Here is a 57671-nt window from a genome sequence, read left to right as displayed (position 1 = left end):
CATTTATTAACTCTCTTATTCAATTAGACCCATTACCTTCCACCATTATCTTATATAACTCTGGTGTTCTATTATGCACCAACGATTCTGCAGTTTTAGAGTCTCTTAACGCCTTAGAAGCTAAAGGGGTTAATATTTTGTTATGTGGAACATGTGCTGATTTTTATAATATAAAAGATAAGATTGGTGCTGGCACAATTTCTAACATGTATACCATTGTAGAAACCTTAAACCGTTCAGATAAAATTATTAATCCTTAATGATGAATTTATATTTTGATAACGGTGCAACCTCTTTTCCAAAACCGCCACAGGTGTCTCAAGCTATAGCTCAATATTTAGATGTCGATGGGGCGCCCTATGGTCGATCTTTCTATGAAAAAGCTTTTAAGGTGTCATCTGAAGTAGAAGAGTGCAGAGATTTACTGGCTGGTACGCTATCAATCCCTAACCCAGAAAGATTGTCTTTTACCCCAAATGCAACATTTGCTTTAAATTCAGTTATTAAGAATTTTAACTATAAACATAAACGCGTATTGGTATCACCTTTAGAACATAATGCTGTCATGAGGCCTTTACATTATTTAAAAGAAAAAATGGGAATAGAGGTTGAATTTCTACCAGCAAGAAAAGATGGCACTATCGATATTGATAAAGTGAATATTAATAAGTGTGATCTCGTCATCATTTCCCATATGAGTAATGTAAATGGTGTTATACAGCCGATTAAAGCCTTAAAACATATTCTCGAAGATGTTCCCATACTGTTAGATGCTGCACAATCTGCAGGACATATTGCTATAAATGTTGAAGATTGGGATATCGACTTTTTAGCGATTACGGGTCATAAATCGCTGTTAGGCCCAACAGGCACCGGAGCGCTTTATACATCACCGAAATATACCATTGAACCTTTATTACATGGTGGAACGGGAAGTCATTCGGAATTTTTAAGTATGCCAGAGGATTATCCAGACTTATTTGAAGCAGGAACCCCCAACATTGCGGGTATTTATGGGTTACATGCCGCACTCAAAAATAGGCCACAATCACTCCATTCTCAAGATGCTTTTAATACACTGTTAAACAAACTAGCCGCTATTGATATCATAAAACTGTATGTCTCTACGGATAGAAATAACCAAGGTGAATTGTTTTCGTTTAAATCCAAGGATCACAGTGTTTCTGAATTAGCGTTTACGTTATACAAAGATTTTGGGATCCAAACTAGAGTCGGTCTACACTGTGCTCCGGTTGCTCACTCATATTTAAATAGTTTTCCAGAAGGATTGATACGTATTGCGCTGTCACCGTACCATAGTGATGAAGATGTAGACTATTTGTACAACGCTATAAAAAGATGCGTTAGCCATGGATAATAATATTTTATACCTCTTCAATAATACAAGGGCGGTCATTTTAGCTCACAAAGCTATTCGTCAAATGAATCTTAAGTGCTTAATCATACCCGTTCCTAGAAGTATTAGTTCACAGTGTGGTATGTGTATTGAGACTAAAAAAAGCAATGAGGTTGATATAGATACTACCCTAGATGAATTAAATATCGCCTTTAAAAAGTGCTCTGGCTATAGCAAGTAGTAATCGCTTAATTACTTGTTGATTGAAATAATCACCAATCAACATACATAAACAGAATATTTAAAGACCCCCATTTAAAACGATGATAAAAAGTCATTTAATAAATACAAACTATAACGTTTGTTAATCGACAAATATGGACAGCCATATTAAAACAATAACATAGTGCCATTTTGATTGGCGATCAAACAAGAGAAGTAACTTAAAAGCGAAATGACCGATTAACCGTGATTTAAATGAATGATGAGTAACGAAATAAGTAAATATCAGTGAAAAATAGAGATTTCAGGCAGTAGTATCCTAACCCATATAATTTGGAGCCTTAAGCGGTTATAGATTCGATATGATTTAAGTTAACCCGCTTTTAAATGCTGACAACAACTCGCGAAGTGTCGTCGGCGTTTCTCTAAATGTTCACAATAGTGAGTCAGCTCTTGAAGTGTGCCCACTGGGCCGTGAAATAGCTTGCCAAATTCAGTGGTGAGTTTAAGCCAGTTATCTTGGGGGATATTTAATCTTGCGAGTAACTTAGTGCTATTGGCACTGATAGCGCCACGCTTATCGTTACGAATAATACGCCCTGTATCATCAACCAATTCAAGATAATCTTGCAGCGAAAACGCAATTCCTTTAGGTTGGTTGTTTCGCTCATTACCAATGAAAGTCAGTAGACTTTTGGGCTGCTCGCCTTTTAATGCCGCCTTAATACGCAGTTGAATGCTGGTATGGTCTGATTGCTCCGGACTCTCTACCATCTTGGCTCTGATAGGGTTGAGGTCAACATAAGCCATACAAGCAAGTACTGCGGCTTCATCAAGTAGCGCTTGAGATTTAAATCTACCCTCCCAGAAGCGCCCCGTACAGTTATCTTCTTGATTTGCTTGTCTTGCTATTGGCTCATTTAAACAGCGCATGAACCAAGAAATATCACATAAACGACTGCGATAAGTCGCAATAGAATGTTTCAACCTGAGCACTTCATGGGCTTCAACTAATTCAAGTAATAGAGATTCGACCCAACCACGGCGATGATTGTAGTTCCGACCAGAAATTTTATCATCGCCACAAAGGTAAGCACGCCGTACTACACGGCTACAACAGTGATAAAATGGCGTGTCTTCGACACTAATCTGGGTTCTACGAGGACGTGGCATAACAAACTCCTACATTTAAAACTTTTTTGAGTTTAGTAGAAGATGCTAAATCACGCGATTTATTGTGGCTGTCCACTTTTATAATTCATTGTGATTTAAATCTGTAAAGCTTGATTTGATCATACGAAAATAACTCATGCACAAAATGTTGTTTGGTAAACTTCTTGCGCACGAGTGGTAAATTTATTTTGACTATGTTGGTAAAAAAGTCATGGAGCAGTGGTTAGTTTTAGCGGAATATACAATTGTATATTCCGCACCAACGTTACCATTATTCCGACAAAGCCTTACCACGATCCCGAAACAAATTTACCAGGTTTCCGCTGAATATTTACCAGCAGGGTTCCGGATGAGCGAAATCTTAACGATAACACTGACGGCTTAAGCGTTCTCATTGAATCTATTTTTTGGCTTCAAAAGCAGCCAAAAATAAAGCCCCGCGAGGGGCTTTAGGTAAAAATTTACAGCCTGTTTACTTCTTCCACCGAGGAGGCCATTCCCATCTATTATTGTCAGCATAAAAAGACAAAAAGATAATGATGATACCTCCTATAGTAAAGATCACTAGGCTAACTATTTCGCTGGTTATAGATGACAAAACTAAGGTCATAAGCAAAATGCAAACAAATAAAGTAAACCACTTAAATTTGCTTAGATAATTAAATTCATTCAATCCATTCCTCCACAGCCTTTATTACAGGCGAAATATCTATACTAATGCTGTCTTCGATTGTTGTAGTAAGATGGTTACCAGAACCTCCTGCTGGTAAGCCTAGACCAAACTCAACCCCAAAAATAGGCTCATTTGGCATGCCTTCAGAGTCTAAAGTCGCACCAGGTTCGATAGTGATGACCCCAAAGTCAGCCTCGGCAGTTACTGCATCGCCTTGAAAGTCAGATAAACCACCACCTGAACCTTGGATAGATACACTTACACCAATGTCCTCTCCAGCAGATACTTTAGTTTCGGTAAAAGTCCCAATAGTTATCACACCTTTATCATAATTTATAAATCCTCCCGCTTGCCCGCCTCCTCCAATAGGTAAAATAGCCTCAACATCAACTCCAATAGCTAGCGTATCTTTCCCATCAGGATCTATGTACTTATACGGATTATTGTTAGCATAAGCATAACGATTAAAGTTGTGAACATTTTTAAACCCAATCGGATCATTCGAATAAAAACGGCCTATAAGTGGATCATAGTATCGTGCCTGCATATAACTCAGGCCCAAATCAGCATCATATTTATGACCGGTATAACCTACGTCATCACGCTTCTATTCGATTTCTTCACCAAAGCCTTTGTAATGTGAAAGCGTAACGATTTGTCCTGCACTATTGGTTTCTGCAACCGGTGAGCCTAATAAGTCGCTGTGTACAAATGTCACTCCCGCAACCGCAATGCTACTGGTAAATAATATCAACATCACTAAAATTTGTATTAGAATTTCATAGCTCGATACCACCACCTGATACTTTGCACGTTATTGTGAGTGATTTAGATACGGTAATTAGAATGAGTGGCCATATGCTTCTGGCATAACAAACTCCTACATTTAAAACTTTTTTGAGTTTAGTAGAAGATGTTAAATCACGCGATTTATTGTGGCTGTCCACTTTTATTTATATTTACCATAAAAAGGTTTTCCCTTTGGCTTCAAAAGCAGCCAAAAATAAAGCCATTTGCTAGTAGACTTGAAAACAAAAAAAAGCCCCGCGAGTGCGAGGCTTTGGATTCAATTGCGGTTGTTATGGCGCTTTTGCTTCATTATGGCATTTTAAAAAGAACTGTCGATTTGAGCGTATGATTAATACCAATCCTAGTATTATTCCTACTAAATCCATTGCAAGCTGAAATTGGACATAATACCTTGGCAGAAGGTCTGGATATCCGCCTAAGTTCGGTTGAACATGAATTTCCCAGTAGAATGAAGTAAAAACAACCGCTATAAATACAAACGCCAATGATACATATTTAAATTTATCTTTCAGATAGTTAAAGAAAAATGGCGAAAACAGGTTAACAATACTAAAAATAGTTAATGTTATTAACAATTTAGCCAAACTAGGTGAATAGAACTTGGCAATAGCCAGTCCACCTATAAAGGAAATACTTATTATGACCAAAGCTTGGTTCCTTTTTAGATTTAACCAACCAAACCCAAAAACAGTCATTGACGCAAACCCAATCGCGTGAGCCATTGCTCGTTCATCAATTTTTCCATCGAATAACGAAAACGCTGGTGTTACATAGTTTATTATTAACGCAATAGACAATAACAATGTGCCTAGTAGCAACTGTAGCCATGTGACTTTCTCTTCTTGCACTTAAATTTTACCTCTTAAAAGTGGAAATGCTTGAGAAAGTTAACACACTGTCATTTTTACAAAAATTAATTAAGCGTTAGAGACAATTATTTAATTGTCTCTGCCATTACCCCCTAAATCAATTAGGTTGGATTCAAAGCTGGCCCCTCTTCCTTGAAAAAAACTCAAACTCCCAAGCCAGATAAAACAAAGCCCCTCAGCTAAGTCAGCGAGTGCGAGGCTTTGGATTCAAAAATGCTTAGGATTGTGTGTCATATTTTCGGATTTTTATCCAGAGCAGTAAAAGTTTAATTAAAGCCCAAGCGCCACCGAAGCATAACAAGGACATAAACACAAACCACTCCAATCCGGGCTTTAATAAGTCAAAGTAAATACCCAACCGAAGCAATATCTCAAGTACGATACCTAATAGAATAATTCCCAAACCATCCAAAGAAGCAGACAGATACAAATAAAATCGTCCTTGACTCTTCTCTTTTTTTAACATTCTTTTTGTACCCCACAAGAGTCAGCTACTCCATTAGAATTAGCAACTGCATTGCCAACTGCATCTGCAACACCTACGGTATTGGACGATGAAGTACCTGTAGCTTGTTTTACATGTTGTATTAAATTTTGGTCAGACACTGACAGTTTATTAAATGCTTTTTGATTTACCATTGTCTTCGCTGCATCTATACCATCTCCCACTAATGAACCAGCAGCTCCTGCCGCAGAGCCTATTAATGCACCTGTCCCTACATTATCAGTCAGATTTTTGCCATCAATCGCATTATTGGCTACTGTTGAACTTGCTCCTATAGCAGCACCTCCAGCAGTATTCACAGCCGTCCTTCCCGCTAAACTCAACGATGCTGCTTTTGAGGCCAATCCTGCACCTGTAGCCCCTGCTGCACCAGAAACTAGAGCTTTACCCACATTTTTTGCAATCCCTGAAAAACTAGTATCCTTTATTTCACCAGTTAAGGCTTGTCTTGTCACTTCTAATGCTACACCAGCAATAAACCCCAATACCGGAAACTCTCCGTTGGGATCAGTATATTTATACGGGTTATTATTTGCGTATGCGTATCGATTAAAGCTGTGTGGGTTACCTGCGTATCCAACAGGATCATTCGAATAAAACCGCCCGATAACTGGATCATAGTATCGTGCCTGCATATAACTCAGGCCCAAATCAGCATCATATTTATGACCGGTATAACCTACGTCATCACGCTTCTGTTCGATTTCTTCACCAAAGGCTTTGTAATGTGAAAGCGTAACGATTTGTCCTGCACTATTGGTTTCTGCAACCGGTGAGCCTAATAAATCGCTGTGTACAAATGTCACTCCCGCAACCGCAATGCTACTGGTAAATAATATCAACATCACTAAAATTTGTATTAGAATTTCATAGCTCGATACCACCACCTGATACTTTGCACGTTATTGTGAGTGATTTAGATACGGTAATTAGAATGAGTGGCCATATTCTTCTGGCATAACAAACTCCTACATTTAAAACTTTTTTGAGTTTAGTAGAAGATGTTAAATCACGCGATTTATTGTGGCTGTCCACTTTTATTTGCATAACAAACTCCTACATTTAAAACTTTTTTGAGTTTAGTAGAAGATGTTAAATCACACGATTTATTGTGGCAGTCCACTTTTATTTTACTTTTATTGTTGCGCAAGAAACCATCAATCCCTTTGGCTTCAAAAGCAGCCAAAAATAAAGCCCCTTATGAGATCTCCTCATAAGGGGCTTAGGAATCAAAAGTATTAATTATTTTTCTTACTCTACCACTTCAAACGACAAGCCTTTGTAATGCGATTCTAAAATAACAATACGTCCGTCAATAACGCCAAATATCGTTTTCCCCTTAGCATGACTTTGATACATAGTTCCATCTTTTGCCCTTAAATAATGTAAGGACTCAAATATAAATTCGGCTGATTGCCCAGAATCGTCAACCTTAATATCTTCAACAATAGGTTCTTCTCTATCTAACTTGAGAGGGCAAGCGGCCATTGCATCTTTAATTGATGTAATCGCTTCATCAAAATTTTGTTCTTCTACCGACTCTACTCCACTAATTAATGAGTAGTTAAAAAATTTAGTATTTTTAAAGTAAAATTTTGTTGATGCTTTAAAATCACAATTACTGGCTGCTTTTGCAAGTTTATCGTTAATTTCATTAATTTGTGAGGCTGTAATAACCAATGAAGCATTGGATGAATATGATGCTAACAGCATAATAACTCCCAATAGCCTTAAAAGTATGTTTGCCATATGTTTCCTTCCTAATTATGAATTAAGGTTGTCATATTATAATAAATTCCCGTTTATGAGAGCTTTAACTATAAAGTTTACAATGAAAATATCACTTCTCCACTTTTCATAAAAAAATGAATTATCGCACTTAAAATAAGAGATATGAGACCAATACTACGAGCCTTCCAACCAGTAATGTTATGCCCTCTTTTATATGAGGGCTTCTCTGTCAAAAGTGTATTGACACCTTTTTTTCCTGCTTCGAATTGGAATGAAATACTTCCTCTAACTAAAGCATTTATCCCAAAAAGAAAAAACAGGAAAAACGCTATATCCGATTCATAAAAATTCATTTACTTCTATTCTTATTGTTTTTAAAAAACAAATAAATACTACCTATAAAAGGGCAAAGCAAAGCAATAATAAAAAACTTAATAGTTTCGAATGTATCATATTCTTGTCTTTTATATATTAAATAACCTAGCGGATAAATACTAACTAGTATTGTAATAACCCAAAAGAAAATACCAAGATATCTAGAGTTATCATTTGCATTTACTCCACCAGTAACAGCAATAGAATACAAAATAATTGCTCCTAAAACTAACACCCAAGTAAGTATCAAATTTTTCCATATCGTCAAAATAACTACCCCTTTAATTAAGCTTGCTAGTATCAACTTCTACTTCGACCTTTATTAAGCCAATATGTCCACCAACTTTCACCTTTCCGCTATTATCAACAGAAGTATTACCAGCATTTAGTGTGCCTGTGGCTTTCGCACCTTCTGTTTTGGTGGTCATTGTACCATTTTGAGGTTGAACCAGTGCTTCAGCCTTACCAAGTTGCACTTTACCAGTCATTGAGCCTGTAGAGTCACTAGCATTTAAACCTGCATCAGCACTAAACTCAATACCTTGAGCTGCTTTATCAGTAGTCATCACGCTTGATACCGCAACAGAGCCACCAGCGTCAAATGAACCAACTCCAGGAACATTTTGAGTTTTCACTTGTAAGCCCGCCCCCATACCAACTTTAACCGTTGTTGCATCGACTATTCCACTTTTAGGTATGCTTTCACGTAAACCTTGAACATTTTGAACCATGCCTTGAGGGTTATACGAACTCATACCTGTAGGATCTGTATATTTATATGGATTATTATTCGCATACGCATATCTATTAAAGCTATGTACATCACGATATCCGATAGGATCATTCGAATAAAAACGACCTATGACTGGATCATAGTATCGTGCCTGCATATAACTCAGGCCCAAATCAGCATCATATTTATGACCGGTATAACCTACGTCATCACGCTTCTGTTCGATTTCTTCACCAAAGGCTTTGTAATGTGAAAGCGTAACGATTTGTCCTGCACTATTGGTTTCTGCAACCGGTGAGCCTAATAAATCGCTGTGTACAAATGTCACTCCCGCAACCGCAATGCTACTGGGAAATAATATCAACATCGCTAAAATTTGTAATAGATTTTTCATAGCTCGATACCACCGCCTGATACTTTGCACGTTATTGTGAGTGATTTAGACACCTTCGTCGTTAGTCCCGTCGAATTATCTGTGATGATTGCCCCAACGGTACCCGTTTTACTTTCACTTACATTACGACAGTAGTAACTGAACGTTTTTGGGCTAACCCCACCCGTATTGTTGAAAATCGAATGGCCTGTGTAATACCATTCGGTTTCGCACCCCTTAGGACAACTTTTGCTTAAGGTTAGGGTGATTGATGCAGTACCAGACCCCGTCTTAGTGGTTTGGCATGAACTTGGGTTACAGGTCATGCTGGCCGTTGGCGCTGAAAGTGCGGCCGTGTTTGTATTTCCAGTACCATCCTTTGCAATAAGCTTGTCGTTCATAAAGACAAAAAGATAATGATGATACCTCCTATAGTAAAAATCATTAGGCTAACTATTTCGCTGGTTATAGACAACGAACTCAACCGCCAAATAGGCTCATTTGGCGTGTCTTCAGAGCTAAAGTCACATCGGGTTCGATAGTCATGCCCCCCAAAGTCGGCCTCGCCAGAGGTCGTATCGCGTTGAAAGTCAGATGTAGTGGTCGCTGGCCATAAGTATGAACCATGGTTCAGCTATCAAATACCCATAAAAAAATGCAGCCAATTGGCTGCATTTAATATTCATCACAACGATACCTCTGTAAGAAGTCTCTGTTAATTAGCCTAAGTCCATCATCATGCTACGGCTACGTACCAAAGTTTGAAAGGCTTGTAGTTGTTTTTGTGGTAATACTTTAGCTTCTGCAATTTTGGCTTTCATCGCATCAACTGGATGGCCATTAACAATATATTCATAATGTAAGTGAGGACCCGTTGAAGCTCCAGTATTACCCGATAATCCAATCAACTGACCTCGTTTTACCCGTTGACCACGTTTAACCAAAAATTTTGACAAATGCAGGTAACGAGTACGTACCTTATTATCATGCTCAATGACAATATAGTTACCCGCAAAAGCATGCTTCTTCACCAGTGTCACGACACCATCACCAGGCGCGACCACTTGAGTTCCTACTGGAACAGCAAAGTCAGTACCATTATGAGGACGAACACGCCCCGTGATTGGGTGTTTACGATTAGGATTAAAACGAGAGCTTAAACGATACTGTCTTTTTAAGGGAATACGTTGAAAAGCCGGAGTTAAACTCTGGCCATTCATGTCGTAATAGTTGCCATCAGTATTTTGAAACGCTGTAATGTCGCGACGCCCAGTATTAATACGAATACCTTCTATTGAGGTGATCCCTGATGGTTCTCCTTCAACAAACTGATCATTGACTAATACAGAGAAAGTATCACCGGCACGTAACTCACGAGAAAAGTTTAATTTAGTCTTTAATACTGATTCAACTTTTTGAATTTCAGCGGCGCTTAAGCCAGCATTTTTAGCTGAGACATAAAAAGAACCGTTGATTTCGCCACCGACAATGCGATTTTGCCAAACACCATCAATATTAATGTCTTTTACTTCATAGCTACCATCTTGAAAACGGGTAAAAACCACTTGATGTGCAGGATTAAAATACAGTTCTAACTTTTCTAACTCACCGTTAGCATTGCCCCAAAATTGGATACGGTTGCCCGGCAATAATGTATCTAAAGCCAGAACCTCTAAATCGGCTTCAAGTACTTTATACATAGTGCGTTGGTCTATTCCCGCTAATTCGAAGATTTTACTTAAGGTATCTCCGCTTTCGATCACGTGATTTAAAATCGGTTTAGCTTGATAAACAATTACAGGTGATTGATCTTGTTGAGCAATATGTGGCAATAAAGAATCGATATCGATTGCCACTGGAATACGTTGTGATGAAAACTCTTGTTGTGTTGGCCATAATAATGCAGCCCCGACAACAAACACACTTGCTAGCAATATTTTCTTGTGCAAGTTTGGCAAGTTCAACGAACTTACATCAGGCCTTTGGAAGCCCATAATCTTACTTATTAGCAATGTCTAATCCACCCTAAAAGATGACGCTTATATTTATTGTTTTTCTTTTACTGCAAATTGTTATTGCGATATTGAGGATAAAGTCAGTTAACGCTATGCCTTCATGGCTTTTTATCATCCATATGACCCAATATTTGACTTTTTACGTCTGGCTAAAAAGCTTAAAACACCGACTTTTGCAGTCAAATTGCATATCAACGCTCTTTTATATCAAAAAATAATCATAATACAAATATAAAATGTCATTTAATTCATAATTAATTTGTACTCGATTACAGTAATCACGGGAGTTAGCGGTAAATCAACTTCCGTTGACAGCAAATTCATTTTGTAATTTGCTAATGCCCAGCCCATTCATTTTATTCACTTTCACTTGCACGTTGATCCGCTCTTTCATCGCTTCAACGTGGCTAATCACACCGATCATTTTACCTGATGCATTTAAGTTATCTAATGCATCTAAAGCGGTATCTAGCGTTTGGCTGTCTAAAGTACCAAAGCCTTCATCTAAAAACAGTGAGTCAATGCTCGTTTTATGACTAACAAGGTCTGATAACGCCAAGGCAAGCGCTAAACTAACAAGAAAGCTTTCTCCACCAGACAAGGTTCGAGTGTCTCTCACTGCATCACCTTGCCAAGTATCAAGCACTTGTAATTCTAATGCATCTGACTCTTTGCGCTCCAATAAATAGCGCCCCTGTAAACGTTCAAGTTGCCTGTTCGCCAATGCCACTAAATGATCTAAAGTGAGGCCTTGGGCAAATTTACGGAACTTATCACCTTTTTGTGAACCTATTAACGAATGTAAATAAGCTAAGTCATCGTAATCTTGCTGCATTCGCGCCTGTTCGGCTAACAATTGCTGCTGCCCGACTCGTTTGGTGGCATCTTGTTCTAACTCAAGGCTTATACGCCAAACAGTTTGCTTGTCTTGTTGGAGTTTGGTTTCTATAGTTTGATGTTGCTGCGCAATCTCAGCATGTTGAGCAGCATTGTATCCTTGTTGCTCCCCAAGCTGCATAAGCTCGGTTTGTCGCATTAAGGCTTGCTCCGTTATGGTGTTAGCTTTAACAATGTCGTTATCAAGTTGCAGTTTAAGTTGCTGCAATGCCTGTCTTTCTTGTGGTGTTAATATCGCTTGTTCAAACGCTTGTTGATCGGCAAATGGACTGGCTTGCAACGCTGTTTGCCACTGACTTTGCAGTTGCTGACATTCTTGACTGGCTTCACTCGCTTGCGTCATCAACGATTGTTGTTGTACTTGCAAACTGGCCAGTTGTTTGTCTGCCGCTTGTAACTGCTGTTGAATGACATCAAAAGCTTGTTGAGCCTGTTCCAATTGATCTTGGCTGAGCTGTTTTTCATCTTCAATCACTTTATCGGCAAACAATGCTTGGCGTTGTTGTTGCACAGCTCTTAGCTGCGTATTGGCTTTATCAACTTGCTCGCTAACCGAAGTTAGTTGAGCACTAAACGCAGCAACTTGTAACTGGTTTGTCGCCAATTTTTCGGCTGTAATACTCAATTGCTGTTGATTATCGGTAGCTTGCTGCTGCGCCTGACTCCACTGTTCAAGTTGTTGCTGTAATTCATTTAGCCACACTATGGCTTGCTCAATTGATGGTGGCGTTAGTCCGGTGGCAGTAATTTGTGTTTCAAGTGCGGTGATTAATTGAGTTTGCTGCCCACTAACGGTGTCAATTTGTTGTTGATAATTGAGTAATCCTTGTTGCAAATTATCAAGCTGTTGCTGCAATAAACCTTGTTGATTTACGTGTTTGGCGAGAGTCTGCTCAGCTTGCGCAAACGACTGTTGATGCTGATGCACGTTTTTTTGACATTGGTTAAGCAGGCTTATGGTCGTGGCTAATTGTTGCTGTTTGGATTCTGCCTGAGCCATAAATGTGTTTAAGGCATCTTGTTGCGCTAGGTCTAATCTCAGGGTGACAGACAACAACTGAGTCTGCTGCTGCCATTGTTGTTGTGTGTCATGCAAATCGATTTGAACTTGGCTCAGTTGCTTAAGCGAATTGTCATAGTTCACTTGCAATGCTGTTTGCTGATTTTTAAGCTGCTCACCTTGCTGTTTAATCGCATCAAGTTCGGCTTGTAATTGCTGTGCTCGTTGTTCAGTAGCTGACACATTCAGCGCTTCATAACGCTCAACTAATGGATGCTCGGTGGAGCCACACAAAGCACAAGGTTCACCGGCTTTGAGTTTGGCGCGTTCTAAGGTTAAATTGGCAATGTGTTGCTCTTGTTGCAGAATGGTTTGTACATCTTTAACCTGCTGATTTTTTTCACTCCATTGGGTTCTCACTACACTAAGTGACTCTGCCAGTGCCTGTAATTCAATCTTAAATTGCCCCGACTCAGTGGTTAACTGTTGGCATTGCTGTTGTTGGCGAGCAAACTGACTAAACAGTTGGCTTAATTGATAACGCCCAGCTTGTTGGTCAAGCAACTGTTGATAATCACTATTCAGTTGCGACTCTTCTTGGCCAGCCAATAATTCCCTTAATACTTGTTGGCTATCGGATAACTTCACTGTCGCTTGAGTCAGTGCCACTTGTCCTTGAGTTACCTGAGGAACAACATCTGTTAATCTGCTTTGAGTTTGCTTAATGCTGTCTTGCTGAAGTGCGATTTGACTATGGGTTTGGCTGATCTGCTGATTTAATTGAATTGCCTGATTGTATTGGGTTTGCCAAGCGGCAAACTTTTTAGCCACTTCTTGACCTTGTGGTAAACTTTCTAGCTGCTGCTGGATCTGTTGTTTAGCCAATGTCAGGCTCTGTTGCTGGGTCAATAACTGTTGCTGTTTTTCTGCAGCCTGTTGTTGCTGCTGTTCGGTTTGCTGCTGGGTTAATTTGACTTGAGACAACTGATAATTCAACTGGTTTATTTGTTGATCTAATGGCTGCACTTGTTGGTCAATTAAACTCAGCAGGGTTTTATGAGCTTGGCTGACTTGTTCAACCTGTAGCTGACTTTGGCTTTGCTTGTGTTTATGGTTTTGCAACTCGACTTCAGCTTGGCCGGTTTGTTGACTTAACTGATCAATTTGCGTTGTTAATATTTGAACTTTTTGCTGCACTTTTTGTTGTTGTTCAAATAAAGGCAATATTTGCTGTGCGGGTTCACTGTGTTCAAGTTGAATTAATGCATCACGGTGTTGCTGCTGACGAGATAACGCCTGTTGCTGTTCATCATTAGCTTTAGTTAACAACTGTTGGGCTTGTTGGATATTGTCTGCCCACGCAATAAATTGGCTTAACTCAGACAATTGTTGCTGTTGGTGCACTATTGCTTGATTAAGTTGTTCAATCTGTTGTTGTTGTGCCACTAGTTGTTGTTGATCGAGTAATTCAACGCTACCAAGCTTTGCCTCTAACACCTTCAAATTGGTTTTAGCATCACTAAAGTTTTGGTGTACTTTCGCTGAAATTAACCCATAAATTTCAGTGCCTGTGAGCTCTTCTAATAATTCTGCTCTATCATTGGCATCGGCATTTAAAAAGGCCGCAAATTGTCCTTGGGACAACATCATCGACTTGGTGAAACGGGCAAAATCAAGCCCAGTGATTTGTTCAATTAATTCTGTTTTACGCTTGATTTGGCTAGCAAGAATTTTGCCATCACTGAGTATGGCTAACTCTACTTGCGCATCTTGTAAATTGCCGTCGGCTTTATCACGCGAGCGGCGCTGACTCCAAAATGCGCGATAGGCAACACCTTTAACTTCAAATTCAACTTCGGCTAAACATTCTGCGGTGCCACGGGTCATTAATTCATTGGTGGTTTTAGAGATATTACTTAATCGCGGGGTGCGGTGATAAAGCGCTAAACAAATCGCATCCAGAATGGTTGTTTTGCCAGATCCTGTTGGGCCAGTTATAGCAAATAAACCATTTTCGGCAAAAGGAGATTGAGTAAAATCAATTTTCCATTCATTTTTAAGCGAGTTAATGTTTTTAAAACGAAGGCTTAATATTTTCATGATTGCTCACCTTCCGCCATATCGTCTGTTATTACTTCAGTGCTGGTTTCAGTACTCATTGCGATGAGATCTTCCTCGTCGGCGTTATGGGTCATGGTTTCTTGCAGCACATGGCTAGCGGCAGTTTCTTGGGTATGTCGCTCAGCCTCAACATCGGAAACTACTTGGCTAAAGCATTGTTTAATGCGAGTTAACTGCGCTTGTTGTGCCTCGGTATCAAATTGCTCTTGGGCTAAACGACGAGCAAATACATCATTGACGCTGAGTTCAGATAAGGTTTCATTATCGAGCTGTTTAATGTGCTGTTGCCGCTGACTGCGGGCTCGTTTTAATTGCAATACTTCAACCGCTTTATCTTGGGTCATATCGGCAATGCGCGATTGCAAATCAGATAAATAATCTTGTTGAGACACTTCAATGCTTAACCAGGTCATTGAGGTCGTTTCTGTTTGTGGAGCAAATGCCTTCAATTGTTGCTCGATACTGTCTAGGTCACCTTTTACAACTTGCATAGGCTGAAACATTGGCACCATTAATGGCGTCACTTGGCTAAGCTTTGTATCAGCAAACTCAACTAAGAACACTGATTTATTAGCTTCGTTATGAGTTGACAACTCATCAAAGCTAAGCGCAATTGGCGAGCCGCTGTAACGGATATGTTCAGATTTTGCCACCACTTGTGGCCGATGAATATGCCCTAATGCTATGTAATTTGCCGCAGGGAAATGGGCTGCATTAAAAGCATCTAAACTGCCAATATAGATATCACGCACTGACTCTGATGTACTGGCACCCACTGTGGTTAAATGACCTGTTGCTATAATGGGCACTGGCGTTGAAAATGTACTATTGAGTTGCTCCGCTTGCTCAAAACAGCGCTGATATAACTCGCTAATGGCATCACCAAGTTTACGTTGTTTATCAACAGACGATTCGCCCGACTCACTGAGGACGACATCGCGAGGACGAAGAAAAGGTAAACCACACAATATCGCCCCAACCTCACCTTGGCGATTGAGTAACGGCATAACATGCTCATTAACATTATCGAATGCCCCTGGAATAACAGTGGTGTTAAGACAGGCTAATAAGTGCCTCGATTCGTTTAGCGTCGAGACTGAATCATGATTGCCACCTAATATGATGAGTTGGCAGCCAGTTTGCTGAATTTGAACAATAAATTGATTATATAACGCACGGGCGTAACTTGGTGGCGTACCCGTATCGAAAATATCACCCGCGACAATAAGGGCATCAACTTGATGGAGCGTTATTTGCTCAAGTAACCATGCCATAAAAGCTTGGTGCTCAGCTGCGCGGCTTTTACCATAAAAATATTGGCCAAGATGCCAATCTGATGTGTGAATAATGCGCATAACATCCCTTTGAATGAGAAAAATCAAAAAACACAATAATGGTGTTTCTAAAATTAAATTATCACTTTTACGATTACATATACTGCGACCACAATAATTTACCGCTCATACCCAATGACATAACCACTACTAACGGTTTAATAATTTTAACCCCTTTAGTAACCACTAAGCGTGAGCCTAACGTCGCCCCAATCGATTGCCCCACCAGCATAATCAAACCTAATACCACCACCACTTGACCACCAATTAAAAAGAAAATTAATGAGGCTATATTCGTCGCAAAGTTTAATAACTTAGCATGTGCTGTCGCCTTAGCTAAGCCAAAGCCAGCCAGAGATACAAACGCTAGCGCGAAAAAGCTGCCAGTGCCAGGACCGAAAAAACCATCATACAAACCAACACCTAATGCTGCGGTAAAGGCAAATACGCTTGGGGTGAGCACTTGTTGGCGATCGAGTTCACTGATTTTTTTAGAAAACAGAAAGTAACAACCTATGGCTAAAATCAAAAATGGCAAAACCACTTCTAGTAATTTAGCATCTATCATTTGCACCAATATGGTACCAATTGCCGCGCCAATAAATGCACATAACAAGGATAATTTTATACTGCGTAAATCAACTAAGCCATTACGCACAAAATATAAACTGGCAAAGAAACTACCACCACACGCTTGTAACTTATTAGTTCCTAATGCCGCAGCAGGAGGTAAGCCCGCCCACATTAATGCCGGAATGGTCAGTAAACCGCCCCCGCCTGCTATTGAGTCAATAAAACCAGCAATCAAGGCAACAGCAAATAACACAACAGCGAGTTGGAGCGTGAGTTCAAACATGGAGGCTCTCGTATATAACAATAAACGTGAAGTCAGTAAGACATTAGGCAAGGCGTTATTAGACATTCTTTAACGTCAGAATACAAAATGTTATCGGTAATTTATTCCAATTAGCTTAATTAACCACAACTTGCGCTAATAAGCAGTTACCAAAAAGTCTATTGTTCGGGTATCTATCTGAACATCGATTGGTATTTACACCTCACTATCACTTTGCTGCTCATTGAGTCATTGATATAGTAGCTAACTCAATGGAAATTTGGCAAAAGGTTTTATTATGATGGTGATTACTGGCGCGAGTAGCGGCCTAGGTGCTGCACTGACCCAATTGTACGCTGCAGAAAACCGTCCACTGCTGATCACTGGTCGCAGTGAGCAAAAATTAGCTGATGTTATGGCTCAGCTAACCCCTTCACAGCAAAACAACGTCCATACTCACACAGCAGATTTATGTGTGACTGAAGATGTCAGTCAGTTATTTTCGCGTTTATCAACGCCGCCAAGTAGTGTCATTCATTGTGCTGGCAGTGGTTATTTTGGCCCAATAGAACAGCAAACTCCGCAGGCTATTAATCAGTTGATCGACAATAATCTTACTTCAAGCATTCTGGTGTTGCGTGAGCTTGTTAGTCGTTATCGTGACCATAAGGTCAATGTGGTCGTGGTGATGTCAACCGCAGCGCAAGCAGGCAAAGCTAATGAGTCGACTTATTGCGCGGTTAAATGGGCTGTTAAGGGCTTGGTTGAATCTCTAAGACTTGAACTGAAAGGCTGCCCAATGAAGTTGATTGCTGTATACCCAGGAGGAATGGCGACAGACTTTTGGCAAACCAGTGGTAAAGACATTGATACATCAAACTTTATGACGGCAAAAGAAGCCGCCTTAATGCTTAAACAAGCTTTAATCGCTACTGAACATGGGTATGTCTCTGACATTACTATCAACCGAGGTTAATATTCCATGGCTAGTTAACCTCAAATCGAGGGAATGGCTTATTAATCCGAATTGAAGTTAGTGATTTTTTTTGAATGATATTTTATTTGGGTAACAACGGTTTGGTTGACCAATACCAGCAATATATCCACCCAGCAGGGGCAAAAATGAGGTTTAACACAATAGCGTAAAAACCAACCAAGGGTAAATTAGTGGTTTTTCCCTTGGCAAACTTTAAAGTAAAGTACACCACGACTAAGGTTAAAACGAAAATAATTTGGCCAATTAATGTTGCATTTAACGCCATGATTTCACCCGTTAACCATCAAACCCGTTATGCTGAAATAGCAACGACGTTAAGCTGATGATACATCTCATATTAGATTATTGATAAGGCTACTACAATGTGTAAAAAAGTCATCGAAATACTGGCGTCGATTAGTATTATTCTGTCCTTATCAGCTTGCGCTGAATTAAAACAGACTGGCAAAGATATCGGTCACACTACAAAAAAAGTAACTACTGCAATCGGTCACGGGACGCGCGATACCGTTAAAGCCATTGGTCATGAAACCAAAGAAGTCATTAATGAGATAAAAGAAAGCGATTAATACTGCGATAGTTTTTATTGTACATATCTCAAAAAATAAAGGCCGTTAATGCAGAGCATCAACGGCCTTTATTATGCAAATATGATTTTAGTGATGACAATGCTCGGTGCATTCATGATCATCATCTTCATCTGCAAACTCACCATCATCGGCTTGATTTTGCATCACGCCCCAACCGTCAGAAATACCGTCAAACTCTTTGGCAAAAGTATTCAATTCTATTTCTTTGGCAACAAGGGCTGCATATTCAGGCACCATCTGGAGACAAACAATCACTTCCCACTTAGTACTTTCTTCTTCAAAGTTAAGCTCAAGCTCACCTTGAATGTCTGTTTGACTCAATGCTTCTAATGCAGACTCAGCATCACGTTGGTCATCAAACACTAAAAAGAAATCGACTTCAAGTGATTGCGTTAAATCAATACCGGCTTCAGCCATTGCAGCCAACATTTGGCCATTGTCATCATCTGGGAATTGCATTTATAAATCCTTTACTGAGCAGGAACAATTTCAATGTTTGCGCCATTGAACGAAATAAGATCGCCAACAACACACTTTTTACGTTTACGAGTATCAACTTCACCATTAACGGTAACTTGACCTTCGGTGATAACATGCTTTGCTTCGCCACCGCCGTTCACTAAACCTTGTACTTTTAATACTTTGTACAGTTCTACGAATTCATCACCTTGAAGTAATGCAAACGCTTGAGTTTCAGTCGTCACAATAATTGCCTTTTAATCAAAATATGTCGGTTATTATAGCCTATGCCAGTTTAGCAAGCATCAAGCATTTTGAATGGACTATCAAACCTATATTGAAATCCTAACTGTTGGCTGATTAACTGACCGTCGATAATTTTGCTTGGTTGTTGCAGTTGATTAAACTGTGGCGCAATTAACTCAAGATGCTGAGTGGCCGCGGTATAAAATACATCTCGAGTAGGATGTTCATTAGCGGCAAGATTATAAATGGGTAAAGTATCCGTTCGAGAAAGGATTAAGCTAACGGCTGCAACACAGTCATCTAAATGCACCAGATTAACCGCAACATTGGCACCACTAACATCCGTTTTTCCAGCAAAAAAACGTCCGGGATGACGCTTAGGACCAATTAAACCCGAAAATCGTACAATACAACTATTTTCCATAGCAGAAAATATAGCCTCAGCTTGCAATAATGTTTCACTGGTTTCATTGAACGCCACGGCATTTTGTTCGGTGACAGTTTGGTCTAATGACGGATAAACACCTGTAGTGCTGATGAAAATCACTTTTTGATATTGGCGATCACCCATCAAACTTTTCAACTGAATTAGATAATCAAGATAGTCAGTTTGACCACGCTTTAGTCCTGGCGGTATATTTATCACGATGGCATCGGCATCGAATAACGCTGAATTTTTTGCTTTAATAGTCACATTGGCCAAATCTAATTGATAAGCCTCAATACCCGCTTGCTGTAATGGGGTTAAATCATCAGGATGACGTTTTGACGCTTTAACCTGAAATCCTTGTTTAACTAACTGTTTGGCTAGCGGAAAACCAAACCAACCGCATCCTATAAGGGTAATTGTGTTCATGTATTCTCAATGTGGCAAAGTTAAGTATTAATGATTAAAGTTATTGAAATAAAAGCTGATAGGACTATTGGCCTGTAATGTTTTTATGGCGCCTTCAGTTAATTCATCTAACTTCACAACTTCTTCAACTTGGACATCTTCATTAATTAAAAAACGAAAACTAGGCTCTGCACCACTAACATGACAAGACCAAACATGGGGCTGCTTAACATCAACAGTGGTCATCATGACTTTGGCAATATTGCCATCGGTTAAACGCACAATAGCACCGGGTGGGTAAATACCTAATATTTTGACCAGTACCGAAATTAATTTATCACTGTGTTTACTGCTATGATTTTTAAACAGAATGCCTAATGCAATTTGTGGGGTCTGGTATTGTTGTAATAAGGTTTCGTAGTCATTAGCTAATGACACAATCTGGGTAGTGAGTAGAATTTTGGCTTCGCTCAAATGATCAGGAAAACCACTACCATCAATAAACTCATGGTGATGTAATACAATATCTAACATGGCTTCAGGAAATAGCCCTGTTCGGTTAAGCATGTCATAGCCAAAATTAGGGTGCATTTTTAAAAAGTTGTTCTCGTGGTCGGTTAACTCACCCCGCTTACGTCTGATAGCCTCTGGCACCTTGAGCTTACCAATATCATGAAACAAACTGCCTAATGCAATATCACGAACCTCTTTTTTGGAAAGTGATAATGTGTGGGCTATCATCATACCAAGTACTGCTACTGAAATACCATGCTGAGTCACACTCACATCAGTCTCGCCACTACCCACTAAAGTCAAATGAGGGGTTTCACTTTCATATAAACTATCCACTAAATCTTCAACTAAGGTGGCAGCTTCGCGATAGGCGCCTTCAGGATCACTGACGACTTTGCCAAATACTGTTCGGCTATCGTTAACTGATTTAACAAAACGTTGTTGACTCACTCGCATACTTTTTTTGGCTAATGTACGAGAGTCAACTTCTTGCTTAACGACGTCTTCAGTTTGTTCAGTTTCAATATGGTCATCAATTTTTGGCAATAAATCATGGCCACTAATTAAGTAAACAAATGACACATCAAGACCTTTAATCATCTCGATTTGAACTTGTTTTTCAAGTTTAACTTTACTGCGAAAAAAAGGATGTTTTGTCCATGACAAAGGCAGCTTAACGGTTAACCCGATAACCATTTGCGAAACAGGTATTTTTGTTAATTCTGCTTTAGCCAAAGTATTGTCCCTTTTCACATTAGTCGTGCTATGGCTGAGATGGTAATGCCATTCTTGCACAAAAATCTAAGTCTATAGCGCGATGTTTATGAATGTCTTACATTTTCATTTTTTATTGTTGGGTAAATATAGTGCATTTATACCAAGACGTATATTATTTAGTACCTTACTTGAGACAATCATCATTGTTAGGAGGCATTTCAACTTGTTCAGCAGGATCATTCCCCGTCCAGTCAGCAAAGTAATAATATAACCGCTTCGATTTGAACACATAAATAATTGACCAAAAAAGAAACAATGCATCAATCGAATAGCCTACTTTAAACAGAAAATCATCGTGCATCATCCGTTGGAATAAAAATAACCCATCAATAATGAGTAATATCCATAAAAACCAGCGACTACGCTTAAACAGAGGTATGAATATTGGCCAACTACGTTTACGCTCGGCAATAATAAGTCCATAAATCAACAAAGCACCGACACCAGCGACCAAGGCCAATATAAAATCGCCTTTTTCAGGATAAAATAATCGCACTAAACCGGCACGGTCGTTAAACTGGGTTAAGGATGCAATAAAAATACACCATCCACGAGCTAAAAAAACCAGCATTAAATACAAAAATAATGGGGGCTTTATATGACCGTGATCATCAAGCCAAGTAATATTACTAAAGTTCACAAAATACTCTTATCGGCGGCTACAAGTATAAATAAAACATAAATATCAATTCTATTCGTTTGATGCATTCAACAAATCCAACAAACCTTGTTCATCAAGGACTTTAATACCCAACGCTTCTGCTTTTGCAAGCTTAGACCCTGCGGCCTCACCCGCTACAACACAATCAGTATTTTTGGACACGCTGCCAGCCACTTTTGCCCCTAACGCCTGTAAGCGTGCTTTGGCGTCATTACGATTAAGTTGCGTCAATGTGCCGGTTAACACCCAAGTTTGGCCTTTAAGGCTTAATTGTGATTCATCAGCTTGTTCAACGACAGGCCAATTGATTCCCGCTTCAAGCAGTTGCTCAATCACCTCAATATTATGTGGTTGAGCAAAGAATAACGTAATGTGCTTTGCAACAATCTCGCCAACATCTGCCACTTCAAGTAACTGCTCGATGCTGGCATTACGGATCCGTTCAAAATCGCCAAAGTGTTGCGCTAAGTTAGCTGCTGTTGCCTCGCCAACCTCACGAATACCTAAGCTATATAAAAAACGAGCCAAGGTAGTGGTTTTAGCATATTCAATTGCCGCAACTATATTGGTCGCTGACTTCATAGCCATCCGATCTAACATAGTAATAGAAGATGCCGTGAGCTTAAATAAGTCTGCAGGGGTTTTAACCAATTCTTTATCAATTAATTGCTCGACAATTTTGTCTCCCATTCCGTCTATATTTAATGCTTTACGGGAGGCAAAATGCTTAATTGCTTCTTTACGTTGTGCTTCACAAAATAATCCGCCACTGCAACGTGCTGTAGCTTCGCCTTCTATGCGCTCGACTGTACTTTGGCAAACAGGGCAATGATCTGGGAAGACAATATCTTGGGCATCATCTGGGCGCTTTTCTGGAACGACTGCAACAATTTGTGGAATGACATCTCCGGCACGACGAATAATGACAGTGTCGCCAATCTTAACGCCGAGACGCTCTATTTCATCAGCATTGTGCAAGGTTGCATTCGATACAGTTACACCGCCAACAAAAACGGGTTTAAGGCGGGCTACAGGTGTTACCGCTCCGGTTCTACCTACCTGAAAATCAACCGACTCTAATAAGGTCATTTCTTCTTGCGCGGGAAATTTGTAGGCGATAGCCCATCTTGGCGCTTTGGCAACAAACCCTAGAGTTTGTTGCTTAGCAATATCATTGACTTTTATTACCACACCATCAATTTCATATTCAAGCGCACTGCGTCTGGCCATAATATCTGCATAATACGCATAGACTTGCTCTAATGAATCAGTCACTTTTACTTCACTGCTGACTGGGATCCCCCATTGTTTTAATTGAGTCAACTGGCCAAAATGAGTATCTTGCATTGGCTGTGATTCGCCTTCTACCACGCCTAATGCATAAGCATAAAACCCTAACGCGCGTGAGGCAGTAATTCTACTGTCGAGTTGACGCAAGCTACCTGCTGCGGCATTACGAGGATTAACAAACACCTTGTCACCTTTACCGATTTGACGCTGATTTAACGCTTCAAATGCTGCTTTAGGCATAATGACTTCACCACGCACTTCGACTAAATCTGGAAATCCTCCACCACGTAATTTAAGCGGAATAGATCGGATAGTACGCACATTTTCAGTAATGTCTTCACCGACATTGCCATCACCTCGTGTCGCTGCGCGTTCAAGAATACCTAAACGATAGGTTATGCTCACAGCTAGGCCATCGAGTTTAGGTTCGCAAACATATTTAACACTGCCAACTTTATCTGTTACGCGTTTATTAAATGCTGCAAAATCAGCTTGTTCAAAAGCATTGTCGAGGCTTAACATCGGCTTAAGGTGAGTAATTTGGGCAAATTTTTGCAATGCCATGCCACCCACTCTTTGGGTCGGTGAATCCGCAGATTTAAATTGCGGATAATCATGTTCAAGTGCCGTTAAGCGTTTTATTAATCTATCGTATTCAGCATCGGGTATCGACGGAGCATCATCAACATAATAACGAATATTATGCAGGTTAATTGTGTCTGTTAGTTGATCCATTTCAGTTTGAATAGCGTGCATTGTGATATCCGTCATACGAGTTAGAACTATGATTTTATTAAAATAAAGTGCTAGAACAATTAAGGCCGCTGCTGCGGCCTTAATGAATATAGTAACCTACGCTGCATTCAGTCGTCGTAGATAGTCTTTTTTAATTTCTTCGGACCAAGGTTGACGTTGTCCGTCTAATAATTCAGCACCAAGATCCTCTGCTATTTGATATGCTGAGTTAAGCATAATAGTGAAATTCATTAACGGATCACCATAACAAGGTAGTGTCATAAACAACACCACACCTTGAGTCTCAAACTGTTCCATATTATCGGGATCAAACACACCAGGCTTAAGCATGTTAGCAACCGAAAATAACACCTTGCCAGTACCGGCATTGTCAATGTGACGATGGAAAATATCCATATCTCCAAACTTAAAGTGAAGAGACAATAAACTTGGCAATAGTTCTGCACCTTGAACTTGTTCACCAGCTTTAGCGACTACATGAAGCACCAAGACATCTGTTGGTTCAACGGGTTCATTTTCAATTGACACTTCCGGCTCTGCGGTTTCAGCTGGCTTAGCCGATTCCATAGTAACCGTTTTTTGTGGTTCATTCTTTGGCGAAGATACCGCAGAATAAGCGCTTGCTGTAACACCAGAGTAACTGGTTAACGGACCGCGAGTGGTTGAAGCATTAACGATTTTTTTTGGAGTGTTCATAGACGCATGAGAATGATTGCTAGGTGTTGGAGCTTGAATATCTTCTTCGTCTTCAATAAATAATGTTTGTTGAGTCGGTTGCGTCGTTTTAGTTGGCTGAGTCGCTCCCGGTTTAGTCAATGAGTCTTTTGATGAAGTATGAGATAAAGTAGGTTCAACATGAGTTGTTGGAGCCGATTCTGATGTATCATGGTTTTTTAAGGTGGATTTGATCGCAGGTTCGTCAACATCACCAGCTTTACGTACTCGTACTGCACCAATACCATCTGCGTCAAAACCTTCTGAGTCTCGACGTTGAGCTTGGTCTTTGTAAAATCCGGCCATCGGACTCTGCTTAGTTGATTTAGGTTGTTGTTTACGAATCGACCAAAAACCGTGCACTAACACCGCAATAATTGCAATTGCGCCTAATACGAACAACACCAGTTGTAGATCTTTCATTAGATTCCCTGTTTTCCTAATTTATACCGCGTCAACCATAGCAACAGCAGCTTCAATATCCACTGCCACTATTCTTGAAACGCCCGGTTCATACATAGTAACGCCAATAAGTTGATCTGCCATTTCCATGGTAATTTTATTATGACTAATATAAATAAATTGCACACTTTGTGACATTTCTTTTAATAAACGACAAAAACGCTCAACATTGGCGTCATCCAAAGGTGCATCTACTTCATCTAGCATACAAAAAGGTGCTGGATTGAGTCTAAAAATAGCAAAAACCAATGATAAAGCGGTTAACGCTTTTTCTCCACCACTAAGTAAATGTATGCTGCTATTCTTTTTACCTGGTGGCTGCGCCATGATGGTAACACCCGTTTCGAGCAGATCATCATCGGTTAACGCCAAATAAGCCTTACCGCCACCAAAGACTTTAGGAAATAGCAATCCTAAATCGTGATTTACCGTTTCAAATGTGGCCTTAAAACGGCTGCGTGTTTCTTTATCTATCTTACGGATAGCGTCTTCTAAAATTGCTAACCCTTTATTTAAGTCGTCATCTTGGCTGTCTAAATAGGCTTTTCGTTCTCGTTGCGATTCAAACTCTTCAATAGCGGCAAGGTTAATAGCCCCCAAACGTACAATTTTTTGTTTTACTTTATCAAGCTGTTGCGACCATTCGCTTACCGAAGCTTGCGCAGGTATGTCTGCTATCACGTGTTGCAACTGAATTTGCTGCTCTTGCAACAATTGCAACTGCGCATTCGCCTGCCCTTTTAAGCCCTCACGACGTAACTTTAACGTGCTTATCGTTTGAGTCAAGTCCTGTAACACCACAAGCTGTTGTTTTTGCATCAATACTGAACTGTCTAAACTGGTTTGCAACTCAGCTTGTTGACCTCTATTTTGTTGCAATTGCTGTTGTAAGGCTTGCTGTAGCTCAAGTGCATGGGTTAGCTGCGCTGATAATTGGGCTAACTGTTGCTCACCACGTTGTTGTTGATTATCTTGCAATTGTTGTTGTAACTTAGCGTACTGGCTTGATAATTCAATCTGTTTTTCAGTTTGCTGCTGTAATTGTTGCTGACTTAATGCTTGTTGAGTAGCGTGTTGCTGCAACCGCGCGTTTTGCTGAGTTAACGTCACGGCTGCTTCAGAGCGTTTGGTCTTGGTTTCGCGAAGTTTAGCTTGGCTATTTTGCCAAGCATGTTGCGCGACTTCATGTTGATTAATAGCGGTAGACAGTGTCTCTTCTTGAGTCATTACCTGCGACTCGTATGCCTCTATCTGCATTTTCTTATGGCTATAAGCCTGTTCAAGCTTGGATAGCGTATCATTACACCGTTGTTGTTTTTGTCGTTTATCAGCATTTTGCTGGGACAGACTAGCCACTTCAGATTGCGATTTAGTTTGGCTTATTTGCAATTGATGACACGCTTGTTGAAATTGACCTAATGCTAATTGGTGCGATGCAGCTTGTTGAGTAGCATCGGTTAATTGCTGTTGCGCCACAATCAGTTTACGTTCAAGTTCACTCAATTGAGTGGTTAACTCAATACGCTCTTGACTAAGTACAATGGCAGATTGGCCTGCCTGGGTGTGATTTAACACAAAACCATGACCCACTAAGTACCCTTCTTGGGTTGCAATGTATTGATCGTTATTTAGCTGTGGTAGTTGCTGCTTTGCCTGATCTAAGCTTTCAGCCCACACCACTGACTTAAGCCATGGAGCAAGATTAACCTTAGTACTCAGGGCAATATGATTAACTTGTTGTGATTGAGGTATAAAGCCTATGTTGGTTTGTTCAACGGGAATAATATCAGCGGTTAATACCGGCAATTGACTTAGCCCGTGTAGCACCATATCAACAGCTTTCTCCCAACCCGGCTTAACCTCAACCACTTGCCATAACTGTTGCCCTTCGGACTGAATATGACCTGCAAGTAATTCATCTATCAACTGTAAGCGTGAATGGCGATGAGTTAGGGTTTGCTTAATAGTTTGATAGTCTTCACGGCATTGTTCAACAACTCGTTGCGCATTCTCCAACAGTTGTTCTTGTTGCTGCTGTTGCTGTTTCGTGCTGGTTAGTTGCTTATCTATGTCAATCAGTTGTGTTTGAGCATCAGACAGCTGAGTTTGATTATCTTGCTGATCTAGCGCCGCTAGGTCTTGAGTCACCTGTTGTTTTTGACGTTCATCTTGCTGCAAACTTTGTTGTTGATGACTTAAGCTCGATTGCGACAAAGCCAATTGCATTTTATTTGCCGCTAGTGTTTCTGCATATTGAGTTAATTGCCATTGTTGATCGTCGCAAGCGTCTTCGATCACACTCAACTGCTCATCAATCAATGCTAAAGCCTCTTCAGCTTGTTCGCATTCAGGATTGAGAACATCCGCTTGAGCGACCAATGTTTGATAGGTTTGGGTTAAGCTGGCAATAGTCTGCTCTGCAGCACTCAACTGTTGTTGAATCACATTTATTTGTTGTTGTAACTGCGAGTCTTGTTGCTGTTGGTGCTGAAGTTGTTGCTCTAACTTGGTAATGTTATTACCGGTTAAATAATACTGCTCAACTAGTTTGTGTTCAGCATCACTTAACTCGGCAAGTTGTTGTTTAAGCTGAGTCACACTGGTATCGGCATGAAGCGATGTGGTTTGCAGTTGTTGTGCTTGAGTCTCTAATGCCACGGCTTCAATATCGAGCTTGTCGGTTTGACTTAGCAACTCTTGATAACGCATCACTAGCAACTGGCTATGTAACAGACGTTCACTACTTTTTAATTCGCGATACTGTAAAGCCGCTTTAGCTTGTTGGGATAATTTATCAAGTTGTGCGCCTAATTCGACCCTAATATCATTTAAACGCTCAAGATTTTCACGGGTATGACGGATTCGATTCTCAGTTTCACGGCGGCGCTCTTTATAGCGCGATATGCCGGCAGCCTCTTCAATAAACACCCGTAAGTCTTGGGGTTTAGACTCGATTAAACGTGAAATAGTGCCCTGTTCAATAATGGCATAGCTACGAGGACCAAGGCCTGTTCCCATGAATAAGTCGGTAATATCTTTACGACGGCATTTTTGGCCGTTTAAAAAATAAGTTGATTCACTTTCTCGGTTAACTTGGCGTTTAACTGAAATCTCTTGATAACTGGCATATTGACCAGCAAGCCTGCCTTGGGTATTTTCGAATACGAGTTCAACACCTGCAACAGAAATGGGTTTACGCGCCGATGAACCGTTAAAAATAACATCGGTCATCGAATTGCCACGCAAATTCTTTGCTGAACTTTCACCCAGCACCCAACGCACGGCATCAATCACATTGGATTTTCCGCAGCCATTAGGGCCGATAATCGCTGATAAAGCATTATCAAATGGGATTTTAGTTGGGTCTACAAACGACTTAAATCCAGCAAGTTTTATTTGTTTTAATCTCATGTTGCCAGTTCAGGTACGCATTAAAAGGAAAAAGCAGCTCACTTTATCAATTGAGCTGCATTTTGTAACGATTTTTATCCTGTTGATACAGTTTATCACTTGTTTTATTGTCTTTGGCTAGTCAAAATCGAAGCTATGAGTCACAAAGTAGGCGGGTTATATGGTAAACAACTCTCAGACCGTTAAAAAAAGCGGTGTAAATTATTTTCTTCAAGGCTTTCAATTAATTAAAAAACCGGGTTTACGTTCATTTGTGTTTATCCCTTTAATGATCAATTTAGTGCTGTTTGCCGGCGCAATGTATTTAGCGTTGGGTCAACTGACAGAACTCTTCGATTGGATGAATGGCCAACTACCCAACTACTTAAGTTGGTTACATTTTTTATTATGGCCATTAGCGGTGTTAACCATGCTAGTGGTGATGTCATTTATATTCAGCTCGGTAATGAACTGGTTGGCAGCACCCTTTAATGGTTTGTTAGCCGAAAAAGTTGAGCAATATTTAACGGGGAAAAACTTAAATACTGGCACGTCTATGGATATGGTCAAAGATTTGCCTCGTGTATTAGGTCGTGAATGGACAAAACTGAAATACTACTTACCTAGAGCATTGATATTTTTGGTGTTGTTTTGGGTTCCGGTGATAGGTCAAACAGCTGCACCTATTTTATGGTTTTTATTTACCGCATGGATGATGGCGATTCAATATTGTGATTATCCATTTGATAACCATAAAGTCAGCTTTGATGATATGAAATTTGCCCTTAAAAACACCAAAGGGTCGAGTTACAGTTTTGGTGCGGCCGTGACATTGTTTTCAATGATCCCCATCGTTAACTTTATCGTTATGCCAGTAGCGATTTGCGGGGCAACCTCGATGTGGGTTGATAAATACCGTGAAGCCTACAAAAACCCAATGATTGCACCTGATTAATTATTTAGGTTCGCCATTATCAAAAAAGCCCGATCAGTGTATTGGGCTTTTTTATACTCACTCAACATTCTGTAACAATTTAGATACATTCACAGCACAAATCAGACCTATCTTTGAACCGTTTTTTTGCGACAATAAACAAAATAACAACCAAATATAATAGAGTGTCTGTGAAAAAATTTTTTCTCCTCGCGCGAGTATTCTGCTTAATCTCAAGCATTGTGTCACTGTCTGTTTTCGCAGGATCTAGCCAACAATTTCATTTAGATATTCCCACCATTAATGAAGATATTGAAGTAGACGGTGAATTTAACGAACCAGCATGGCAACAGGCCGCACAGGTGATGTTGAAATATGAAACGTCTCCAGGTGAAAATATCGCCGCGCCAGTGACCACTTATGCCAAAGTGTATGCGTCAAAAACCAGCTTATATTTCGCGTTTATCGCCCATGACCCTTCACCGGATAAAATTCGCGTCAACCTAAGAGACAGAGATAAATCTTGGGGAGATGACATGGTGGGCATTAAACTTGATACTTTTAACAATGCTCGCTTGGCTTATCAGTTTTTTATTAACCCTTATGGGGTACAAAGTGACTCAATAGAAAATGAGCTTACAGGCCAAGAAAGTGATGCTTGGGATGGTATTTGGTACAGTAAAGGCAAGCTAACAGATCAAGGCTATCAGGTTGAAATACAACTACCGCTGCGTTTATTTAACTTTGATGATCGCAATCCTTTGCAAACATGGGGTATCGAATTAATTCGCTTTTATCCTCGTAACGAAACCCATCGCATATCAACTCACCAAATAGATCGCAACGTGTCATGTCAGTTGTGTCAATTAGGTACAGCATCGGGCTTAGCAGGAGCAACGCAAGGTAAAGATTTACAACTCACACCGTCATTAGTGGCAGATCAAAGTAGTCAACGTGATGTTGCACCGACTCAGCCATGGAGTGATGAAAACAACGTAGAAGTAGGACTCGATTTACGCTGGGGGATTACCCCTACAACCTTACTTAACGCCACAATTAATCCAGACTTTTCTCAAGTAGAAGCAGATGCAGGTCAATTGGATGTTAACAATACTTTTGCATTATTTTTTCCTGAAAAACGGGCCTTTTTCTTAGATAACAAAGACTATTTCGATACTCAACTAGACTTACTACATACCCGTAATATTGGATCGCCAGATTATGGATTAAAACTCACCAGCAAAACCGACGATCATACGTTTGCGATTCTCGCCGCCAATGACACTCAAAGCCAGTTTTTAGTTCCCGGCAATTTAAGCTCCGACATTGCTGTTATTGACGAGCAGAGCCACAACGTAGCCACTCGATACCGTTTTGACCCAAGTAAGCAATTTTCAATTGGTGGTTTAGTGACCTTAAAGCAAGCTGATGAATATCATAATTATCTTGCCAGTGCCGACATAAAATACCAACCGACTAAACACGATACCTTTACGGCACAATATGCTCATTCACAAACTGCCTACCCTGATGATTTATTCAATCAATTTTGTGGACGAGACGATTGCAGCAACGACATTGATGTTTGTTATATAGGAGATTGTGCCATTAATGAGCGCGTACTTCGCACGAATAAAGACGGTGAGTTTAGCGGTGGAATGTTCAATCTATCTTATAAACATGAACGCCGTAATTGGTACGCCTCAACAAATTACGAATCTATCGGTAGCGACTTTAGGGCTGACTTGGGCTTTATCGATAAAGTCGATATCAACAAATTTGTAGCTGGCGGCGGCTATATTTGGTACCCAGAAAATAACTTTTTCAATAAAATTGACTTAGGTGGCGATTGGGACATTACTCATAACCAAAACAATGAACGGCTTGAACAAGAAACTGAAATGTATATTGAGTTTGACGGAGGCCTGCAAAGTTTTATCGGCGCGGGGATTGTCCAACGAGAAAGAGTGGGCAGACGCCATAACCCAAGTATCATTGATATTGATGATAACACCAGTATATTTAACCAAACATTAGGGTGGTTTTACACCAGCTTCACGCCCATTGGCTCTCTCAAGCTTGAACTGGATAGCAGCTATGGCGATGATATTGATTTTGCCAATGACCGCCCTGCCACTACCACTATGTTAAACCCTGGTATTGAATGGAAATTGACTGAGTCATTAGTACTGGACATTTCTCATCGATACCAAACATTAGATGTTGATGATGGTCGCTTATTTACGGCTAACCTTAGTGATATGCGCTTAAATTGGCAGCTCAGCTTAAACAGTTTTATTCGCCTAAGTAGTGTTTACACTCGTATTGAAAGAGACCCTGATTTATACAAATATCAACAGCCAGACAAACTTTATCAAGATATAGGTAATGAACTACTCTATGGATACAAACTTAACCCACAAAGCGTTTTTTATCTTGGTTATTCGGATGCGTTTATTGCCAATGATGACATTGATTCATTAACCCAAAACGAAAAAACTTACTTTATGAAACTCAGCTACGCTTGGCTACTTTAAGTAATACACACTCAAAACGAAGTCTTTAGTGTTGTGTAATTGATGATATTTATAATGAATTGTTTATACAACTAACGCTTTAGGATCTGTATTGGGTGTCGTTGTAGATACAGTAGTAGAAATAACAATGCCGTTGATATATAAACATCAACGGAATTGTTATTATTTTTTTTACGTTAGCAGATTACGCTGTAATAGATTCATAATCGCAACTGATTAAATACATTCGACTTTAATTATAGCCATAACTCGAAGCGACTAACATTTCTCAAGCACAATACTGCCAATAGAATAGCCTGCACCAAATGAACACAATAAACCTAAATCACCGGTTTTAAAATCTTGGTTAAATTTATGAAACGCAATGATAGATCCGGCCGACGCAGTATTGGCATACTCATCCAATACAATAGGTGCTTTAGTTGGCTCAACATTATCACCAAGCAGTTTCTTAACGACAAATAAATTCATGTTTATGTTGGCTTGGTGAAGCCATAAGCGCTTAAACTCTTCTGGTTTTATTTGTTCTTGGGTGAATTGCGTATCTAAATGGTGATATATCATCGGTAATAGTTCTTTAAACACTTTACGGCCTTGTTGGTGGAATAATTTATCCGCCGTCGTGGCATTTTCAGGGTCGCAACGATTAACAAAACCAAAATTACTGCGGATATTACTGGAGTAATCGGTAAAACAACGTGTAGACAATACATTAAAGGCATGCGTTGATGTAGATAACTCTTCACGTTCAACCACAACCGCAGTGGCAACATCACCGAAAATAAAGTGACTATCACGATCGCGGAAATTGATTTGTGGTGACGTTAATTCAGGATTGATGACCAAAACCCGGTTAGCTGTTCCACCGCGTATGGCATTAACAGCATTCACAATAGCAAAAGTCGCTGATGAACAAGCCACTAACATGTCATAGGCAAACCCTTTGGTTCCCATGGCTTGTTGAATTTCAATCGCAATTGCAGGATAGGCTCGTTGAGTGTAAGCACAGGCAACAATCACTAAGTCGATGTCTTCACTCGTTAAGTTTGCTTGTTGTAACGCTTGATTTGCTGCAGCAATCCCCATTTCAGCTTGCATAGATAATACTTCAGAAGGCTTATCTGCAATTAATGGCATCATGATATTAGTATCAAGAATACCGTCTTTGACCATAACATAACGACTTTTTATTCCAGAGGCTTTCTCGATAAACTCACTTGAAGAATACGCTAAAGCTTGTGTGCTACCCGTCTCAATGTCGTTAGCATGCTCCAGATTAAACTGATCAACATAGCTATTATAACTGTTAACTAATTCGTCGTTAGAAACGCTGTAAGGTGGTGTATATAAACCACTGCCTGAAATCACAACTTTATTCATTTTACTCTACCATTTTTAGTGAATGAGTTAGCTAAAGCTCATTGAGCGCCATATATTTCGACATACATGAAAGAAGGTTTTAACATCGCTTATCGACAACCTTGCTCATAAATATGGATGGCACAAATTAGAACATCTCGCTGATTAAGCCTATTCTAGTATTTTATGATTTATTCTCGTCATACTAAATTAAATTTACTTGATGGTCAGACCATTGAAAGATGACCTTTTACCACAAAAGACTAATATAGCGACATCTTTGACAGTTTTAGAATAAATATCAAGTCATTTATAACTAAAAAGCATAAAGAAGAACAAACTTTCACTTCTAAATCCTGCTGAGCAGATTATGATTAGGCAATGCAACCATAGGAGCAAATAATCCATGAGCAAAATTTTCGAAGATAATTCATACACTATAGGCAATACACCACTCGTTCGTTTAAACCGTGTCAGTAATGGCAAAGTATTAGCAAAAGTGGAATCACGTAACCCAAGTTTTAGCGTGAAATGTCGTATTGGCGCCAATATGATTTGGGATGCCGAGAAAAAAGGCACATTAACTAAAGATATTGAACTAATTGAACCAACGTCAGGCAATACCGGTATCGCACTTGCTTATGTTGCTGCTGCTCGTGGGTACAAACTAACCTTAACAATGCCAAACACCATGAGCTTAGAGCGTCGTAAGCTGCTAAAAGCACTCGGTGCAAATGTAGTATTGACTGAAGGCGCTAAAGGCATGAAAGGTGCCATTGATAAAGCTGAAGAGATCCGTCAGTCAGCGCCAGAAAAATACCTGATCCTTGGCCAATTCGATAACCCAGCCAATCCAGAAATTCACGAACAAACCACTGGTCCAGAAATTTGGAATGATACCGATGGTCAAGTTGATGTATTTGTTGCAGGTGTGGGCACTGGTGGCACATTAACAGGTGTAAGCCGTTATTTAAAAGCACAGGGCAAAACCATTACCTCTGTCGCGGTTGAACCTGTTGACTCACCCGTTATTGCACAGGCTCTTGCAGGCCAACCAATTCAACCTGGTCCACATAAAATCCAAGGTATTGGTGCTGGTTTTATTCCAGGCAACTTGGACTTATCAATTATTGACCGCGTTGAAGCTGTATCGAATGAAGACTCTATCGAAATGGCTCGCCGCTTAATGAAAGAAGAAGGTATCTTAGTGGGTATTTCTTCTGGTGCTGCGGTTGTAGCTGCTAATCGAATTGCTGCATTACCTGAGTTTGCCGGTAAGACAATTGTGGTTATCTTACCATCGGCTGCTGAACGTTATTTATCAACTGCATTATTTGCAGGTGAATTTGGTGATAGCGAAAACGTGCAATAATGATGTAAGTGACTCTACATGAATCATTATTGTCATAAATAAAAATGCCAGCAGATTTGCTGGCATTTTTTGATCACCAACATGTTAATCTTTATTGTTATACTACCTTTCTTAATAAAAAATTTCCTTGTTATAATATTGACAATGTTATCAACTTTGAGGTTGATTTAAATACAATTAAAACTATCTTTCCGCTACCCCTTTACAGAATAATTATTCAAAAACATGCATAAATACCGAATGAATTATTATTCATAACAAAAAAACTCATTTAAAATTAGATATATCAATTCATAATCAAGTTATCGAAAATATACTCTTTAAGTTAGATTTATATGATAAAACCCATCGAAATACTCATCATTAATTAATTTCATCATTAATAATGACAACCATCACAACACAATTAATTAACACTAACAAATTCAAACACTCTCCATAACCTCAAAAAAACACAGCAATCTAACAAATAACTAACACCTTAAAGTTAAGTAAACTTATTACTTTACAATTTAAAGCTTTGGTCATCGAAATGTCTAATAAATGTTAATGAAAGTAGCTTAAGAAGTTAACGCTCAATTAGCTAAGCCATTGATTTTTAGGTATTGTATTTCATTCCAGTAATGGTTATACCCGTGTTGGTGTAATTTTATTTTATGTTTACATTCAAAATAATCTCAACAATTACCACATAATAAAAAACATTTCTGGGAGTGATAAATGCAAGTTAATTCAAAATTGGCCAATGCGATCCGCGTTGCGCTAATCAGTGGCGTGGCTCTTTCTGCTGCGACATCATTAAATACGTTTGCTGAAGAAGCGACAGTCGCGTCACCTGTAGAACGTATTTCAGTAACTGGTTCACGAATTATTCGTGAAGGTGCCGTGGCACCAACACCAGTAACTGTAATTACTGGCGATGAGTTATTATCAACGGGTGTAACTAACATTGGTGAAGCGCTAAACCAATTACCAGCACTAGGTAATACCTATTCATTAGCTAACTCAGGCCGCTTTATTGGTACTTCGGGTCTTAATTTACTCGATTTAAGAAGCATGGGTTCTGATAGAACACTCGTACTTGTTAATGGCAAGCGTCATGTATCAAGCTCAGCAGGTACTTCTTCAGTCGACGTCAATACCATTCCAAGTGTGTGGATTGATAGAGTGGAAGTCATTACTGGTGGTGCATCAGCCATTTACGGTGCCGATGCGGTAACCGGTGTAGTTAACTTTATATTAAAGAAAGATATTAACGGTTTAGATGTCTCTGCAACCAAGGGTTGGGCAGATGACAGTGACCACAATAAAGATCGTTTTTCTTTGTCTTATGGTACTGATTTCGCCCAGGGTGATGGTAATGTTGCCTTTGCGGTTGAATACAGTGCTCAAGAGCAATTAAAAGCATTTGATCGCGACCAGACTTCAACTGCTTTTACGAGCCTTGCGAATTCAAGTCGTACTACCGATAACAATGATCCTTCTGATCCTGACAAGATTTGGACACCTAATGCGGGTCACTACACGATTAGTAATGCTGGTACTTTTAATTTAGGCGGTTGGAAAAGCTTTAATCCAGACGGTTCATTAAGAGACGTTTACTCTGGTCAAAATGTTGATGGTATTCGCTGTGCGGATTGTGACTTAACTAACTTAAACCAATTTGTTGAATTACAGCCAGAATTTGAACGTTACAATCTTAACTTTAAAACAAATTATCAACTTAACGATGACCACAACGTCTATTTTGAAGCTAAATACGTTAACAGTCAGTCTACTAATGAAGGCCAACCCGCTTTCTTCTTTGGTAATCCAGTTAACGATATCAAAATTGATAACGCTTTTATCAATCCTGAACTTGTTGCATTAATGAAAGCAAACAAAGATAGCGATGGTAATTCTGCACCATTAGACTCTCTCAACATTCGCCGCTTTATGACTGACTTGGGTGCGCGAATTGAAGATGACACCCGCGAAACCCAACGCTATGTGTTAGGTCTTGAAGGTGTAGTATTTCAAGATTGGGATTACGACGCCTATGCCATTTATGGCCAAACAGATTTGGAACGTGTTAACAAAAATAACCTAGTGTATGACAATTACACTAACGCCCTTGATTCAGTATTAGAAGACGGTGTTGCGGTATGTCGTGACCAAGATGCTAGAGACGCAGGTTGTGTTCCAGTAAACATTTTTGGTTTTGGTGCCCCAAGTCAAGATGCAATCGATTACATTAATACAACGTCAACAGGTACCTCAGTTATCAAACAAACCGTGTTAGGCGGAACCATGACTAACTCTGGTTTGTTTGAATTGCCTGCTGGTTATGTTGGTTTCTCTACGGGTGTTGAATACCGTAAAGAAGAAAGTGAAATTTTTGAACCAGACAATGCAGAGGGCACTTTTTTCAATGCATTAGGTGAAGACAAAGGCGATTTTGATGTCAGCGAAGTGTTTGCTGAAATCACATTACCTTTACTCGCAGATTTACCTATGGTGCGTCAACTAGACTTAGACCTTGCAATTCGCTTTGCTGATTACAGTACTATTGGTAATGCAACAACTTGGAAAGCTGGGCTAAGCTGGGAGGTTGATGATCAACTCCGAGTTCGTACCACTTATTCAGAAGCAATTCGTGCGCCAAACATTAGCGAGCTTTATGGCGCAGCTAGCCAAACTTTCTTTTCTGTTAATGATTCTTGCCGTGCTACAAACTTAAATGATCTTGCAGACCCTACCTTACGCCAAACTAACTGTGCGGCCTTAGGTATTCCAGCGGGGTTTGATGCTGACTATGACGACAAAACTCTTGAAGGATTAAGTGGCGGTAATCGTGAACTAAAGGCTGAAGAATCAAAAAGTTATACTTTAGGGATTGTTTATCAACCTGATTATATCGATGGATTATCAATCACCACTGATTATTGGAATATTGAAATAGAAAACGCTATCAGTGCAGTTGGTGCTCAAGATATTATCGACCGTTGTGTTGATTCGCCATCTGGTGTGAATAACGAATATTGTAGTTTGATTACACGTGATGCAACTACCCACGAAATTACTCAAATTAGACAATTCTCGTTAAACATTGCATCACTAGAAGCTGCTGGTATTGACTTTGATATTGGCTACGTGTTTGAAGCCTTTAATGGTGATGTACGCACTAACCTTATTGCAACTCGCCTATTAAAACGCAAAGATTTCTCATTCCAAGACGAGCCTGATACATTTGAAGAACTGGCAGGTACTGCTGGTTATGCTAAATGGCAAGCCAACTGGAGCATAGGTTATTCAATTGATAGTTGGGATGTTAACTGGAGAACACGCTACATTGAGGGTGTAAGCCTTTATACCGATAAGGAATTAGCATTAAATGCAAATCCTAATAGCAACATGGAATTTGACGATTACTTTATTACCGATATCGCGGTTGCATACAACTTCGATTCTGGTATTACCTTGAAATTTGGTATTGATAACGTGTTTGATCGTGATTTACCTTACGGCTATACAGGTACTGATACCACAAGTTCAGCTTACGATAACGTCGGTCGTTTCTTCCACACAACAGCTACCTATAAGTTCTAACTGATTAACTTATTTGTTTATTCAACGGCATCCTCGGATGCCGCTTTTTATACTCCGGCTATTAATATTTTGGTGGTGTAAACAACAAAATAAGCCTAGATAATATTGAGTTATCTACCCTAACATTGGTTCCACTATATTTTTAATCCTTGATCAACTGTAGAAAACATACTGATTTTTATACTCTAACCTCACACTCATACTGATATTATCAATGTCTAAAATGCAGTTTATTAATAATACATAGCACTATTTAATCACTTACCAAGAAACATGAAGTACATTGGTCTTACCAAGTTAACAGTCTGTAATGATGGTTTCATTCTACTAACTATTACAGTTAATCCGCATTAAACCGCTCATAAATAAAGCGATTTCAGTTATCATCACGTCAATATCCGTAATCAAGCTTTATATCTGAATACAGGTATTTTCGATTCGACATGTTATAGCAAGTTATATTGCCAAAGTGATAAGTCGTAAACGCGAAAAGAATCTAAACAATGAGTTAGTGATATACAAAGACTCAATACCCTATGGCATGTAGACCTATTTAATGGGAAAACTAAACCTCAAAAATCTAAGGACCATTGCACTTACGAGATAACCTTAACAATGATAACGATTCACGTTAAGGTAACTGTATTTTCGAATTATTTATGTCAACTAACCTATTCAATTAGGCCTTAACAATTCTGCTTGCTGCAATGTGATTAGTCACTAGTCACTAGTCACTAGTCACAAAGAAGAATGAACTAAGAGCTAACTACATTGCCTTAATCCTTAGTTGAACATCAATTATTAAAGCAAGCGCATAAACTGCGATGCTTTTAAATGAATGTTAATGGCCTGTGCTACTCTTAATTCTAAACAGATTTGTTAAGCAGTTAACACTTTTACCATTCAATTAACAAAAGCCGCCGATATCGTCACTAAGTTATGCTACTATCACTACATGGACAAATGGTCTTACCAATTTAAATAAGCAAAAACGATTAGCGTCATTACAGAAAATAGACCGAACACTTCACCACAAAATGACGCATATGATGTAAACAGATCAGTCTAGCGAATAAACCTAGATCACAGAATGTAAATACTCAACGGATAGCATCACCTCGAATACCTAGGGATGATACCCGTAGATAATCAACCAGAGGGTTAAGTGAATGACAGATAAAACCGAACTATTTGCCAACGCGTGGGAAGGTTTCGTAGCTGGCGATTGGAAAACAGAAGTTAACGTACGTGACTTTATCCAACAAAATTACACTCCATATGAGGGTGATGAATCATTCTTAGCTGATGCTACTGATGCCACATTAGCTTTGTGGGACAAAGTCATGGAAGGCATCAAGCAAGAAAACCAAACTCATGCCCCTGTCGATTTCGACACAGAAATGGTTTCAACAATTACCTCTCATGAAGCTGGTTACATTAATAAAGACCTTGAAACCATCGTTGGGTTACAAACTGATGCACCATTAAAGCGTGCCATGCTACCTAATGGTGGTATTCGTATGGTTGAAGGTTCATGCAAAGCTTATGGTCGTGAACTTAACAGTGATGTTAAATATACTTATTCTGAACTGCGTAAAACTCACAACCAAGGCGTATTTGATGTTTATACCCCAGAAATTATGGATTGTCGTAAATCTGGCATATTAACGGGCTTACCTGATGCTTACGGCCGTGGCCGTATTATTGGCGATTACCGCCGCATTGCTTTGTACGGTATCGACTACCTAATGCAAGATAAGTTTGCTCAATTCAGCTCTTTGCAAGCACAGTTTGAATCTGGTGAAGATTTATCAAGCGTGATCCAATTACGTGAAGAAATATCTGAACAACATCGTGCGTTAGGTCAAATGAAAGTGATGGCGGCCAAATATGGTTGCGACATTTCTGTACCTGCAAAAAATACTAAAGAAGCTATCCAATGGACTTACTTTGGTTACCTTGCTGCAGTCAAAAGCCAAAATGGCGCGGCAATGTCATTAGGTCGTACTTCAACTTTCTTAGATATCTTTATTGAACGTGACTTAAAGAGTGGCGCTATCACAGAGCAACAAGCTCAAGAAATGGTTGACCATTTCGTGATGAAATTACGTATGGTGCGTTTCTTACGTACACCAGAATACGATGAGCTTTTCTCTGGTGACCCAATTTGGGCAACTGAATCTATCGCGGGTATGGGTCTTGATGGTCGCACTCTAGTGACTAAATCTAGCTTCCGTTTCTTACATACTTTATACAATATGGGCCCAAGCCCAGAGCCAAACATTACCGTATTATGGTCAACTAAATTACCACAAGGTTTTAAAAGCTACTGTGCAAAAGTGTCAATTGACACTAGCTCAATTCAATACGAAAACGATGATTTAATGCGCCCAGACTTCGAGTCTGACGATTACGCCATCGCTTGTTGTGTTAGCCCAATGATTTTGGGTAAACACATGCAGTTTTTCGGTGCTCGCGCTAACTTAGCAAAAACCATGTTATATGCCATTAACGGTGGTGTTGACGAAAAACTGAAAACCCAAATCGCGCCAAAAGCAGACCCAATTACAGCCGATGTTCTTGAATTTGATGATGTCATGTCACGTCTTGATGGATTAATGGACTGGCTTGCCACGCAATATGTGTCTGCACTAAATGCGATTCACTTTATGCATGACAAATATTCTTACGAGTCTGCGTTAATGGCATTACATGACCGCGACGTACGCCGCACAATGGCTTGTGGTATTGCCGGCTTATCAATTGCTGCCGATTCATTATCAGCAATTAAGTATGCTCAAGTTAAACCTATTCGGGACGAAGACGGCATCGCTGTTGATTTTGATATCCAAGGCGACTATCCAAAATTTGGTAACAATGATGCTCGTGTAGATGACATTGCTTGCGACTTAGTTGAACGCTTTATGGCTAAAATTCGCGATAAGAAAATGTATCGTAATGCGATTCCAACACAGTCAATCTTAACCATCACTTCAAATGTAGTTTATGGTAAGAAAACCGGTAACACTCCTGATGGTCGTCGTTCAGGCGCACCATTTGCTCCTGGTGCTAACCCAATGCATGGTCGTGATGAAAATGGTGCTATTGCTTCATTAACATCAGTGGCTAAGCTTCCTTTTGCCCACGCACAAGATGGTATTTCTTATACTTTCTCTATCGTGCCAAATGCATTAGGTAAAGATGACACTGGTCGTCGTACTAACTTAGCGTCGTTGATGGACGGCTACTTTTTAAGTAGACCAAACCGTGAAGGTGGTCAACACTTAAACGTTAACGTCATGAACCGTGAAATGCTAGAAGATGCAATTGTTAATCCTGATAAATATCCGCAATTAACCATCCGAGTATCGGGCTATGCAGTTCGCTTTAATGCGCTTACCCCAGAGCAGCAACAAGACGTTATTACGCGGACATTCACTAAAGGTCTGTAGTATCTGTTAAATTGGCTGTATCGATGTTTTAATCATTATCGATACGGCCTTTTTTATAGACATGTAAGGAACAACAATGACGTTAGGTCGCATACATTCAGTGGAATCATTTGGCACCGTTGATGGTCCAGGTATTCGCTACATCGCTTTTATGCAAGGTTGCCTTATGCGCTGCCAATATTGTCATAATCGTGATACATGGGATCTTGATGGCGGTAAGGAAACTTCTGTTGATGAAATAATGAGTCAAGTCATTACTTATCAACCTTTCTTAGAAGCCAGCGGCGGTGGTATTACAGCCAGTGGTGGCGAGGCCATTTTACAAGCTCAATTTGTGAGTGAATTATTTAAAGCCTGTAAAAATAAAGGCATACACACCTGTTTAGACACCAACGGTTTTGTCCGCAAATATGAACCTGTGATTGATGAATTACTCGACAACACCGACTTAGTATTACTTGATATAAAACAAATGGACGATGCTAAGCACATCGAGCTGACTAAAGTCAGTAATCATAGAACATTACAATTTGCACAATATCTGACTAAACGAAATATAAAAACCTGGATCCGTTATGTCGTCGTCGCCGGATTTACCGAAGATGTTGAATCTGCCATCGCATTAGCAGACTTTATCAAACCGATGAGTAATGTCGAAAAAGTTGAATTATTGCCATATCACCCGTTAGGTGAACATAAATGGCAAGCCTTTGGTGAAACGTATACTTTGGCGCATATTTCACCACCAAGTAATGAAATAATGCAGAAGATTCAGCAGGTTTTTGTCGATAGAGGTATTAATGCGACATTTTAATGATAACAAACATAAGCATAAGTAAATTAGTAACCGTTTATGTACAGGATGAATTACAATTCATCCCAAAAACTTTGATCCAAACGCTCAAAGGCCAGCTTCAAAATAGCGGCCATATCTAAATAACAGGCACTTGGGCCTAAAGGTTGGCAATATGTCCCCATATCAGTCAATGTTGAACTGAGTTGATTGCCCCAATCAAATAACGATAAAGGTAATGGATGGCGCGCTCGCCAACCTAGCCATAATAAGCCTTGCAATGGCAGGCTGATGAAAAACAACAACATAGTTAATGCTTGTGGTAAATAATCCCAGCCAAAAACATACAGCTGGCTGGCCGTAACCACTAATGCCAACACTGGCATTGCAACAATAGCTAATTGAGTTGCTTTGACAACACGGTACTCTGGGAAATAATACCCTAGTTGCCTAACCATTGGCCAAGTCTTCATATAACGTTGACCATCGCCAAGTAGTTTAACCAGATTCATGTTCAATATTAAGCTACCTTTACTGCTTAGGACGTGAGTGTTACGTTTATATAATACAGTGTCATGCCAAAAATGCACTGGTCGATTTGCCACTATGTTAAGTTAACTTATCAGTTGCAAATCCCCATAAGAACAACAAAGTGTGATGTTTAAGCATGCTCATAAACCTTAACAGAAAATAAAATTGTACAATTTATTTAGTTTTATCGACTTAGAAGGCGTTAACATGTCAGACAAATTAGTGCTCGTAATCAACTGCGGTAGTTCATCATTAAAATTTGCCATCATTGATGCTCAATCAGGCGATGAACAAATTTCTGGTTTAGCAGAATGTTTTGGTTTAGATAATTCTCGCATTAAGTGGAAATTTCATGGCAACAAACACGAAGCCAAACTAGGTGCATTTTCATCTCACCGCGAAGCGGTAGAATTTATTGTTAATGATATCTTGGCAGCACAACCGCAATTAGCGGAGAGTATTCAAGCCATAGGCCACCGTATTGTTCATGGTGGAGAAAAGTTTACCCGCTCAGTTATTATCACACCAGAAGTCATTCAAGGTATTGAAGATTGTGCATCACTAGCACCTCTGCATAATCCAGCACATTTAATTGGTATCCGTGCCGCGATAGCCTCTTTCCCAGATTTACCACAAGTTGCAGTATTTGATACCGCATTTCACCAAACCATGCCTGAAAAAGCCTATGTTTATGCCCTACCTTACAAATTGTACCGTGAACATAGTATTCGCCGTTATGGTATGCACGGTACTAGCCACTTTTTTGTCAGTCATGAAGCGGCAAAAGTATTAGGTAAAAACATTAACGACACTAACCTTATTTGTGCGCATTTAGGTAATGGTGCATCAGTAACTGCTATTAAAAACGGAATAAGTGTCGACACATCTATGGGATTAACCCCATTAGAAGGTTTAGTCATGGGCACACGTTGTGGCGATATGGATCCATCTATTGTTTTCCATTTAGTTAAGCAACTCGGTTATACTCTTGATGAAGTCAATAACCTGTTGAATAACCAAAGTGGATTACTTGGTATTTCAGAACTCACCAACGATTGCCGCGGTATTGAAGAAGCTTGTGAATACGGGCACAAAGGTGCCACATTAGCATTAGAGATTTTTTGCTATCGCTTAGCCAAATATATCGCCTCATACACAGTGCCATTAGGCCGTTTAGACGCTATTGTTTTCACTGGTGGCATTGGCGAAAACTCAGATGTTATTCGCAAGAAAGTGCTTCACTTATTGGAAATCTTTAACTTCAAAGTTGATGAGAGCTTAAATAAAGCCGCCCGTTTTGGTCAACAGGGGATCATAACCAAAGCTGATAGCCCTATCGCTATGGTGATACCAACCAATGAAGAATGGGTCATAGCTAAAGATGCAATCAAGTTGCTTGTTACTGAAGAAGCAAACTTTGCCCTATCAAATTAAGTTTATTTATATGAACAAAACCTACAAAAGAGGTTGTCATGTCTCGTAATATTATGCTTATTCCAATTGGTATTGGAGTAGGATTAACGTCTCTGAGTTTAGGGATGGTTCGTGCATTAGAACGTAAAGGCGTTAAAGTGCAATTTTTTAAACCGATTGCACAAATTAGGTCGGGTGATACGGGTCCAGAACGATCGACAACTATTTTAAGTACTTCTCCAACGGTCAATCCGCTAGAACCTTATACAATGGTACATGCTGAAGCGTTAATCCGCTCAGAGCAAATAGATGTCTTAATGGAACAAATTATTGCGCGTGCCGCAGACTGTGCCGACAATACCGAAATCCTCGTTATTGAAGGACTAGTACCAACACGTAGCCACCCTTTTGCTGATGACATCAACTATGAAATAGCCAAAGCTCTCGATGCCGATATTATTTTCATCGCAACCCCCGGAGTCGATACGCCGAATGGCTTAATGAATCGATTAGAAATTGCCTATAATTCATGGGGTGGGCACAAAAATAAGCGCTTAATTGGCGCCATAATTAATAAAATTGGTGCGCCAGTCGACAGCGAAGGCCGCACCAGACCAGACTTATCTGAAGTTTTTGATGACAAAAACATCAAAAGTATTGATAGCTCGGACATGTTCCAACTGCCAGGTAAGAGCCCACTGCGTATTTTAGGCAGTGTGCCATATAATTTAGAACTCATTTCGCCACGAGCATCTGATTTAGCAAAACACTTAAATGCCAAAATCATCAATGCCGGTGAAATGCATACTCGCCGTATGCGCCGAGTGACTTTTTGTGCTCGCAGTATTCCGAATATGGTTAGTCATATCAAAAACAACTCATTGTTAGTGACTTCAGGCGACCGCTCTGACGTAATAGTGTCAGCCTGTTTAGCCGCCATGAACGGCATTAAAATTGGTGCCCTGTTACTGACTGGCGGCTATGAACCAGAACCCGCAATTATGAAGCTGTGTGAACAAGCTTTTGAAACAGGATTACCGGTATTTTTAATTGAATCAAATACATGGCAGACCTCACTCAACATACAACGCTTTGATCACGAAGTACCTGTTGATGACGCCGTGCGTATTGAACGATTACAAGAGTATGTTGCCAGCCATATTGACCAAACATGGATTGAAAGCGTCACTCAAGACTCTCCTCGTGAACACCGTTTATCGCCACCAGCATTCCGTTATAAATTAACAGAACTCGCCCGTGCTGCACATAAAACCATCGTGCTTCCTGAAGGCGAAGAACCTCGAACAGTTAAAGCGGCGGCAATTTGTGCTGAACGTGGAATTGCTCGTTGCGTTTTACTTGGTAATCGTGAAGAAATTCTACGCGTAGCATCACAACAAGATGTTATTTTAAGCGAAGACATCATCATTATTGATCCTAAATCTGTGCGAGAAAAATATGTTGAACCTATGGTCGAATTGCGCCGCAACAAAGGATTAACTGAAGTCGTTGCCCGCGAGCAACTAGAAGACAACATGGTGCTTGGCACTATGATGCTTGCACAAGATGAAGTTGACGGTATTGTTTCTGGCGCCATTCACACCACAGCACACACTATCCGCCCACCACTGCAATTGATCAAAACAGCACCGGGTTCAAGCTTAGTATCATCGATTTTCTTCATGCTGATGCCAGATCAAGTGTTAGTGTATGGTGATTGTGCTATTAACCCCGATCCAAACCCCGAACAGCTAGCCGATATTGCGATTCAATCAGCAGAGTCAGCCAAAGCCTTTGGTATCGAGCCTCGCGTTGCGATGATCAGTTACTCAACGGGTACCTCTGGTACTGGTTCAGATGTTGATAAAGTGCGCGAAGCCACACGAATTGCTAAAGAAAAGCGTCCTGATTTAATCATAGATGGCCCATTGCAATACGATGCAGCTGTGATGCCAAATGTGGCGCTTTCTAAAGCTCCTAACAGCCCTGTTGCAGGTAAAGCGACCGTATTTGTGTTCCCAGATTTAAATACGGGTAATACAACATACAAAGCGGTACAGCGAAGTGCTGATCTAATCAGTATCGGGCCCATGCTTCAAGGTATGCGTAAACCGGTAAACGATTTATCTCGTGGTGCATTAGTCGATGATATCGTCTACACCATTGCGTTAACCGCCATTCAAGCGGCACAAAATAGTGCAAAATAATATTCGAAATATCGGTCTTCAATAGATCCTAATTCGTATAATTGACCACGAAAAAAGCACTGATTATCATCAGTGTTTTTTTGTGTATGCCTGTTGTCGGCTGATTTATCTTACCTTTAAAGGAATTTGCTAAAATCCTTATTTTTACAAAATGCAGCGAATGTATTTGAGACACAAAAAAACGCTATCCAATCGGATAGCGTTAATGAAGAGCTTTATGTTTCAACCAAGCTAAAAATTATTTTTTAGCTTTTTTCTTAGTTGATTCACTTACCCATTTACCGCCTATAAATTTCGAAGACCAGCCGGTGGCTTTGCCGTCAACTTCAGTAGCAACATACTGCTCTTTAGTTTTACGGCTAAATTTAACCTGAGCTTTATTACCTTCATCGTCTTCCACCGGTGCATCAGCAAGAAACTTATATTTAGGCCATAACAAATCACGATACTGAACTAATTCTTCTACTAAAGGCGCACGAGTTTCTCGTGATTTAGGGAAAGTACTGGCCGCTAAAAATATTCCAGCAGCACCATCACGGAGCACAAAGTGGGCATCCGATTTTGTACATTTCAATTCTGGTAGAAAAATAGGGTCTTCTTTTGGTGGCGCAGCTTCGCCACTTCGTAACAACTTGCGAGTGTTTTTACATTCGCTATTGGTACAACCAAAATACTTACCAAATCGACCGTTTTTAAGTTCCATATTATTGCCGCAACGATCGCACTCAATAATCGGTCCTTCATAACCTTTAATCTTAAAATGTCCAGCTTCTACTTCGTAGCCATCACATGAAGGGTTATTACCACAAACATGTAATTTACGTGTCTCGTCAATGAGATAACTGTCCATTGCGGTGCCGCACTTTGGACAACGATGTTTAGCACGTAGTGCTTCAGTTTCACCGTCTTCATTGTCACCAACAGCTTCTTCACCTGGGGTTAGGTTAAGCGTAGTTTTACAACGTTCTTTTGGTGGCAAAGCATAACCAGAGCAACCAAGGAATACCCCAGTTGAACCCGTTCTAATCCCCATTGGGCGGCCACAAGTTGGACACTTAATGTCTGTTAGCACCATCTCATTAGGGCGCATACCGCCTTCATCTGGATCTAATTCAGCTAACAATAGTTGTTTGGTAAAATCACCATAAAAACCATCTAACACTTTTTTCCAGTCCAACTTTCCTTGGGCAACATCATCTAATGTTTGCTCCATGCTGGCGGTAAAGTCGTAACTCATTAGGTCTTTGAAACTGTCAACTAAACGTTCGCTAACAATCTCACCCATTTTTTCAGCAAAGAAACGGCGATTATCAACTCTGACATAACCACGATCTTGAATAGTTGAAATAATGGTCGCATAGGTTGATGGACGTCCAATACCACGTTTTTCAAGCTCTTTCACTAAAGACGCTTCGCTATATCTCGCTGGCGGTTTCGTAAAATGCTGTTTCGATAATAATTCATCAAGAACAAGCTTATCGCCTTTCTCAACAACTGGCAGTGTCTTATCTTCTTCGTTTTTCTTACTCATCGGTGGTTGAACACGCGTCCAACCATCAAAACGTAATGTACGACCTGATGCTTTTAGTTCATATTCACCCGCTGTCACAGTTAAACGTGTTGCGTCATACTGTGCAGGTGTCATCTGACAAGATACAAACTGACGCCAAATAAGCTCATACAAGCGCTGAGCGTCTCTTTCCATGTCGGTTAGTGATGCTGACTGAACAGCAACGTTTGACGGTCTAATCGCTTCATGCGCCTCTTGAGCGCCCTGTTTACTACCATAACGAATAGGATCTGCCGGTAAATACTTTTCACCAAATTCAGAAGCTATCATTTCACGTAAGTTTTCGACCGCTTCTTTACTCAAATTAGTTGAGTCAGTACGCATATACGTAATATGGCCCGCTTCGTACAAGCGTTGAGCCATCATCATGGTTTTCTTTACCCCGAAACCAAGACGTGTACTGGCCGCTTGTTGCAATGTAGATGTAATATAAGGCGCTGATGGCTTGCTTGACGTGGCTTTATCTTCACGTGCAGTAACGACAAATTTAGCATTTTGTAATGCATCCACCGCCACTTGTGCTTGCGCTTCATTTATCGGTTCAAATGCAGCCGATTGAAATTTCATCACCTGCATTTTTAACGTGGCAGCCGTTGGGGTATTTAATTCAGCATGGATATCCCAAAACTCTTCTGGAACAAAAGCTTTAATTTCACTCTCACGTTCGACTACAAGGCGAACAGCAACCGATTGAACACGTCCAGCCGATAAACCACGAGCGACTTTTTTCCATAATAATGGTGACACCATAAAGCCAACAACACGGTCTAAAAAGCGACGTGCTTGCTGAGCATTAACCATATTAGTATCAAGTACCGATGGTTTGCTGAATGCTTCTTGAATTGCTGTTTTGGTAATTTCGTTAAATACCACACGTTGATACCGTGAAGCGTCGCCACCAATAATTTCCTGTAAATGCCAGGCAATGGCTTCCCCTTCACGGTCCAAATCCGTTGCGAGATAGATATGGTCAGCAGTTTCTGCTAACGCTTTTAATTCTTTAACCACTTTCTCTTTACCAGGCAGTATTTGATACTTGGCTGCCCAGCCTTTATCTGGGTTCACACCCATGCGCGCTACAAGCGCTTGCTTGTTTCTGATCAGCTTATATTTAGCTTTTTCTTCAGGCGATAATTTTTTTACTTCTGCAGCGGTTTTAGTCGCAGTGGTGCCATCAGAAGTAGACGAAGTTGGTAAGTCACGAATGTGACCTACACTCGACTTCACAATGAAGTCTTTGCCAAGATATTTATTAATTGTCTTGGCTTTGGCCGGCGATTCGACAATAACTAGCGATTTACCCATAGTTTTATTTGCGCCAAAAAGTCTCGAAATAAAGGAAATTAGGTCCATATATAGAGGGTTGAGACGATAGTTTCAAGTTAAACCCTCTTTTATATAGGTTAGTAAGTCATTTTTTAATCAAATATAAAAAAATGTAAAATATAATATGCGTTTTTTGAACGTAATTTATCACTTAATGATACTTGCGAGCATCTTGAGTGCATTTTTAGTCACTTATATACATTTGTACAAAATAACCACAGCTTGTTAACCCTAATAGCTTAAGTATACTGACGTTAAATTAGCGTTAACTGACATGAGCGATCACGTTCCTTTTTTATAAGTAACACAAATAAGTGTAACTACAATAATAATTATTCACAAAAATTCTCAAGGATCACAAATGAAGCATTTTGAAGCCAACTTTGATGGCTTGGTAGGACCAACTCATAATTATGCCGGATTATCATTTGGTAATGTAGCCTCATTTAGTAATGCGGCCCAAACCTCGAATCCTAAAGCGGCAGCGAAACAAGGTTTACAAAAAGCCAAAGCATTAGCCGATCTAGGTATGGTACAAGGCGTATTAGCACCGCAAGAGCGCCCAGACCTGTATACATTGCGTCGAATCGGTTTTTCTGGGTCAGACTCAGAGGTTTTACAAAAAGCGGCTCAGCAAGCCCCTGCTTTACTTAACGCCTGCTGTAGTGCTTCTAGCATGTGGACAGCAAATGCCGCTACCGTATCACCGAGTGCAGACACTCGTGATGGCAAGGTACATTTCACGCCAGCAAATTTAGTTGATAAATTACATCGCAGCATTGAACCTGTTACTACTGGCAATATTTTGCAGGCAACATTCAACAATGATCGTTATTTTAAACATCATCAACATTTACCTGAACACACTAGCTTTGGTGATGAAGGTGCCGCAAACCATACGCGTTTCTGTACTGAATATGGTCACGCTGGAGTGGAGCTTTTTGTTTATGGTCAGTCAGCAACTGATCCAGACTCGCCAAAACCGACTAAATACCCCGCCCGACAAACATTAGAAGCTTCTCAAGCGGTGTCTCGCTTACACCAACTTGAAGATGAAAGCTGCGTGTTTATGCAACAAAATCCAGCAGTAATCGACCAAGGTGTATTCCACAATGACGTGATTTCTGTCGGTAATCAAAATGTACTTTTCTACCATGAACAAGCTTTTTTAGATACTGAGACTAAATTTGACGAAATTCGCCAGAAAATGAACACTAATATGCATTTTGTGAAAGTAACAACCGAACAAGTGTCTATTAATGATGCGGTACGTAGTTACTTATTTAATACTCAAATAATCACTTTGCCTAATGGTGAAATGGCTATTATTGCGCCAACAAATTGCCAAGAAAACCCAGCGGTATTTGCTTACTTAAATGAACTAGTGACCTTAGGTACGCCGATTAAACAAGTGCGTTATTTTGATGTAAAACAAAGTATGCAAAACGGGGGGGGTCCAGCATGTTTGCGCCTACGCGTAGCAATGAGTGAACAAGAAATTGCAGCCGTCAACCAAAACACATTAATGAATGAGGGTTTATTTACTAGCTTAAATACTTGGGTTGATAAACATTACCGCGACCAACTAACCGTTAGCGATCTTGCCGATCCGCAATTGGTTATTGAGTCACGCACCGCATTAGATGAACTTACACAAATCCTCAAATTAGGCAGCGTGTATCAGTTCCAGAGATAATTTAAACTATGCGATTAAAGAATGAAAGATAGGTTAAAATATTTATACAAGCCAACTGCTGCCGCAGTTGGCTTTTTTGTTTAGAATCCACAAACAAAAAAAGCGCAAAATGCGCCTTTTTACAAATTTGAATCAACTATCAAAATAACTATCGATTATAGGATAGTTACACCAATCGAAACTACTGGAGTAATCAAACCATTTGGTGATTCAACTTCAACAAGAAATACTCCAGTATTCGCTTCATCTTCACCTTTAATGGTGGTGGTAAATTCACGGCCACCGTTATAGTTAGTACTTGGCCATGTATATTCACTTGCGCTCACAACAGAGCCTGCGGAGGTCGTAAATCTCACGACTGAACCTGCTGGCATTTGTTGATTATGCAAGTCTGAAATAGTAAACGTTGCCGTTGCAGAACCTTTGCCCACTATAGTCATATTACTACCATAATGCAGGTCATCAGTGTCATCTATCAATACATAATCATAACCATTTGCTTCGATGTAAGCAGGTGTAACTGACTCAAACACGTCTTTGGCTGCTGTTGCATAAGCTTGACTACCAGACATCACCATGGTTAGGCTGCGGCGTACATATAGTGACTTAGATTCAGTGACACCATCGGCACAAGCACTGTGTACCGGATCAGAACAAAGCACACCATTGTATTTACTGTCTTTGAGATCAAATACACCATTAGAGTTAAAATCAACCAACTCTTCTAATGTTCCACCAAGTTGACCGCCTGTTTGTTGCGGGTTAAATAATCCATCTTCGTTGTAGTCATTAAAGGCATCATTTAAATCAAATAGTTGACCCGTTACATCAGTACCAGTAAGAAATTCTGTTGCTTCTGAAGCATCAAAACGACCATTACCATTGAGGTCAGGGAATGACTCTTCACCAATAGCCGTGGCGGTAATCGTGGCGCGTCCACCGTATTTTTGGCCATAAATATTACCATAAATCTGTAATGTTGAATCATACGACAATTCTGCATTTGGATTTAAGGCCATCTGACCGGCACCATTAAGCAAAGTTTCACCTTCAGGTCGAGGTAACTGGCTTGTCCAAGTGACAGAACATGCTCCATCCAGTGTTTGACATGCATCTTCAATAGAACCACCTTCGGTAGTAAAAGACACGGTAGTTCCATCTGGGACAGGGTTGTTGAACGCATCCGCCATGCGAGCTGTAATGGTCACTTCTGTTCCATCTACATCCCAACCTTCGGCATTTAAAATTGTCGCAGCTAATGAGAAGCTGTCTTGGTCTGGAATACCCGTAGACACAATCAACTGATTAGATTGACTCGACACAGCAGGTACTGCGCCATTATCTACAGTAGCGGTAACACGTAAAGACGTCGCTACGGTACCAGTAGTCACGACAGTTTGTACAATGCCATCATTGTCTGTGGTGGCTTGCAGAGGATCAATTTTAACCCCCCCAACACTGGTATTAAGTGAAAATTTAACATTTTGGTTAGCAACCACATTGCTATTTTTATCCAACACTTTAAATTTAACCACTGATGCTTCAGTACCACCAGTGCCTAAAATACTAATATTTTCAGGAACGGCGGATACAAACACAATACTGCCAACATCAGCCTGGAGCACATTGATAGTACCCACTGCAGATAAGCTAATACCGCCAGCATCGGCTGTCACATTAATTTGGTCTTCACCAACGCAACCTTCTGCACGGTAGGTTGAAGTAGCAATACCATTACTTGATGAAACAGGGGTACTAATCACAGCTTGCGCCGGAGTTTTTGTCGCGCAAGTTGATGAGAAATTAACATCAACGGGTTGGGTAAAAGCATTACCTAAATCATCTTGAATTGACACTGTTACCGTTGCTGTTCCGCCCGCAGATAAATCAGTTGTACTAATTTCTGCCACACCTTCAACAAAAGGTGTACCGCTACCCATAACAACATTCGTTGCCCCGACAACAACAATCGTTGAACCGGTTTCATTGGTAGACAATGTCGCTGTTGCTTCACCAGCACCTAACGAACTGCCAGCATAAATATCAATGGTGGCTTTGCCTTGAGCATTGGTTACTGCTGTTTTAACAGGCAAATCACCGATAGGGCTATCAAATGTCACAATAGAGGACTTGGTAATACCCGTAACAGTCGCGGTTAATTTACCCGGCGATAAGGTACTGATAGATTGAATAGCATTGCCAGCGGCATCGGTTAACACCAATGAGACTTGCGCTCCGCCTCCGGCTACACCACCGTCACCTGTCATTGTGACAAATAATGACGCGTTCTCACCTGTTGTGGTGGTAGCGGTCACTGTTGCTCCGGTATTAATCTCTGCAGTATTGAGCTGGATAGTCGCCACACCGCTTGAGTTAGTGACGACTTCACCAGTACTGGGTGAAAATGTACCATAATCATCATTGTTGAGCGTAAATGTAACAAGGGTACTGACAGCAGCACCCGTTGAATCTTTTACTGTTGCAGTAATGATTGCCGGCTCTGCAACCGAAACCTGAGAATTGTCGATAGCTAATGTAATTGTAGTAGTATCAGTATCGTCTCCTCCGGCACCATCATCGGTTATACTGCCGCCGCCGCCACAGGCGACGAGAAAAAACGAACACAAAAGTACGAAATAAACCTTAAACGCTGACCTCATTGTCAGACTCCCTGTGACATTAAAATAAAACGGAATAATGATTATCGTTAATGACAACTTAACAATACGCAAACATCTTATAACTTTAGCATAACTCTAGTCTTTTCTTAGCGATTTATCCGCTAAAACTTTCACTTTTAGATCATTTCCTAAGTGACCGATTCCTGCTAGTCTTTAGCGTTAACAATAAAGATATAGCATAATAAAATAATGAAGGAACACTCTGTGAGTAAACAACGTAAGCTCGGACTCACGAGCAAGATTTTAATAGGCATGGCTTCAGGTATTATTTTAGGCCTTCTTTTAAGGAACGTGTTTCCTGACAGTCTATTTATTAAAGAATACATTACCGATGGTTTTTTACATGTTATCGGCACAATCTTCATATCAAGCTTAAAAATGCTTGTCGTTCCACTGGTCTTTATTTCACTTGTGTGTGGTACAAGCTCATTAAGCGATCCATCTAAATTAGGACGTTTAGGCGGTAAGACAATTGCTTTCTATTTATTCACCACAGCAATCGCTCTTACTATCGCTATTTTAGCCGCAGTGCTTATTCACCCTGGTAATGCCAGCCTTGCGGGTAACGCATTAGAATTTACGGTCAAAGATGCGCCTAGTTTGTCTGAGGTCATTATTAATATTGTACCGACAAACCCAATGCAAGCGATGAGTGAAGGAAATATGCTGCAGATCATCATCTTTGCAGTTATTTTTGGCTTTGCTATCTCACACATCGGTGATAAAGGTACTCGTGTTGCGACCTTTTTTAATGATTTAAATGACGTCATCATGCGCGTTGTCACCTTGATTATGCAATTAGCACCTTACGGTGTGTTCGCATTAATGGCCAAACTGAGCTTAACCTTAGGATTAGAGACCTTTGGTAGCGTAGTCAAATACTTCTGCTTGGTCGTCATCGTGCTCTTTATCCAAGGGTTAGTTGTTTATCCTACTCTGCTAAAATTATTCTCCGGTCTCAGTCCGTTAATGTTTTTACGTAAAATTCGCGACGTACAGCTATTTGCTTTTAGTACTGCAAGCTCTAATGCAACATTGCCAGTTACCATTGAAACTGCTGAACACAGAATGGGCGTTGACAACAAAATAGCGTCATTCACCTTACCACTTGGTGCCACACTCAATATGGATGGCACCGCCATTATGCAGGGTGTTGCAACGGTATTTATTGCCCAAGTATTTGGTATCGAATTGAGCATCATGGATTATGCTACAGTTGTGGTGACTGCCACACTAGCTTCTATCGGTACTGCAGGTGTGCCAGGTGTAGGTCTTATTATGCTGGCAATGGTACTTAATCAAGTGGGTTTGCCAGTTGAAGGTATTGCGTTAATTATTGGCGTCGACAGAATGCTAGACATGATCCGCACTGCGGTAAACGTAACTGGCGATGCTGTTGCTACTGTTATCATCGCCAAATCTGAGGGTGAATTTAATGAAGATATATTCAATGATTCGCAAGCAGGTAAGGCAGCAAAAAGCTTTGAAGAGCAAGTGCTTAATGCCAAGAAATAATGGTTAAGTTTACGTAATAATAAAAAAAGCGCTAATTTAGCGCTTTTTTATTATCTTTTCCTTGCATAAACATGCCATTATCATCAACTTACATTAATATTAGCGCTTATAGATATACCCAAGGTATCACCAACTTTAATTGAAAAAAACGGAATCAATATGGACATTACTTTATTGGCTAGTTTAGCGGTTATTCATATTGTGGCATTAATGAGCCCAGGACCAGACTTTGCCATTATTGTCAGAATGGCAACCCAACAAACCCGCTTAACGGCACTTTATTGTGCCTTAGGCATTGCCGTCGCCATATTAGTTCACACCTTTCTATCCTTAATGGGGATCAGTGTGATGATCCAACAATCGCATGTTGCCTTTATGGTAGTGCAATTGATTGGCAGTAGCTATTTAGCCTGGATGGGATATGGGGCGCTCAAATCTGCACTCACCAGTATCATCAATAAACGTGAAATTTCATCAGCAGAATTATCCGCTCAAAGCCAACCAACAACGACCGGATTAATATCATCAATAAAAGGCTTTAAAGTCGGCTTATATACTAATTTACTCAATCCAAAAGCACTGATTTTTTTTATCACCCTGTTTTCAGTATTGATCACCCCACAAGTCAACAATTCAACCAAAATAGCCGCAGCGATATTATTATTTGTCTTATCATTAGCCTGGTTTAGTTTATTGGCACTTGTTCTATCTAAGCCGCAAGTACAGCAAAAGTTGCTGGCGGCCAATACCATTATTGATTTACTGGTTGGAATTATCTTTATTGCAGTAGCTCTTACCATTGCCAACAATGTTGTTGAGCAAATAATGAATACATTTTAAATATCATACAGTTAGAAAATAAAACCGCTTTAAACTATACAATTGTAGACATTAACTAAATATATTACAAATCATATAATTAAGCGGTGTTAGCAAGCTTGTAAACGACTTCGGGGATGTTGTAATAATCGACGCGCAAAATAATCTACTACCACATTGAGTCCAGCAGTGAACACTAATAGTAATAAAGCACCACTAAAACGAATTTCAGAAAAATTACTATCGACATAAAATCCTAACGTCATGACCCCAAGCATCCCCAAAATAGCTGTTTCTCGAATAATCACTTCAAAACGATAAAACAACAGGCCCATAAAATGAGGATATATGGCAGGAATAACCAAATAACTGTATTGATCAATCCGAGGTTGATAAGTCAGCGGCACGGTCACACTGTCAGCTTGGCGCGCCATTAAAAATACCATCAGGCCGCTATTGTGTAATGCTAATGCGATGATCGCAGGTAACATCGAAGGTCCCAACAACATCATAAACACAAAAGCCAACAAATATTCGGGCAGAGAACGTAATATTAAATTCACCGCCCTCATGATTAAGATAATCACTTTTGGCATCATCAGTCGAGTATTAAAAGGTAATAATACCAATGTGAATAAATAGGTTAACCCTAAGGCACAAAAAGCCAGAACTAAGGTGGCAATCATCCCTGGAATAACTTGTTGGCTTATTAGCTTATAGCTCCAATCAAATAATTTTGACAAGTGTTCAGTATCAAACCAACTTAAAAAGGCTTGCCCTTGTAACATTGGTGGTAAAATATCAACACTAAGAAAGCGCCAAATAAGCTGACCATCAATTGTCGGAATTGGCGGTAAAAAATACACAGCAAGAGGTAAATACAGCCAAAACAAAATCGGTCTAGCCCAATAACGTATGCTACCAATTAACAATACGAATAAGATTAATAATGCCCCACCTTGCTCATAATGCCCTTGGCGAAAGGCAGATTCTAAATAGAAGCCTAATGTCGGCATACCAATAAAACCCAACACCGCACTACTGCGTAACGCACATTCGAAACGGTAACGAATATAATCGACAATCTGCGGATACATATGCATCCAGCGACCATAAATAAAAGTAGACAGTTTATCGGTGCCTTTTGGCAGTGAAAACAGGGTGT

The 57671-nt window shown here is 40.0% G+C and carries 43 protein-coding genes and 1 pseudogene (2 of these 44 running past the window's edge); 16 read left to right on the top strand and 28 right to left on the bottom strand.

Annotated elements, in window-relative coordinates; genetic code table 11:
• The 3 genes in view from yedF to FH971_RS20700 are tightly spaced (each overlapping or abutting the next) and all read left to right on the top strand, a layout consistent with a single transcriptional unit that may run on beyond the window.
• Nucleotides 1–260: the 3' portion of a sulfurtransferase-like selenium metabolism protein YedF gene (yedF, locus tag FH971_RS07560; RefSeq protein WP_140233899.1), read on the top strand. The gene continues 100 nt to the left of window position 1, outside the view; the window shows 260 of its 360 coding nt (coding positions 101–360); its start codon lies off the left edge, out of view; its stop codon occupies nt 258–260.
• Entirely contained in the window at nt 260–1378 is a 1119-nt protein-coding gene (locus tag FH971_RS07555) for an aminotransferase class V-fold PLP-dependent enzyme (protein ID WP_140233898.1), read from the top strand. The genes yedF and FH971_RS07555 overlap by 1 nt, the downstream gene beginning before the upstream one ends.
• Nucleotides 1371–1598 carry a putative Se/S carrier protein gene (locus tag FH971_RS20700; protein ID WP_140233897.1) on the top strand — a complete coding sequence of 76 codons (228 nt, stop codon included), beginning with the start codon at nt 1371–1373 and terminating at the stop codon, nt 1596–1598. The genes FH971_RS07555 and FH971_RS20700 overlap by 8 nt, the downstream gene beginning before the upstream one ends.
• A gap of 353 nt (nt 1599–1951) precedes the next feature.
• Here FH971_RS20700 and FH971_RS07545 read toward each other — a convergent pair whose 3' ends face one another.
• From FH971_RS07545 to FH971_RS07490, 14 genes and pseudogenes are all read right to left on the bottom strand, one after another.
• Nucleotides 1952–2752 (bottom strand): transposase, encoded by an 801-nt coding sequence (locus FH971_RS07545; protein WP_140233896.1) that lies wholly within the window; start codon nt 2750–2752, stop codon nt 1952–1954.
• Between the two features lie 665 nt (nt 2753–3417).
• Nucleotides 3418–4014: pseudogene (locus tag FH971_RS20520) on the bottom strand (RHS repeat-associated core domain-containing protein); the annotation flags it as partial.
• Between the two features lie 18 nt (nt 4015–4032).
• Nucleotides 4033–4182 carry a hypothetical protein gene (locus FH971_RS20385; protein ID WP_167495996.1) on the bottom strand — a complete coding sequence of 50 codons (150 nt, stop codon included), beginning with the start codon at nt 4180–4182 and terminating at the stop codon, nt 4033–4035.
• Between the two features lie 322 nt (nt 4183–4504).
• A complete protein-coding gene (locus FH971_RS07535) occupies nt 4505–5083 on the bottom strand; it encodes a hypothetical protein (protein WP_140233895.1) in 579 nt (192 codons plus the stop codon).
• A 480-nt stretch (nt 5084–5563) separates the two neighbouring features.
• On the bottom strand, nt 5564–6454 hold the full coding sequence (locus FH971_RS07530; RefSeq protein WP_140233894.1) for an RHS repeat-associated core domain-containing protein: 891 nt from the start codon (nt 6452–6454) through the stop codon (nt 5564–5566).
• A gap of 173 nt (nt 6455–6627) precedes the next feature.
• Entirely contained in the window at nt 6628–6795 is a 168-nt protein-coding gene (locus FH971_RS20380) for a hypothetical protein (protein ID WP_167495995.1), read from the bottom strand.
• A gap of 65 nt (nt 6796–6860) precedes the next feature.
• Nucleotides 6861–7358: a hypothetical protein gene (locus FH971_RS07525; RefSeq protein ID WP_140233893.1), complete on the bottom strand. Its 498-nt coding sequence runs from the start codon at nt 7356–7358 to the stop codon at nt 6861–6863.
• Nucleotides 7359–7689: 331 nt separating this feature from the next.
• Nucleotides 7690–7983, bottom strand: a complete 294-nt coding sequence (locus FH971_RS07520; protein WP_140233892.1) for a hypothetical protein — start codon at nt 7981–7983, stop codon at nt 7690–7692.
• A gap of 13 nt (nt 7984–7996) precedes the next feature.
• Complete coding sequence (locus FH971_RS07515; protein WP_140233891.1) at nt 7997–8842, bottom strand: RHS repeat-associated core domain-containing protein; 846 nt, start codon at nt 8840–8842, stop codon at nt 7997–7999.
• The gene (locus FH971_RS07510; RefSeq protein ID WP_140233890.1) at nt 8839–9222 is read right to left on the bottom strand and encodes a hypothetical protein; all 384 of its coding nucleotides are present in this window, start codon (nt 9220–9222) and stop codon (nt 8839–8841) included. Before FH971_RS07510 ends, FH971_RS07515 begins: the two co-directional genes overlap by 4 nt.
• 318 nt (nt 9223–9540) lie before the next feature.
• Complete coding sequence (locus tag FH971_RS07505) at nt 9541–10815, bottom strand: peptidoglycan DD-metalloendopeptidase family protein (protein WP_140235543.1); 1275 nt, start codon at nt 10813–10815, stop codon at nt 9541–9543.
• 319 nt (nt 10816–11134) lie between these two features.
• The gene (locus tag FH971_RS07500) at nt 11135–14833 is read right to left on the bottom strand and encodes an AAA family ATPase (RefSeq protein WP_140233889.1); all 3699 of its coding nucleotides are present in this window, start codon (nt 14831–14833) and stop codon (nt 11135–11137) included.
• Nucleotides 14830–16209, bottom strand: a complete 1380-nt coding sequence (sbcD, locus tag FH971_RS07495) for an exonuclease subunit SbcD (protein WP_140233888.1) — start codon at nt 16207–16209, stop codon at nt 14830–14832. Before sbcD ends, FH971_RS07500 begins: the two co-directional genes overlap by 4 nt.
• 73 nt (nt 16210–16282) lie before the next feature.
• Nucleotides 16283–17044, bottom strand: coding sequence for a TSUP family transporter (locus tag FH971_RS07490; protein WP_140233887.1), 762 nt, complete (start codon nt 17042–17044; stop codon nt 16283–16285).
• A 277-nt stretch (nt 17045–17321) separates the two neighbouring features.
• Between FH971_RS07490 and FH971_RS07485 the strand changes: the two genes are divergently transcribed.
• A complete protein-coding gene (locus tag FH971_RS07485) occupies nt 17322–17999 on the top strand; it encodes an SDR family NAD(P)-dependent oxidoreductase (protein ID WP_140233886.1) in 678 nt (225 codons plus the stop codon).
• An 82-nt stretch (nt 18000–18081) separates the two neighbouring features.
• Here the strand turns inward: FH971_RS07485 and FH971_RS07480 are convergent, their stop codons facing one another.
• A complete protein-coding gene (locus FH971_RS07480; protein WP_140233885.1) occupies nt 18082–18285 on the bottom strand; it encodes a hypothetical protein in 204 nt (67 codons plus the stop codon).
• A gap of 97 nt (nt 18286–18382) precedes the next feature.
• On the opposite strand from FH971_RS07480, the gene FH971_RS07475 reads away from it, so the two are divergent.
• The gene (locus FH971_RS07475) at nt 18383–18589 is read left to right on the top strand and encodes a hypothetical protein (RefSeq protein WP_140233884.1); all 207 of its coding nucleotides are present in this window, start codon (nt 18383–18385) and stop codon (nt 18587–18589) included.
• Between the two features lie 87 nt (nt 18590–18676).
• Here FH971_RS07475 and FH971_RS07470 read toward each other — a convergent pair whose 3' ends face one another.
• The 8 genes from FH971_RS07470 to smc form a co-directional block, all read right to left on the bottom strand.
• Nucleotides 18677–19069 (bottom strand): ribonuclease E inhibitor RraB, encoded by a 393-nt coding sequence (locus tag FH971_RS07470; protein ID WP_137221373.1) that lies wholly within the window; start codon nt 19067–19069, stop codon nt 18677–18679.
• Between the two features lie 11 nt (nt 19070–19080).
• The gene (locus tag FH971_RS07465) at nt 19081–19314 is read right to left on the bottom strand and encodes an RNA-binding S4 domain-containing protein (protein ID WP_140233883.1); all 234 of its coding nucleotides are present in this window, start codon (nt 19312–19314) and stop codon (nt 19081–19083) included.
• Between the two features lie 50 nt (nt 19315–19364).
• Nucleotides 19365–20171: an SDR family oxidoreductase gene (locus tag FH971_RS07460; RefSeq protein ID WP_140233882.1), complete on the bottom strand. Its 807-nt coding sequence runs from the start codon at nt 20169–20171 to the stop codon at nt 19365–19367.
• A 27-nt stretch (nt 20172–20198) separates the two neighbouring features.
• On the bottom strand, nt 20199–21398 hold the full coding sequence (locus FH971_RS07455; RefSeq protein WP_140233881.1) for a cyclic di-GMP phosphodiesterase: 1200 nt from the start codon (nt 21396–21398) through the stop codon (nt 20199–20201).
• A gap of 166 nt (nt 21399–21564) precedes the next feature.
• Entirely contained in the window at nt 21565–22080 is a 516-nt protein-coding gene (locus FH971_RS07450; protein ID WP_140233880.1) for a DUF2919 domain-containing protein, read from the bottom strand.
• Between the two features lie 51 nt (nt 22081–22131).
• On the bottom strand, nt 22132–24147 hold the full coding sequence (gene ligA, locus FH971_RS07445; RefSeq protein ID WP_420853471.1) for an NAD-dependent DNA ligase LigA: 2016 nt from the start codon (nt 24145–24147) through the stop codon (nt 22132–22134).
• A 96-nt stretch (nt 24148–24243) separates the two neighbouring features.
• Entirely contained in the window at nt 24244–25284 is a 1041-nt protein-coding gene (gene zipA, locus FH971_RS07440; RefSeq protein WP_140233878.1) for a cell division protein ZipA, read from the bottom strand.
• Nucleotides 25285–25305: 21 nt separating this feature from the next.
• Nucleotides 25306–28734 (bottom strand): chromosome segregation protein SMC, encoded by a 3429-nt coding sequence (smc, locus tag FH971_RS07435; protein WP_140233877.1) that lies wholly within the window; start codon nt 28732–28734, stop codon nt 25306–25308.
• 160 nt (nt 28735–28894) lie between these two features.
• Between smc and cysZ the strand changes: the two genes are divergently transcribed.
• The gene (gene cysZ / locus FH971_RS07430; RefSeq protein ID WP_137221390.1) at nt 28895–29668 is read left to right on the top strand and encodes a sulfate transporter CysZ; all 774 of its coding nucleotides are present in this window, start codon (nt 28895–28897) and stop codon (nt 29666–29668) included.
• 170 nt (nt 29669–29838) lie between these two features.
• A complete protein-coding gene (locus tag FH971_RS07425) occupies nt 29839–32184 on the top strand; it encodes a carbohydrate binding family 9 domain-containing protein (protein ID WP_167495994.1) in 2346 nt (781 codons plus the stop codon).
• 258 nt (nt 32185–32442) lie between these two features.
• Here FH971_RS07425 and FH971_RS07420 read toward each other — a convergent pair whose 3' ends face one another.
• Nucleotides 32443–33564, bottom strand: a complete 1122-nt coding sequence (locus FH971_RS07420) for a beta-ketoacyl-ACP synthase III (RefSeq protein ID WP_140233875.1) — start codon at nt 33562–33564, stop codon at nt 32443–32445.
• Between the two features lie 385 nt (nt 33565–33949).
• Between FH971_RS07420 and cysK the strand changes: the two genes are divergently transcribed.
• The 4 genes from cysK to pflA all read left to right on the top strand — a co-directional run bounded on the left by cysK (nt 33950) and on the right by pflA (nt 42769).
• Entirely contained in the window at nt 33950–34915 is a 966-nt protein-coding gene (cysK, locus tag FH971_RS07415) for a cysteine synthase A (protein ID WP_140233874.1), read from the top strand.
• A 720-nt stretch (nt 34916–35635) separates the two neighbouring features.
• Nucleotides 35636–38503 (top strand): TonB-dependent receptor, encoded by a 2868-nt coding sequence (locus FH971_RS07410; RefSeq protein ID WP_140233873.1) that lies wholly within the window; start codon nt 35636–35638, stop codon nt 38501–38503.
• Between the two features lie 1169 nt (nt 38504–39672).
• A complete protein-coding gene (gene pflB / locus FH971_RS07405; RefSeq protein WP_140233872.1) occupies nt 39673–41955 on the top strand; it encodes a formate C-acetyltransferase in 2283 nt (760 codons plus the stop codon).
• Nucleotides 41956–42031: 76 nt separating this feature from the next.
• Nucleotides 42032–42769, top strand: a complete 738-nt coding sequence (gene pflA, locus FH971_RS07400) for a pyruvate formate lyase 1-activating protein (RefSeq protein ID WP_140233871.1) — start codon at nt 42032–42034, stop codon at nt 42767–42769.
• A gap of 53 nt (nt 42770–42822) precedes the next feature.
• On the opposite strand, the gene yfbV is transcribed toward pflA, so the two are convergent.
• Nucleotides 42823–43260 (bottom strand): terminus macrodomain insulation protein YfbV, encoded by a 438-nt coding sequence (yfbV, locus tag FH971_RS07395; protein ID WP_167495993.1) that lies wholly within the window; start codon nt 43258–43260, stop codon nt 42823–42825.
• Between the two features lie 226 nt (nt 43261–43486).
• Here yfbV and ackA point away from each other — a divergent pair, with 226 nt between their 5' ends.
• Together ackA and pta are read left to right on the top strand one after the other, a co-directional pair.
• Complete coding sequence (gene ackA, locus FH971_RS07390) at nt 43487–44713, top strand: acetate kinase (RefSeq protein WP_137221403.1); 1227 nt, start codon at nt 43487–43489, stop codon at nt 44711–44713.
• Between the two features lie 38 nt (nt 44714–44751).
• Complete coding sequence (pta, locus tag FH971_RS07385; protein ID WP_137221405.1) at nt 44752–46899, top strand: phosphate acetyltransferase; 2148 nt, start codon at nt 44752–44754, stop codon at nt 46897–46899.
• Between the two features lie 238 nt (nt 46900–47137).
• Here the strand turns inward: pta and topA are convergent, their stop codons facing one another.
• A complete protein-coding gene (gene topA, locus FH971_RS07380; protein ID WP_137221407.1) occupies nt 47138–49774 on the bottom strand; it encodes a type I DNA topoisomerase in 2637 nt (878 codons plus the stop codon).
• 382 nt (nt 49775–50156) lie between these two features.
• On the opposite strand from topA, the gene astB reads away from it, so the two are divergent.
• Nucleotides 50157–51491 (top strand): N-succinylarginine dihydrolase, encoded by a 1335-nt coding sequence (gene astB / locus FH971_RS07375; protein ID WP_140233870.1) that lies wholly within the window; start codon nt 50157–50159, stop codon nt 51489–51491.
• Between the two features lie 155 nt (nt 51492–51646).
• Here astB and FH971_RS07370 read toward each other — a convergent pair whose 3' ends face one another.
• Nucleotides 51647–54151, bottom strand: coding sequence for a hypothetical protein (locus FH971_RS07370; protein ID WP_140233869.1), 2505 nt, complete (start codon nt 54149–54151; stop codon nt 51647–51649).
• Nucleotides 54152–54361: 210 nt separating this feature from the next.
• Between FH971_RS07370 and FH971_RS07365 the strand changes: the two genes are divergently transcribed.
• Both FH971_RS07365 and FH971_RS07360 read left to right on the top strand, forming a co-directional pair.
• Complete coding sequence (locus tag FH971_RS07365; RefSeq protein WP_140233868.1) at nt 54362–55687, top strand: dicarboxylate/amino acid:cation symporter; 1326 nt, start codon at nt 54362–54364, stop codon at nt 55685–55687.
• Between the two features lie 159 nt (nt 55688–55846).
• Nucleotides 55847–56527 carry a LysE family translocator gene (locus tag FH971_RS07360; RefSeq protein WP_140233867.1) on the top strand — a complete coding sequence of 227 codons (681 nt, stop codon included), beginning with the start codon at nt 55847–55849 and terminating at the stop codon, nt 56525–56527.
• 89 nt (nt 56528–56616) lie between these two features.
• Here the strand turns inward: FH971_RS07360 and FH971_RS07355 are convergent, their stop codons facing one another.
• Nucleotides 56617–57671, bottom strand: the 3' portion of a protein-coding gene (locus FH971_RS07355; RefSeq protein ID WP_140233866.1) for a PhnE/PtxC family ABC transporter permease. Its footprint extends 463 nt past the window's final position; only the last 1055 of its 1518 coding nucleotides appear in the window; its start codon lies beyond the right edge, outside the window; its stop codon occupies nt 56617–56619.

Origin of the sequence: Shewanella polaris, from assembly GCF_006385555.1 — a bacterium.
GTDB lineage: Bacteria > Pseudomonadota > Gammaproteobacteria > Enterobacterales > Shewanellaceae > Shewanella > Shewanella polaris.
Note: the sequence above shows the minus strand (reverse complement) of the source record. Positions and strands in the feature narration are given on the sequence as shown.

What these genes read in the sequence shown, in the direction of transcription:
- FH971_RS07555 (WP_140233898.1), top strand. Translation starts at nt 260, where the DNA reads ATGATGAATTTATATTTTGATAACGGTGCAACCTCTTTTCCAAAACCG.
- FH971_RS20700 (WP_140233897.1), top strand. Translation starts at nt 1,371, where the DNA reads ATGGATAATAATATTTTATACCTCTTCAATAATACAAGGGCGGTCATT.
- FH971_RS07545 (WP_140233896.1), bottom strand. Translation starts at nt 2,752, where the DNA reads ATGCCACGTCCTCGTAGAACCCAGATTAGTGTCGAAGACACGCCATTT.
- FH971_RS20385 (WP_167495996.1), bottom strand. Translation starts at nt 4,182, where the DNA reads ATGTTGATATTATTTACCAGTAGCATTGCGGTTGCGGGAGTGACATTT.
- FH971_RS07530 (WP_140233894.1), bottom strand. Translation starts at nt 6,454, where the DNA reads ATGTTGATATTATTTACCAGTAGCATTGCGGTTGCGGGAGTGACATTT.
- FH971_RS07525 (WP_140233893.1), bottom strand. Translation starts at nt 7,358, where the DNA reads ATGGCAAACATACTTTTAAGGCTATTGGGAGTTATTATGCTGTTAGCA.
- FH971_RS07515 (WP_140233891.1), bottom strand. Translation starts at nt 8,842, where the DNA reads ATGAAAAATCTATTACAAATTTTAGCGATGTTGATATTATTTCCCAGT.
- FH971_RS07510 (WP_140233890.1), bottom strand. Translation starts at nt 9,222, where the DNA reads ATGAACGACAAGCTTATTGCAAAGGATGGTACTGGAAATACAAACACG.
- FH971_RS07505 (WP_140235543.1), bottom strand. Translation starts at nt 10,815, where the DNA reads ATGGGCTTCCAAAGGCCTGATGTAAGTTCGTTGAACTTGCCAAACTTG.
- FH971_RS07500 (WP_140233889.1), bottom strand. Translation starts at nt 14,833, where the DNA reads ATGAAAATATTAAGCCTTCGTTTTAAAAACATTAACTCGCTTAAAAAT.
- sbcD (WP_140233888.1), bottom strand. Translation starts at nt 16,209, where the DNA reads ATGCGCATTATTCACACATCAGATTGGCATCTTGGCCAATATTTTTAT.
- FH971_RS07490 (WP_140233887.1), bottom strand. Translation starts at nt 17,044, where the DNA reads ATGTTTGAACTCACGCTCCAACTCGCTGTTGTGTTATTTGCTGTTGCC.
- FH971_RS07485 (WP_140233886.1), top strand. Translation starts at nt 17,322, where the DNA reads ATGATGGTGATTACTGGCGCGAGTAGCGGCCTAGGTGCTGCACTGACC.
- FH971_RS07480 (WP_140233885.1), bottom strand. Translation starts at nt 18,285, where the DNA reads ATGGCGTTAAATGCAACATTAATTGGCCAAATTATTTTCGTTTTAACC.
- FH971_RS07475 (WP_140233884.1), top strand. Translation starts at nt 18,383, where the DNA reads ATGTGTAAAAAAGTCATCGAAATACTGGCGTCGATTAGTATTATTCTG.
- FH971_RS07470 (WP_137221373.1), bottom strand. Translation starts at nt 19,069, where the DNA reads ATGCAATTCCCAGATGATGACAATGGCCAAATGTTGGCTGCAATGGCT.
- FH971_RS07460 (WP_140233882.1), bottom strand. Translation starts at nt 20,171, where the DNA reads ATGAACACAATTACCCTTATAGGATGCGGTTGGTTTGGTTTTCCGCTA.
- ligA (WP_420853471.1), bottom strand. Translation starts at nt 24,147, where the DNA reads ATGCACGCTATTCAAACTGAAATGGATCAACTAACAGACACAATTAAC.
- zipA (WP_140233878.1), bottom strand. Translation starts at nt 25,284, where the DNA reads ATGAAAGATCTACAACTGGTGTTGTTCGTATTAGGCGCAATTGCAATT.
- smc (WP_140233877.1), bottom strand. Translation starts at nt 28,734, where the DNA reads ATGAGATTAAAACAAATAAAACTTGCTGGATTTAAGTCGTTTGTAGAC.
- cysZ (WP_137221390.1), top strand. Translation starts at nt 28,895, where the DNA reads ATGGTAAACAACTCTCAGACCGTTAAAAAAAGCGGTGTAAATTATTTT.
- FH971_RS07420 (WP_140233875.1), bottom strand. Translation starts at nt 33,564, where the DNA reads ATGAATAAAGTTGTGATTTCAGGCAGTGGTTTATATACACCACCTTAC.
- cysK (WP_140233874.1), top strand. Translation starts at nt 33,950, where the DNA reads ATGAGCAAAATTTTCGAAGATAATTCATACACTATAGGCAATACACCA.
- FH971_RS07410 (WP_140233873.1), top strand. Translation starts at nt 35,636, where the DNA reads ATGCAAGTTAATTCAAAATTGGCCAATGCGATCCGCGTTGCGCTAATC.
- pflB (WP_140233872.1), top strand. Translation starts at nt 39,673, where the DNA reads ATGACAGATAAAACCGAACTATTTGCCAACGCGTGGGAAGGTTTCGTA.
- pflA (WP_140233871.1), top strand. Translation starts at nt 42,032, where the DNA reads ATGACGTTAGGTCGCATACATTCAGTGGAATCATTTGGCACCGTTGAT.
- yfbV (WP_167495993.1), bottom strand. Translation starts at nt 43,260, where the DNA reads ATGAATCTGGTTAAACTACTTGGCGATGGTCAACGTTATATGAAGACT.
- ackA (WP_137221403.1), top strand. Translation starts at nt 43,487, where the DNA reads ATGTCAGACAAATTAGTGCTCGTAATCAACTGCGGTAGTTCATCATTA.
- pta (WP_137221405.1), top strand. Translation starts at nt 44,752, where the DNA reads ATGTCTCGTAATATTATGCTTATTCCAATTGGTATTGGAGTAGGATTA.
- topA (WP_137221407.1), bottom strand. Translation starts at nt 49,774, where the DNA reads ATGGGTAAATCGCTAGTTATTGTCGAATCGCCGGCCAAAGCCAAGACA.
- astB (WP_140233870.1), top strand. Translation starts at nt 50,157, where the DNA reads ATGAAGCATTTTGAAGCCAACTTTGATGGCTTGGTAGGACCAACTCAT.
- FH971_RS07370 (WP_140233869.1), bottom strand. Translation starts at nt 54,151, where the DNA reads ATGAGGTCAGCGTTTAAGGTTTATTTCGTACTTTTGTGTTCGTTTTTT.
- FH971_RS07365 (WP_140233868.1), top strand. Translation starts at nt 54,362, where the DNA reads ATGAAGGAACACTCTGTGAGTAAACAACGTAAGCTCGGACTCACGAGC.
- FH971_RS07360 (WP_140233867.1), top strand. Translation starts at nt 55,847, where the DNA reads ATGGACATTACTTTATTGGCTAGTTTAGCGGTTATTCATATTGTGGCA.